This window comes from Microbacterium sp. MEJ108Y (assembly GCF_000834175.1).
GTDB classification, from domain to species: Bacteria; Actinomycetota; Actinomycetes; order Actinomycetales; family Microbacteriaceae; genus Microbacterium; species Microbacterium forte.
In genome coordinates, this window is sequence record NZ_JXQX01000038.1 from 110,834 (window position 1) to 165,513 (window position 54,680).

Below are 54,680 nucleotides of genomic sequence, written 5' to 3' on the forward strand. Positions count from 1 at the left end.
ACGTTCGCAGACATCGCCGACAGCATCGTCGGCGGGGGCGTTCCCGATGCCCCCGCGGTCATCGCCAAGCCCCTCGATGAGGTCAAGGCGCGCAGAGAGCGACGGGACGCGGAACGGACTGTCAGAGAAGCGGAGAGGACGCACGATCGCGTGGTCCGCGAGGCGGCCACAACGGACCGGGCACTCAGGGATGCATCCGTGCGTGTCGACGAGCTCGCACATCGCGAGCAGGAACTCGAGGCAGAACTGGCGAAGGTGCGGCGCGATGCGAAACGTGCGCGAGGTGAGGCCGAGAAGGCGGAGACCGAGCAGGAAGCACTCGCGCAGCGCGTACGAGACGCGGAGGACGATCTCCGCGCCGCACGGGAAGCCCTCGACGGGCTCGCCAACGCCTGACGTCAGCCTCTGAGAGCCCCCGGCGGAGACACGCGACGCGGAGCCCGCTCGTCAGTCAACCGATATTCTGTGTGTATCCTGAGCGCGGGACTCCACCGGCGGAGCCGAATTCACAAGGAGTGGCATGCGCAATCGGGTACTCGTGGCCGCTCTCGTCACCGCCATCGTCACCGCAGCGCTCACACCAGCGGTGGCACTGGCAGCGCCTCCGACGTCTGCGGAATGGGTACCCGTGGCCACGCTGCTGGATCAGTTGCGTGTCGAGGCTCCTTCCACCGTCAAGTACAACCGCGACCAGTTCTTCGAAGGCGCAGATCTCGACGGGGACGGCTGCCGCACCCGTCAGGAGGTTCTCCTCGAGGAGACCGACATCCCCGCGACCGTCATCGGCGTGTGCACCGTCACTGCGGGTCAATGGTTCTCCTACTACGACAACGTCATACACATCGACCCCGCCGCAGTCGAAATGGATCACCTCGTCGCGCTCAAGGAAGCGTGGGTGTCCGGAGCGTGGGCATGGACCGACGCACAGCGACAGGGATACTCCAACGATGTCGACGACTACCGCACGCTGACAATGGTCACCGCGGCCGTCAACACCGCGAAAGCCGACAAGGATCCTGCGTCCTGGCTGCCCTCCTACGGTGCCATGCGGTGCACTTACGTCTCCGAGTGGGTCGCGGTGAAATGGCGGTGGAACCTGTCCGTCGACCCCGCCGAGAAGAACGCCATCCAGACGCTCCTCACTGAGTGCAGCTGGCGGGACACCCCCCTCCCGGCTGTTCCCGCTGTGGGGCGGCCATCCGCGCCGCCGTTGCCGGAACCCCGCGCCGTCTACCGATTCTGGAGTCCCGTCTACCAGGGTCACTTCTTCACCACTGACCCGACAGAGCGCGATCAGATCATCGCGCGCTGGCCAGGTGTGTGGACATATGAGGGGCAGCGATACACCGCGTTCACGACCCAGGTCGCAGGCACCATTCCGCTGTACCGATTCTGGAGCACTCAGTATTCGGGGCACTTCTACACCGCAGACCCGGCAGAGCGCGCCGCGGTGATCGCCAAGTGGCCGAGCATCTGGAAGGACGAAGGGGTCGCCTACTACGTGTACCCGGCGAACTCCGCTCAGCCTGACACTGTTCCGGTGGCACGATTCTGGTCGAGCTCCGCAGCCCACCACTTCTACACCGCCGACGCAGCAGAACGCGACGCGGTCCTCGCCAAGTGGTGGAGGGTGTGGTCGCACGAGGGCGATGAGTTCCGTGTGCCGTCCTCGGGTGTCCCCAACCCTCATGAGTAGCGACCAGAGCGGCCGCGCTCACGGTCGCGCAAAGAAGGCCCGCCTCCCTGGTTGATCACCAGGGAGGCGGGCCTTCTTGCTTGTGACAGCGACGTGGTGGAGCTGGGGGGAATCGAACCCCCGTCCAACGCTGAGTCTCCACGCCTTCTCCGGGCGCAGTCTGTGAAGACGTTCTACTCGGCTCCGACCTTTGTCACAGACACCTAAGTCGACGAGCCCAGCCTGGGAAGAGTCCCACGTGACGTCCAGACGCCATCACGCAGCAAGATTCCTAGATGACGCCAGGATCCGTATCGGAATCACATACGGCCTGACGGACTATCGGGCTCGCTTATGCAGCGAGGGCGAAGTCGTTGCGCTTGGTTTCGGCAACTATTGTTTTGCAGAGAGCGTTTACGAGATAACTCTGCATCCTCGGCCCGCTTCTCGTGGATTCACAGGCGCTGTCGAAACCGATCAGCCCCGTGGTCCTTCTCTCGAAGGAGCCGCTGTCACACTGTTGATTTTTCACCTCGGGAACCGGAGTCCCCGAGCCTCATAGACTACAACGTTCGCAGCGGCTGCGCCATTCCTGGGCTCCTCAGTGCGCTGGCGTAGAGTCGCGACATGAGCGAAGTCACCGTCACCGTCCGGGGCGAGCATGAGGCGCGGATCGCGCCCGAGCGCGCCACCATCCGCGTCAGCGTCCGCGCCGAAGGCGCCGAGCGAGCAGCAGTCGTCGACCGCGTCATGCGTCTCACCGAGCCTGTGCGCGAGAGCATCGTCGCACGACATGACACCGGTGTCGTCGTCGACTGGTCGAGCAAGCGACTGTCCGTGCGCGCCGAACGTCCGTGGAACAACGAAGGCAAGCGTCTCGCCCCCGTGCACTACGCCAGCATCGATCTGACTGCGACCTTCGCCGAGGCGTCCGAGCTCTCGCTCTGGGTATCGGACGTCTCGCCGTGGGACGGAGTCGAGGTCGGATGGGTCGACTGGCATCTCACGACCGAGACGCGCTCGCGGATCGAGCGCGAGGTCGCGGCGGCGGCAGTCGGAGTGGCTGTCACACGCGCGCAGGCGTACGCGACGGCGCTCGGACTCGGCACCGTCGTGCCTGTGGAGATCGCCGATGTCGGGCTGATCGCGCCGACACCCGTCCAGCCGTTCTCCGGCATGGCGAAGGTGCGCGGCGCCATGATGCAGGAATCCGACGCAGGCGGTGCGTCGATGGAGTACGAGCCTGACGAGATCGTCATCTCGGCCACCGTGGAGGCGCGCTTCCTCGCTCGCTGATCCGGGCCGTCAGGCGCTCACGGCGAACGGTGCGAGATCGGCCGCGAGCCGCTCCGACACACGCGCATGCACGACCGTGCCCTGCTCGCTGTGGTCCACCGACAGGAGCATCCCCGTCTCGTGGATCGCCGCGACCAGATCGCCGCGGTCATACGGAACCACCGCGTGAACCTCGACAGCGGGCTTCGGAAGCGCCTCTTCGATGGCTGCTCGAAGCTCCTCGATGCCCTCACCCGAACGCGACGAGACGAAATGCGCTTTGGGCTCGAGGCCCTGCAGCACGAGACGCTCATCGTCGGCGATGAGATCCGCCTTGTTGAAGACGACGATCTCCGGCATGTCACGCACGCCGACGTCGCCCATCACGTCACGCACGGTCTGCAGCTGACCGGCGGGATCGGGGTGCGATCCGTCGACCACGTGCAGCACGACATCCGCCTCGCCGACCTCTTCGAGCGTCGAACGGAACGCCTCCACGAGCTGGTGCGGAAGGTTGCGAACGAACCCGACGGTGTCGGTCAGCGTGTACACACGTCCGTCTGAGGTCTCCGACCGGCGCACCGTCGCGTCCAGCGTCGCGAACAGCGCGTTCTCCACGAGCACCCCGGCGCTCGTCAGGGCGTTGAGCAGGCTCGACTTGCCGGCGTTGGTGTAGCCCGCGATCGCGACGGACGGAATCGTGTTGCGCTTGCGCTCGGCCCGCTTCGCCTCTCGCGCCGGGCCGTAGTCGCGGATCTGTCGGCGCAGCAGCGCCATCTTGGTGCGGATCCGGCGACGGTCGAGCTCGATCTTCGTCTCACCGGGGCCGCGCGAGCCCATACCGGCGCCGCCGGCACCGACCTGGCCACCCGCCTGACGGCTCATCGAGTCACCCCAGCCGCGCAGACGCGGCAGCAGGTATTCGAGCTGCGCCAGTTCGACCTGCGCCTTGCCCTCGCGGCTCTTGGCGTGCTGACTGAAGATGTCGAGGATCACGGTGGTGCGATCGATGACCTTGACCTTGACGACGTCCTCGAGGGCTCGTCGCTGGCTGGGGGCGAGTTCGGTGTCGGCGATCACGGTGTCGGCGCCGGTGGCTGCGACGATGCCCTTCAGCTCCTGCGCCTTGCCTCGGCCGATGTAGGTCGCGGCATCCGGATGCGGTCGTCGCTGCAGAACGCCGTCGAGCACGACCGCGCCCGCGGTCTCAGCGAGGGCCGCCAGCTCACGAAGCGAGTTCTCCGCATCGTCCTGGGCCCCCTGCGGGTACACGCCGACCAGCACCACGTTCTCGAGGCGCAGCTGCCGGTACTCGACCTCTGTAACATCTTCGAGTTCGGTGGAGAGACCGCCGACGCGCCGCAGCGCATGACGATCCTCGAGGTCCCACTGGTCGCCGTCCGACGAGGCATGCGAGGCCGTCGACTGGTCTTGCAGCGCCTGCGCGGCGCCGAAGACACGAGCCTCCGTCCGCTTCTCCGCATTCGCGAGTACGCGATCGACTGCTTCGTCACCTGTGGAGTGTGTGGTGGTCTCCGTCATCCGTCCCTAATCTCTGGGTTTTGTTGCGAGCCTTAACCTTAGCCCGCGCTGTCCGCTACGCTCACGGTATGGGGTCCGACCATTACTTCACCGCGGCCCCGGCAAGCCCCGAGAACCTGCGATCGATCCGTGTGACGCTCGCAGGCCGAGAGCTGGACGTCACCACTGCTGGCGGCGTCTTCAGCCCGGATCGGCTGGATGCCGGTACAGCCGTCCTTCTCGCAAACATGCCCCCGGTTCCGCCGGGAGGCCATCTTCTCGACCTCGGAAGCGGGTGGGGGCCCATCACGCTGTCGATGGCGCTGGCTGCGCCCCATGCGACCGTGTGGGCCGTCGACGTGAATGAGCGGGCTCTCGATCTCGTGCGGCGCAACGCCGCGGCTCATGGTCTCAAGAACATCAACGCCTCCTTGCCCGAAGATGTTCCCGCCGACGTCACATTCCGCTCGATCCGTTCGAACCCGCCGATCAGAGTGGGCAAGAACGAACTTCACGGACTGCTCGAGAAGTGGATCCCCCGGCTCGACGAGCGCAGCGACGCCTGGCTCGTCGTGCAGCGCAACCTCGGCGCGGATTCGCTGCAACGGTGGATCGGCTCGACGTTCCACCCTGGTTTCAGCGTCCACCGGACCGCCACGTCCAAGGGGTACCGCATCCTGAAGGTGCGCAAGCACGGAACCCCTCCGACCGAGCCGATCACGCTCGTCTGAGCCCTCGCAGCGACGACGTCACCGACCCGCGAGTTCGGGAAGATCGCGCATATCCGTGAACACGATGGCGCCCTCGCGCTCCAGCCAGTCAGCTGGGGTGAGTCCGCCGGCATAGCCGAGAACACGCATGCCCGCGGCGCGGGCGGCCTGGACTCCGAATCGACTGTCCTCGACCACCACGCAGCGTTCAGGGCTGACGCCGAGCTGCTCAGCCGCGTGCAGGAAGAGATCAGGGGCAGGCTTGCCGTTCGCGACGTCGTCTGCGCTGAAGATCCGTCCGTCGAATCGCGGCAGGAGCCCTGTCTGGCCGAGCGTCCGCCGGATCTTCGCATGGGCGCCGCTCGAGGCGACGCACGTCGCCGTCGTGATCTCGTCCAGCGCTGCCTCGACCCCATCCACCGCCGTCAGCTCGCGCGCGAATGCGTCGAGATACCACGGCTGGTAGGGCGCCTCCCAGTCGTCGGGAAGCGGTCGTCCCCGGTGTGCTTCGACCTCAGCGCGGAAGTGCGCGGAGGAGCGTCCGACGAACCGGTGCAGGATCTCGTCGTGGGAGAGAGACCACCCGAGATCTGCGAGAACCCTGCGATCCACCTCGATCGACAGCTTCTCGCTGTCTACGAGCACCCCGTCACAGTCGAAGATGACCAGGTCGATCTGGCCGGTCGTCGACATCAGATCAGGTCGACCTCGCCGCTGAAGACGAGCTGGGCCGGCCCGGAGAGGGCGACGTGCTCACCGTCCTCTGCAGGGAACATGCGCACACCGAGAGTGCCGCCCGGGACCTCCACGCGCCAGTTGTCGGGTGCCTTCGAGCCAGCCCAGTAGCGCACGGCAAGAGCCGTGGCCGCGACACCCGTGCCACAGCTGAGGGTCTCCCCCACGCCGCGCTCTGAGACGCGCATCGAGACGTGTCCGATGCCGTCCCTCACCAGCGGCTCCCCCGGGACGACGAACTCGACGTTCGCCCCCGCGGGAGGGGCGGGATCGAGCACGGGAGCGCGGTGCAGCTCGAGAGACGACAGCTCCGCCTCGGAGGCGAGTGCGACCACGACATGCGGATTTCCGACGTCGATGCCCAGACCGGGTCTCGTGACAGGGAGCCCGTCGGCAGTGACGAGCGGGTCATCGCCGGAGAGCTTCCACAGGCCGAGATCCACCTGGTACCCCGTCTCGCTGCGCGTCACGTCGCGGACACCCGCACGCGTTCCGATCGGGAGTGTGGAACCGGGCTCGATCGTGGCGAGGCCGGAGCGCACGAGATAATGCACGAAGACGCGGATGCCGTTGCCGCACATCTCAGCGATGGACCCGTCTGCATTGCGGTAGTCCATGAACCACTCGGCGGCGGGCTCCTCTGCGAGAGCAGCCTGCCCGTCTGCGATCGCCGCAGAGCGCACCACACGAAGGATGCCGTCGGCGCCGATGCCTCGGTGTCGATCGCAGAGGATGGCGACCTGCTCAGCGCTCAGTTCGAGAGCGCCGTCGGGGTCGGCGATGATGACGAAGTCGTTGCCGGTGCCGTGTCCTTTGGTGAATGCGACCATCCACCCAGTCTAGAGATCTCGGCTATGCGTCGACGATCAGACGCCTGCCCGTGTTCGACACCGAGAATCGCTCGTATCCGAGGTCGTCGTAGAAGCCCAGCGCTTCCTCGTTGCCCTCTCTGACCATGAGCTGCACCTTCGGGCAGCCCATTTCCAGAAGAAGTCGCTCGGCTTCGCGCACGAGAGAGCGCGCGATCCCCTGATGACGGTGCGACCGGGCGGTGGCCAGGTAGTACAGCCATCCCCTGTGCCCGTCGTAACCCGCCATCACGGTGCCGATGATCCGCGCTGATGTCGACCGTTCCTCGTCCTCGACGACCAGGAACAGCTCGGGCTGCACCGTGAGCTTGCGCTCGATGTCGAGCCGGGGGTCGTTCCACGGCCGCGTGAGGCCAGCCTCGGTCCAGAGAGCCACCACAGACTCCGTATCCGCACGATCGAATGCGCGGACCTCCCAGGTCTCGTCCGAGCTCACGGGAGTCGACGGCTCAGCCATGCAGCACACGGTAACGGCCGCACATGAAGTTGCGGTTGCGTGCGACCTCGAGAAGCTCGAGGTCCAGTGCTCTCGGCAGCAACGGCGCCCCCGAGCCGAGTGTCACAGGCGCGTACTGCACCCACACCTCGTCGAGAAGACCGGCATCGGCGAACTGCCCGGCCAGGTCGCCACCGCCGACGACCCACAGATCCTTGCCCCCGGCGGCCGCGACCATCTCGGAGTGCACGGCGGCGACGTCACCCTGCGCCGCGCGAATGTCAGCGCCGGCCGGAAGCTCGAGCGGTCGGTGGGCGAAGACCCATGTCGGCTGCTCGTACCCCCATCGCCCTTCCTCGTGGCGCATGACCCATTCGTATGTCGATGCTCCCATCGCCAGAGCACCGATCGTCTTCTCGAAGCCGGCGTACGACATGGGTCCTTCTTCGTCGATGTCCTGCTTCAGCAGCCAGTCGAGGGAGTGCTGATCAGTCGCGATGAAACCGTCGATGCTGCTCGCGGTGTAGAAGTGGGTGGCCATTGATCAACCATCTCACCAGGCACCGACATCCAGCCACCGAGATCGGTGAGTCTGCGGGCTCAGGGGGCGACGAGCGAAGCGGCGTCCACCGGTGGTTCGTGCCATGTGAGGCCGGGATAGCGCTTGAACCACGACACCTGGCGGCGGGCGTAGCGGCGGGTGAGCGCCTGTGTCTCGGCGATCGCCTCGGCCTGAGTGAGCCGGCCATCGATCTGGGCGAGCGCCTGGCTGTAGCCGATGGCGCGCCGAGCTGTCACGCCGTTCTCGAGCCCCTCGCGACGGAGCCCCTGCACCTCGTCGACCAGGCCCGCTTGCCACATGCGCTCGACGCGGGCGTCCAGCCTCTCGACCAGGGCTCCGCGGTCGACGTGCAGGCCGATGAGACGCGTGTCGGCCTGCCAGAGCGCGGGCTGTTCCGGCAGAGACGCGCCGTGCGTGACGCTGCCCTGCTCGAGGACTTCGAGCGCACGGATCACTCGTCTGGCATTCTTGGGGTCGACGCGGGAGGCCGTCGCGGGATCGAGCTTTCGCAGCCGGTCGAGCATGCCACCGACACCCTCGCTTTCGAGCTCGCGTTCGAGCCGCTCCCGGATCACCGGATCACGCGGCGGGAAGGCGAAGTCGAACACGACGCTGGACACGTACAGACCCGATCCGCCCACGAGGATGGCGTCGGCCCCGCGTCGCTGGATGCCGGTGATCACGGACCGCGCCAGCGGCTGGTACCAGGCGACGGCGGCTTCCTCCTGCACCTCCCGCACGTCGAACAGGTGGTGGGGAATCCCCCGGCGATCGTCCGGGGCGAGTTTCGCCGTGCCGATGTCCATTCCGCGGTAGAGCTGCATGGCGTCGGCGTTCACGATCTCGGCGGCGTTGCCTCGGCTGCGCAGCACCTCAGCGAGATCGAGGGCGAGATCGCTCTTGCCCGTTCCTGTCGCGCCCACGATCGCCCAGAGCCGCGGAACCCTGTCCGCGTCGCTCGACGCCGGATCAGTCATTCCTCGAGCAGTGGTCACCTGCCGACGCGGAGCGTCGGCAGACCGAGGGATACGGCACGGGTGCCATCGCCGGACGTCTGTGCCGGCACAGCACAGGACTCCGCCTGTCCTCGGTCCCAGGCGTCCCCGCCACGCGTGCGACGGATCCGCAACGGGAGGCCTGTCGGGTCGTCTGCGAGCAGGTGGAAGGGCGCCGCATGGGTGATCGTCACCGAGACGACATCACCGGGCCGTGGGACAGCGGAACCGGGAGTGACCTCGAAGTGGACGAGTCGGTTGTCCTCGGCGCGTCCGGTCAGACGGTGGGTCTCGGCATCCTTCTTGCCTTCACCCGTCGACACGAGGACATCGACCTGGCGTCCGACCTGCTTCTGGTTCTCCTCGAGGGAGATACGCTCCTGAAGCGCCATGAGCCGGTTGTAGCGCTCCTGCACCACAGCCTTGGGAATCTGGTCCTCCATGGTCGCGGCGGGTGTGCCCTCACGGATCGAGTACTGGAACGTGAACGCACTCGAGAACCGGGCCTGTTCGACCACCCGCATCGTGTCTTCGAAATCCTCCTCCGTCTCACCGGGGAATCCGACGATGATGTCGGTGGTGATCGCGGCGTGCGGAATACGATCACGGACGCGATCGAGGATCCCGAGGAATCTCTCGCTGCGGTACGACCGGCGCATGGCCTTCAGGATGCGGTCGCTGCCGGACTGGAGCGGCATGTGAAGCTGCGGCATCACGTTGGGAGTCTCTGCCATCGCGTCGATCACATCGTCGGTGAAGGCGGCGGGGTGAGGACTCGTGAAGCGGATCCGCTCGAGCCCGTCGATCTCGCCTGCGGCGCGGAGCAGCTTGCCGAAAGCCTGTCGATCCCCGAACTCCACGCCGTAGGAGTTGACGTTCTGTCCGAGCAGAGTGACTTCGATGGCGCCGTCTTCGACGAGCAGGCGGATCTCATTGAGGATGTCGCCCGGGCGGCGGTCTTTCTCCTTGCCCCGAAGACTCGGAACGATGCAGAAGGTGCACGTGTTGTTGCACCCGACCGAGATCGACACCCAACCGCTGTGCGCAGAATCGCGCTTCGTCGGAAGCGTCGAGGGGAACACCTCGAGCGACTCCAGGATCTCGAGCTCGGCGTCACCGTTGTGGCGCGCGCGCTCGAGAAGGCCGGGAAGCGAACCCATGTTGTGCGTGCCGAAGACGACGTCGACCCACGGCGCTTTCTCGAGCACGGCCTGCTTGTCCATCTGCGCCAGGCAGCCGCCCACGGCGATCTGCATCCCGTCCTTGCGTCGCTTCACCGAGGCGAGCTGGCCCAGGGTGCCGTAGAGCTTGCCTGCGGCATTGTCGCGCACCGCGCACGTGTTGATGATCACCACGTCGGCCTCGGCACCGTCAGTCGCGCGGACATATCCTGCGCTCTCGAGCGAGCCAGACAGTCGCTCGGAATCGTGGACGTTCATCTGGCAGCCGAAGGTGCGGACCTCGTAGGAGCGCTGGCGTCCATCAAGATCGATTGCTGCCGACGATGACGCGATGATCGTCGGCTCACTGCGAGGGATATTCATGATCCCCCCATTCTACGAGCGGTTGCGCGACACCGCCGCTGAGGCGAGGGGCTCGAGCCCCTCGCCTCAGTCAGTCCGAGTCGACGAATCGAACCCCGGATGAAGACGAGCCGAAAGAGGCCTCAGCAAGGGCAGACTTGGCGGCTGTCATCGCGACCGAGCCGTTGTAGCCACGGCGGGACAGCTGACCGACCAGACGTCGCAGCGCTGTGTCGCCGTCGAGACGAGACATGGCTCGTGCTTTCGAGCGTGCGTACTCGAGTGCGCGCTCGGCGTCATCGTCGGGAACGTCGTCAAGCGCCGCATCGATCACATCGCGAGGGATGCCCCGTTGCGAGAGCGCCCTCGACAGCGCAACTCGCCCCTGCCCCTTGCGCTCGATCCCGGATGTCACCAGTTGTCCGGCGAGGAGCGTGTCGTCGAGGTACCCTCGTCGACAGAAATCATCGATCACATCATCGATCGCACCCGCATCGAGCCGCACGGCGTTCTTCTCATGGCCCCTCAGCACCATCCGCGCTTCCGACAGAGAGAGCGAACGAGTCCGCAGCTTGCGGACGAGGAGCTCTTCTGCGTCGGCACGCAACTGAGAGGGGTCGACGCCCGGGACATCGTCAGAGCCCAGATCCTGCGACTGCAACGCGCGCAGACGCGGTGCGGACCGAGCCGCCGCGCCGCGAGCAGGATGTCGTTCACTGGGCCCACGAGAGTCGATGGGCGCGACGGGATTCGAATCGCGGCTCGAGACGCCCCCTGTCGACTGCCACACCCCGGCGTCGGGCGCCGAACGAGCTGTCGCGCTTTCGACCTCCGGACCTTCCCGGTCGACCGACTTCGCGCGTGTGTCGTCACGACCGAAAAGGGGGATGATGGGGGCGAGCTGCTCAGGCCCGCCCCCTCCATCACTCATGGTTCACTCCGGGTGTTCCCCAACCGCGAACCATCACGCTCATGCCGGACGACGCTCGGCGAGCTCGTCAGCAGGCGCCTCGGTGGCTCCTCCGATGCCGAGCTTCTGCTTGATCTGCGTCTCGATCGCAAGCGCGACATCGGGGTTCTTGAGGAGGAACGTCCGCGCGTTCTCCTTGCCCTGGCCCAGCTGGTCGCCGTCGTAGGTGTACCACGATCCGGACTTCTTCACGATGGCGTGCTCGACACCGAAGTCGATCAGGCTGCCCTCGCGCGAGATGCCGACGCCATACAGGATGTCGAACTCCGCCTGCTTGAACGGCGGTGCCATCTTGTTCTTCACCACCTTGACCCTGGTGCGGTTTCCGACTGCATCGGTGCCGTCCTTCAGCGTCTCGATGCGGCGGATGTCCATGCGAACCGACGCGTAGAACTTCAGCGCCTTTCCACCCGCGGTGGTCTCGGGCGATCCGAAGAAGACGCCGATCTTCTCGCGCAGCTGGTTGATGAAGATCATCGTGGTGTTCGTCTGGTTGAGTCCACCCGTGAGCTTTCGCAGTGCCTGCGACATCAGTCGAGCCTGCAGACCCACGTGGGAGTCACCCATCTCGCCCTCGATCTCCGCCCGAGGCACGAGAGCCGCGACGGAGTCGATGACGATCAGATCGATGGCGCCGGAGCGGACGAGCATGTCCGCGATCTCGAGCGCCTGCTCACCCGTATCGGGCTGCGAGACGAGAAGAGCGTCGATGTCGACACCGAGCTTCGCGGCGTAGTCGGGGTCGAGCGCATGCTCGGCATCGATGAAGGCGGCGATCCCGCCGGCACGCTGGGCGTTTGCAATCGCGTGCAGCGTGAGCGTCGTCTTACCCGAGGACTCGGGGCCGTAGATCTCGACGATTCGTCCACGCGGAAGCCCTCCGACGCCGAGGGCGACATCGAGAGCGATCGAACCGGTCGGAATGACGGCGACGGGTGCGCGCTCGTCGCTGCCCAGTCGCATGACCGAGCCCTTTCCGAACTGACGGTCGATCTGGGCGAGTGCTGTCTCGAGGGACTTCTCGCGGTCAGCGGGTGATGGCATGACGTGCTCCTTATGCTCGCGTGGTGCCGCCTGTAGGCTGTCGCGGTCCTCCCGGCTGGGCGGAACTCTCCGACAAGGCGTATGGCTCTTCGGCTTGCTGTTCACCGTACGAGGGGCCTCGGACATTGCGTCGTCAGCTCCGCGAAACAGGGAGAACACCGTCTCCGAACCACTTGTGCAGAAGACTACGCCCGTTTCGAACACATATTCGACGACACGCCGTCACGGCATGTCGTTAGTCGAACGCTCGTCGTATGCGTCGGAGGGTCATCGCTTGCGCGGCTCGAGGCGCCCGGCGCCGTGCCGCCGCTCCTGAGGCACATCGGTCTCGGCGCACAGCGCCAGCCAGATGTCACGCGGGGGAACGCCCGCGTCCAGAGCCTGGTCCGCAGTGCGTCCGGCGAGCTGGGTCAGAATGAGGTCACTGACGAGCGACGACCCTCGACCACCGAATTCCGCGTCGACTGCGCGGAGGAACTCACTGCGACGCATCAGAGAACGAAGAGAATCCGACGCTCAGTGAAGCGAAAGCTCTGGCTCGACGGAAGCCACGAGGTCATCGGGAACGACATCGGGGAAGACCTGGATGCCCTCGAGAACGGAGATGCGGTCGCCGACCTCTCGCATGATGATCGAGATGGGAACATCCAGAGCATCGGCCACCGAGGCGAGAATCTCGCTCGACGCCTCTTTCTGGCCCCGCTCGACCTCACTGAGATAGCCCAGGGCCACGGATGCCTTGCTTGCAACCTGCCGGAGCGTACGCCCCTTCTGCAGGCGGAAGTCCCTCAGCACATCGCCGATTTCCTGTCGTACAAGAATCATCGGAACCTCCTCCCAGATCGCCTTCTCGAGGTCTCCCTCGAGGAGACCGCCAGTCTAGTCCTACCGACCTTCACAAAATCTACCTTCGCACGCTGTGCTTTCGGTGTGAGCACAAAGGACATAACGGAACCCGCGCATCAGCTATTCCCGCAGGATCCGCGCAAGCATGGCCACGGCCGCATCGACCGTCTGAGCGCGGACCTGGGCGCGATCGCCGTCGAACCTGAATGCCTCGCTCACGGACGTGTACGGGGTCACCACGGCGATGTGCACCGTGCCGACGGGCTGACCGTCGGGTGAGTCCGGTCCCGCGATCCCCGTGGTCGAGACGCCGACGTCAGCAGGGACTCCGGAGACCTGCAGCGCGCGACGCGCCCCAGCCGCCATCTGCAGCGCCACGTCGGGGTGCACGGGCCCGTGCGCATCGAGCAGGCCGTCGTCGACCCCCAGAAGCGTGTGCTTCACAGGGGTGGCGTAGGCGACGATCGCTCCGCGCAGCGACGCCGACGCGCCTGGCACCGAGACGAATTCCGCAGCGAGAGCCCCGCCCGACAGCGACTCCGCGATACCGAGGGTCCAGCCACGCTCGATCAGCGCGGCGAGCACCTCCGACGCCGACGCCGACGTCACGACGGCTGCCGTGCCCCTCGCACCTGCGCCACGATGTAGTCGATGCCACTCGCGACGGTGAGGATCAGCGCCAGGATCATCAGGATCGCCGTTCCGACCACCCACAGCTGGGGTCCTATCACCACGTGCAGCGGGAGCAGCGCCCAGGAAAGAGCCACGGCCTGAACCGCGGTCTTGATCTTGCCCATCCACGCGGCCGCCACGACGTGCTCCTTCGCGACCATGAGGCGATGGATCGTGATGCCCCACTCGCGGATCAGGATCACGATCACGACCCACCAGTTGAGCTCCCCGAGCACGGCGAGTCCGATGAAGCCCGCTCCCGTGAGCAGCTTGTCAGCGATCGGATCCCACAGCTTGCCGAAGTCGGTGACGATGTTGTGGCGACGCGCGAGATAGCCGTCGACCCAGTCGGTGGAGATGCCCACGACGAACAGGATCGCCGCAACCCAACGGACGACCATGTCATCGAGCCCGTAGGTACCGCCCATCAGGAGCAGGATGAAGAAGATCACCGCAAGCGGTATACGCGCGATGGTGATCGCATTGGGGAGCTGCCGTGGAATAGCCATCAGTCTCGTCCTGTCAGTCCCCAGGCGTCTTCGTCGCCGTCGTCTTCAGCTTCGACCACCGGCAGCCCCTGGAACTGGGCCTCGACCGGGTCGTGCGGTGCTCCGGCCGCGGTTGCGGCAGAAGCGGGAGCGGCCGGCTTCGGTGGAGCGTCGTCGCCGCGCAGTTTCGCCATGACCTGGGGCAGCTGCTCGGCCGTCGCCAGCACGTCACGCGCCTTGGAGCCCTCAGACGGGCCGACGATCTCTCGCGACTCGAGGAGGTCCATCAGGCGACCCGCCTTGGCGAATCCGACGCGCAGCTTGCGCTGCAGCATGGATGTCGATCCGAACTGCGACGACACGATGAGTTCGGCGGCCGCGAGGAGAAGCTCGAGATCGTCCCCGATGTCCTCGTCGACCTCCTTCTTCTTCGTGGGCTCGAGTGCTTCCTGCACGTCCGCGCGGTAGTCGGGACGAGCCTGACGGGTGACGTGCTTGACGACCGCGTCGATCTCCTTCTCGTCGACCCACGCTCCCTGCAGACGGAACGGCTTGGATGAACCCATCGGCGAGAACAGCGCGTCGCCCTGGCCGATGAGCTTGTCGGCACCGGGGCTGTCGAGGATCACTCGGCTGTCTGTGACGCTCGTCACCGCGAACGCGAGGCGCGACGGGACGTTGGCCTTGATCAGACCGGTCACGACGTCGACGCTGGGGCGCTGGGTGGCGAGCACCAGGTGGATGCCGGATGCTCGCGCGAGCTGGGTGATGCGGACGATCGAATCCTCCACATCGCGCGGGGCGACCATCATCAGGTCTGCGAGCTCGTCGACGACCACCAGCAGGTACGGGTACGGCTTGAGCACGCGTTCGCTGCCGACAGGGAGCTCGACCTCACCGGCGCGCACCGCCCGGTTGAAGTCGTCGATGTGGCGGAATCCGAACGACGCGAGGTCGTCGTACCGCATGTCCATCTCCTTCACGACCCACTGCAGCGCCTCGGCGGCCTTCTTGGGATTCGTGATGATGGGCGTGATCAGGTGCGGAACGCCCGCATAGCTCGTCAGCTCCACCCGCTTCGGGTCGATCAGGACCATCCGCACGTCCGTGGGCCGAGCGCGCATGAGCAGGCTCGTGATCATCGAGTTGACGAAGCTGGACTTACCCGACCCTGTGGAACCGGCGACCAGGAGGTGCGGCATCTTCGCGAGGTTCGCGATGACGATGTTGCCGCCGACGTCTTTTCCGACGCCGATCGTCATCGGATGCGTGCTCTTGTGCGCCGCGGGCGACCGCAGCACATCGCCGAGCGCGACCATCTCCTTGTCGGCGTTGGGGATCTCGATGCCGATCGCGCTCTTGCCCGGGATCGGCGAGAGGATACGCACATCGTTGGACGCGACCGCGTAGGCGAAGTTGTTGCTCAGCTGGAGGATCTTCTCGACCTTGACACCGTGGCCGACCTCCACCTCGTACTGGGTGACTGTCGGGCCACGAGAGAATCCGGTGACCTTCGCGTCGACCTTGAACTGGGTCAGCACGCTCGTGATCTGTTCGATCACCTTGTCGGTCGCTTCAGAACGCATGACCGGCGGCGGTCCTTCGACCAGCAGCCCCGGCGAGGGAAGCACGTAGGGGGTCACGGGCGCCTGCGGCCCCTTCTCCCCCGGCCCCGGGGTTCCGAAGCCGTCGAGTCCCGGCAGCTCGGGCATCTCGCCCGTGTCGGACTCGTCGTCGAGGAGCGCCGTGGTCTGCTGCCCGGCCAACGACTCGGTCACCGAGCGCACGTCGGACAGCACCTCCGTCGCGGCATCCGAGGCGTTCTCCACGACGACGGCCTGGTCGTATGCAGGAGTCGGCTCCGAGGTGGTGAGCAGAGCGGTGATGTCGTCGGATCCGAGAGTGCCCTCGTCCGGGTCCTCCTCGCGGCCGGTCTTGTTGCGTCGCCACCATGGCAGGACATCAGGATCGTCGACCTTGTCTGCCTCGTCGATCGCAGCGGCATCCTTCGCGGGCTTCTCAGGCCGCTCGGCGTCGAACATCCACGCATAGAGATCCCCGAGCCGCTGACCGATGCGGTTCGGCGGAGTCTTGGTCAGGATCAGGACGCTGAGAGCAGCGACCACCGACAGCACGATGTACGCGCCCACCGGGGTGAGGTACGACAGCGGCTCCCCGAGCATCCACCCGAACAGCCCGCCTGCCTCGCTGAGTGCGGGCATGCCGTCCTTGGGCTGCGGTCGCACGAGCAGGCCCGCGGAATCGATGCGGCCGGCCGCGGTATGGCAGAAGCCCGCGAGGGCGAGGATGAAAAGTCCGAACCCGATGCCGATTCGACCGTTGTCGTGCACCGACGAGGGATGCCGGAACAGCCAGCCGGCGAGCAGCAGGAGCAGGACCGGCATGACGAAGGCCACGCGTCCGACGAGAAGCCCTACCGAGTAGGCGCTGATGTTGGCAGCGACCTCGTTGCCGATGAAGAACCATTCGTTGACCGCACCGGCGATCGCCAGCAGCACGAGCAGGAACGGGAAGCCGTCGCGCCGATCGTCCTTCTCGAGGGTCTCGGGTCCGAAGGCTCGGAACAGTCCGCCGACACCGTGGGCGAGCCCGTTCCAGGCCCGCACCGCCACCGGGGGCTTGTCGATCTCGTCGATGTACTTCTTGGGCGCTGCCTGAGCCTTCGGAGCAGCCTGCCTCTTCGGGCGAGGCGTGGCGCTCTCGGACGCGCGCGCTGACTTCGTGGTACTCCTGGCCATACTCTCACGTTACGTCCAGAGGGCGACATAGGCCCGTAATGACGCGGCATTCCGCGGTCTTCCGCCGGCGGGCGGCGATGGTTCAGGACGTGCGGTACACCATCGTGTCGCGGACGCTCCCTGCGTCGGTGACCACGAAGCCCTCCGATCGGTACAGGGTCCGCGCGAAGTTGTCCCGTTCCACGCTGAGGCTGAGCCGAGGGTGCCCTTGGTCACGAGCGTGGACCACGAGACGTCGGAGCAGCGTGCGACCGACTCCGTGAGCACGCCAGATCGGCTGCACGCCGATGATGAGCTCCGGCACGGCGGTCCCGACGAATCCGAAACCCGCGTCGTCCGGCGACAGCATGCGATACCACGCGGCGCCGATCGGGCGCCCGTCGGCATCGACGGCGAGGAAGCCCGCATCCGCCGGCCGCATCCATCCGGCCACATAGCGCCGGTGCTCGACCGCGGTGAGGATCTCGTGGCGTGGTCGTGCTCCGCCCGAACGCCAATTCGCCGCCTCGACGACCATGTCGCCGAGGAAGCTCCCGTCCGCCTGTACGGCGGGTCGGATCGAGAAGACGTCCGGCATGAGGTGAGCGTACGCCGCCGGCGTTACAGCCGAGTGTCGGTCGACTGTGAACCCGCAGGCGACGCAGCTCCGATCACGCCTCGATGACGAGTGGGACGATCATCGGACGACGACGCAGCTTCTGGTTGACCCAGCGCCCGATCGTGCGGCGGATGACCTGCGAAAGCGCATGGGTGTCGCGCACGCCGTTGCCGGAGGCTTCCTTCAGCGCTGCGATGATCTTCGGCGTCACGTCGTCGAAGACGGAATCGTCTTCAGCGATGCCGCGCGCATGGATCTCGGGTCCCGAGATGATGCGCCCCGTCGCGGCGTCGACGACGACGATCACGGAGACGAAGCCCTCTTCAGCCAGGATCCGGCGGTCCTTGAGGTCGGCGTCGGTGATCGCGCCGACAGTCGAGCCGTCGACATACACGAACCCGAGGTCGAGCTGACCGACGACGCGAGCGTCGCCGTCCTTCAGATCGATGACGGTGCCGTTCGAGGCGATGATCGTGCGCTCGGCGTCGATCCCCGTGTCCTGAGCCAGTTTCGCGTTCGCGATCAGGTGACGGTACTCGCCGTGGACGGGAAGCACGTTCTTGGGCTTGAGGATGTTGTAGCAGTAGATCAGCTCGCCGGCTGCGGCATGCCCCGAGACGTGCACCTTGGCGTTGGCCTTGTGCACGACGTTCGCGCCGAGCTTGGTCAGTCCGTCGATCACGCGGTACACGGCGTTCTCGTTCCCGGGGATCAGGCTGGAGGCCAGGATCACGGTGTCGCCCTCACCGGGCTCGATCGCGTGGTCGAGGTTGGCCATCCGGCTGAGGACGGCCATGGGCTCGCCCTGCGAGCCGGTCGACATGTAGACGATCTTGTCGTCGGGAAGGTCTCGCGCCTTCTTGTAATCGATCAGCAGGCCGCTCGGCACCTTCAGATAGCCCAGGTCCTCGGCGATCGTCATGTTGCGCAGCATGCTGCGCCCCAGCAGTGCCACCCGGCGCCCGTGCGCCGCTGCGGCGTCGAGGACCTGCTGCACCCGGTGCACATGGCTGGAGAAGCTCGCGACGATGACCCGCCTGGGAGCCTTGCCGATGACCTGGTCGAGCACGGGTCCGATCGAGCGCTCGGTGGGCGTGAAGCCCGGCACGTCGGCGTTGGTCGAGTCGACGAGGAAGAGGTCGACTCCCTCCTCGCCCAGGCGGGCGAAGGCACGGAGGTCGGTGATGCGTCCGTCGAGCGGCAGCTGATCCATCTTGAAGTCGCCGGTCGCCAGCACGAGGCCGGCGGGGGTGCGGATCGCGACGGCGAGGGCATCGGGGATCGAGTGGTTGACCGCGACGAACTCGAGGTCGAACGGTCCGACCTTCTCGCGCTGCCCCTCTTTCACGGTGAGCGTGTACGCCTTGATGCGGTGTTCCTTGAGCTTCGCCTCGACGAGCGCGAGGGTGAGGCCGGAACCGATCACGGGGATGTCGCTCTTCAGACGGAGCAGATACGGGACCGCGCCGATGTGGTCTTCGTGCCCGTGTGTGAGGACGACGCCGACGATGTCGTCGAGGCGGCCCTTGATCGGCTCGAAGTCGGGCAGGATCAGGTCGACGCCCGGCTGGTGCTCCTCGGGGAAGAGCACGCCGCAGTCGACGATCAGGATCTTGCCGTCGAACTCGAAGATGGTCATGTTGCGACCGATCTCACCGAGGCCGCCGAGTGGGGTGACCCGCAGCGTCCCCTCGTCGAGTGCTGCGGGTTCTGCGATCGGGGTGGACATGCTGTCTCCTCAGTCGGACACTCCACGCGTCCGTTCGTTCGTTGTGACGCGGCTCGCCGCGCCCGGTGTCAGCGGGTCGTGCCGTGCACCTTCGGCAGGGCACCGCCCGCGGCCGCGTTGCGGTCGGGGCGGAAGTTGGAGAAGTCTGCGCCGGGGACGTCCTTCACGAGATCGAGCTCGTCCTCGATGAGAGCGGCCTCCCACTCTTCGGGACCGACGAGCGGCAGACGGACGCGAGGGCTCGAGATACGGCCGAGCCCGTGCAGGATGTACTTCGCCGCGACGGTGCCCGGCACGTGCGTCATGACGGCGCGCACGAGCGGCTCGAGCCGCTTGTGCTCAGCGGTCGCGGTCGTGAGGTCGCCGCGGTTGACGGCGTCGATGATGGTCCGGTACGGCGCTGCCGCGACATTCGCGGTCACCCCGATCAGACCGGTCGCGCCGATCGCGAGGTGCGGCAGCACGTTGGCGTCGTCACCCGAGAAGTACATGAGGTCGGTCTGATTCAAGACGCGGCTCACCTCGGAGAAGTCGCCCTTGGCGTCCTTCACGGCGAGGATGTTCGGGTGCTTCGCGAGCCGGAGGATGGTCTCGTACTTGATCGGCACGCCCGTGCGACCGGGGATGTCGTAGAGGATCACCGGGAGATCGGTGGCATCGGCCACGAGCCGGAAGTGGGTCAGGATGCCGGCCTGCGTCGGCTTGTTGTAATACGGCGTGACGATCATGATGCCGTCTGCGCCGGCCTTCTCACTCGCCTTGTACAGCTCGATCGCGTGCGCGGTCTCGTTGGATCCGCCCCCCGTGATGATCTTGGCGCGGCCGGCGGACACCGACTTCCCGACCTCGACGAGCTTGAGCTTCTCGGGGTCCGTCAGGGTCGAGGTCTCGCCGGTCGTTCCCGTCACGACGATCCCGTCAGCACCGGCGGTGATGACGTCATCGATGTGCTTCTCGACGGCGGGCCAATCGACTTCACCGTCGGCCGTCATCGGAGTGACGAGCGCGACGAGAACCTGTCCGAAAGGGTTGCCCGAGTGCGTCATGCCCCCAGCGTATCGGTTCGCGTGCCGCTCACCCAGACGGGGCCGGGCGGATGACGTCTCCGCGGGCGATCTCGATCTTCTCGCGGAGCACCAGACCGGACAGCTCTCCCACCGTCACCTCTTTCACGTGCTTCCGGAACATCTCGATGCCGGTGATCCGCGTCTGCGCCTGCAGAGCTCCGTCGCGCACCACCATGATGTCGTCATCCACTCGCAGCACGCCAGACGTGACCGTGCCCGTCGCCACTGTTCCGCGTCCGGTGATGGTGAAGACGTCCTCGACCAGGAACTCGGTCGACCCCGAGGGCACCGACAGCGAAGCCGACGTCGGAACGCGAGTGCTGTCGCCCGTCGCCGTCTCCCCCGCGACGCCGGAGGTCATCGCAGCGAGTCGCGCTGCCTCCGCTTCGTTGTATCGGCGCAGCATCTCATTGGCATCCTCAGAGTCGCGCTTGCGCCCGAACAACCATCCCATGCAGTCGATACTAGGGATCCGAATAGGCTCGACTCCATGGCATGGGTCACACGCGAGTCGTCGACGGTGTACGAGAACCGGTGGATCGAGGTGCGCGAGGACCAGGTCACCGGCCCCGCGGGCGACGGGATCTACGGCGTGGTGACCATGCGGCATCCGGCGGTCTTCGTGGTCGCGCTCGATGACGAGGACCGCGTCTGCCTCGTCTCCCTCGAGCGCTACACGACAGGCATCTCGATCGAGGTGCCTGCCGGGGGAAGCGACGGCGAAGATCCGCTCGTGGCCGCGCAGCGAGAGCTGCTCGAGGAGACGGGGTTCGTCGCCGACGAGTGGACGTCGCTCGGGACCATGAACGCGCTCAACGGGATCGCCCACGCACCCGAGCATGTGTTCCTCGCCCGCGCCATGACACGGGCGGATGACTCGACGCACACCCGAGCAGAGGAGGGCATCGACGCCGTCACCTGGGTGCCTTTCTCCGAGGCGCTCAGCATGATCGCGGACGGCCGGATCACCGATGGAGAGACCGTGGCAGCGATCGCCTACGCCGGCATCCGCCTCGGTAGATTCCGCTGATCCGCGCAGCGATCGCTCGTGCCGGAGTGCCGTCGGCCTTCAGATCAGACGCGGCCTCGTCGCGCGACACCGGCGGTCAGCGCGCTCGGCAGCAGACTCGCGATCGCCACGATCACCTTGTAGCGCAGCGAGGGAATCGAGACCGCCCTGCCCCGTGCCGCGTCCCGGAGCCCCTCGCGCACCACGTCACGTGCGTCGAGCCACATGAACGCAGGAACACCCTCGTGCCCGGGTGCGAGCCCCATCCGCTCGTGGAACGACGTATGCGTGAAACCGGGGCACACCGCGGTCACGCTGACCTTGTCGGAGGCGTACTCGACGTTCGCCCAGCGGCTGAAGCCGATGAGCCAGCTCTTGCAGGCCGAGTAGGTCGAGCGGGAGATGAACCCGGCGACGGACGCGACGTTGATGATGCGGCCCCCGCGGCCGCGCATCGACCCGAGTGCCGCATGCATGAGACGCATCGACGCCTCGACGTGGACGCGGAGATGACGCACCTCGTCGTCGATGTCGTTGTCGGCGAACTGCAGCGGCAGGCCGAATCCGGCGTTGTTGATCAGCAGATTCACCGGATCGGAGGCGTCGCGGAGACGGTCGGCCACGCGGTCCACATCGGCGACCTCGGCGAGATCCGCGACGAGGACCTCGACTGCGATGCCGTATTCGCTGCGCAGCTCGGCGGCGACACTCTCGAGAGCGTCCGCCGACCGCGCGACGAGCACGAGGTCGGCGCGCCGACGGGCGAGCTGACGAGCGAACTCGACACCGAGTCCGGCGCTGGCACCTGTGATCAGTGCGGTGGGCATCAGCGCTCGTATCCGAGGAAGCGGTAGCGGATGCCGGAGCGGGACGTCTGCCACTCCCCCTCGTCGACGAGCCGCCACCCGGCCTTGGACGGCGCGTAGGCGTCACCGGTGACATCGATGTCGAGCTCTGTGACCTCGAGGCGGTCGGCGTCGGCGATCACGAGTCGGAAGATCTCGGCTCCGCCGATGATCCAGACCTTGTCATGGCCTCGCACCGCATCGGTCACGGCCGCCGCACGACGGGCACCTTCCGCGGACCAGTCCTGCTGGCGGGTGATGACGATGTTCTCGCGTCCGGGGAGCGGACGGAAACGCTCCGGAAGCGAGTCCCAGGTCTTCCGTCCCATGATCACGGGCGCGCCGAGCGTGATCTCCTTGAAATGCGCGAGATCCTCGGGGACGTTCCAGGGCATGCCGCCCTCGGCTCCGATGACGCCGCCGTGGGCCTCCGCCCAGATCAGTCCGACCCACGTCATACCGCCACCGCCGCCCGGATCGGAGCGTGGTGCTGGTAGTCCTCGACGATGAAGTCGTCGTAGCCGTAGTCGAGGATCGACTCCGGCTTTCGAGCGAACCGCAGCGTCGGGTACGGGTATGCCTCGCGAGTCAGCTGCTCGTTCACCTGCTCGAGGTGGTTGTCGTAGATGTGGCAGTCGCCGCCCGTCCAGACGAAGTCGCCGGGCTCGAGTCCGACCTGCTGCGCCACCATGAGTGTGAGCAGGGCGTAGGACGCGATGTTGAAGGGGACGCCGAGGAAGAGATCGGCGCTGCGCTGATAGAGCTGGCAGGAGAGCTTGCCGTCAGCGACGTAGAACTGGAAGAGCGCATGGCAGGGAGCGAGCGCCATGTCAGGGATGTCCGCCGGGTTCCAGGCAGACACGATGAGTCGACGCGAGTCCGGAGTCTGACGGATCTGCTCGATCACCTGCGCGAGCTGATCGATGCTCTCGCCGTCGGGAGTCGGCCAGCTTCGCCACTGGACTCCGTAGACGGGGCCCAGATCTCCCGAGGCATCGGCCCACTCGTCCCAGATCGTGACGCCGTGGTCCTGCAGCCATTTCACGTTCGAGTCGCCCCTGAGGAACCACAGGAGTTCGTACGCGATCGACTTGAAGTGCACGCGCTTCGTCGTGATCAGGGGGAACCCCTGTGAGAGGTCGAAGCGGATCTGCCTGCCGAAGACGCTGGTGGTCCCGGTGCCGGTTCGATCCGACTTGTGGGTGCCCGACTCCAGCACGTCTCGGAGAAGGTCTTCGTACGGCGTCGGGACGGCTGCGCTCATGTGTGCCAGACTACCCGCCCCGAGGACGGAAGAGTCGGATCGTCACGATGCGACACATCGTCCTCGACGCTCTCAGATCGCCGTATTGTCGAGCCATGTCTCCCGTGCTCGCCCTCGGTATCGCCGCAGCGCTGCTCGTGCTCGCCGTCGCCATCGGCGTCGTGCTGCGTCTGCTCGACGGACGGCGTCGCCGCGGCGGTCACCTGCGTTTCGATCCGGTCGATGCCGGTGACTCGCAGCTGGGCGCCCGAGCGACCTTCGTGCAGTTCAGCACGGAGATGTGCACTCGCTGTCCTCAGGTGCGGCGGATGCTGAGCGGCTACGCCGCCGAGACGGACGGGCTGAACCATGTCGAGGTCGATCTGACGCATCGGCCCGATCTGTCGGCCCGCTACAGGGTCCTGCAGACACCGACGACATTCGTCGTCGACGGTTCAGGCGCCGTCCGCGCACGATTCCACGGCGTGCCGCATCGTCACGCACTGAGCGAAGCGCTGGCCGCCGTATGAGACAGACGAGGACGGAACGCAGATGACCACACCCGCAGGCATCGACCCGCGAGGGCCGCGCTTCGCAGCGACGATCACGACGGTGCTGCTGCTCGTCGCGACGTTCCTCGGACTCATCGGCATCTCGACTGCCAGGACGTTCGGCTGGTTCGCCTATCAACCGCTGGCGTCAGCCGACCTGGATTCGGACACCTGGGCTGTCAGCTCGGCGACGCTCGCACAGCGCGCACTGGACCCGGCGTTCCTCCTCACCGTCGTGATCGCCGTGCTGTTCCTGTGGGGTGTGCTGTCGCCGAGGACCGCGCCCTGGGGTGTGCTCTTCCGAAGGCTGGTGCGTCCGAGACTGGCACCTCCGAGCGAGCTCGAGGACCCGCGCCCTCCCCGCTTCGCTCAGGGGGTCGGTCTCTTCGTCGTGACGATCGGTCTCCTGCTGCATCTCGCCGGCGTGCCCTGGGCGCTGCCCATCTCGACCGCTGCCGCCTTCATCGCGGCGTTCCTCAATGCCGCGTTCTCGTTCTGCCTCGGCTGCCAGATCTATCTGCTGCTGCAACGAGCAGGCGTCATCGGCCGCGCTGCGTCCGCCTGAGGCTGCGGTTCCGCCGCGAGCGACCGGTCGATAGGCTGGCCGAACACGCGACCCGCACATCGAGCAGCGCGCGAGACAACGGAGGAATCATGCCCGTCACCAGTGAAGCCACCACCACCTGGACCGGATCCCTCGCAGAGGGCTCGGGCACAGTCGCGTTCTCCTCGTCGAAGCTCGGCACCTTCCCGATCAACTGGAAGGCTCGCAGCGAGGGCAGCGACACCACCACCACCCCTGAAGAGCTGATCGCCGCGGCTCACGCCTCGTGCTTCAGCATGGCGCTGTCCCACGCACTCTCGGAGAACGGCACTCCGCCGGAGCGCGTCAACACGAGCGCGTCGGTCACTTTCAAGCCCGGGGTCGGAATCAGCGGGAGCCACCTGAACGTCAACGCCGTCGTTCCGGGGCTCTCCCCCGAGGACTTCCAGAGGATCGCCGCCGAGGCGAAGGTCGGCTGCCCGGTCTCCCAGGCGCTGGCCGGCATCGAGATCACGCTCGAAGCCACGCTCGCCTGAATCGGATCAGCCGCGAGCGACGCGAATAGCCTCGCGGATGCTGGCGCGGGCGTCCTTGCGGCGCCCCGCCGCATCCTGAACCACACCGAGTCGGTACCGCGCGCGCCAGTCAGTCGGCGCGGCGTCCGCTTCCTCCGCATACCTCGCGATCAGCGGGTCGGCGTCGGCTCGGGCGATCCGACCGCTGGGAGTGAGTTCGGACTCCGCCTCAGGCATTCCCCCTTCGGCATCGAGCGCGCGCCCCAGCCGATCGGCCGCGAACCCGAACTGCATCTCGCGGACGAGCGCCCAGGCGCCGATCGGAGCGAGAACGATCAACGCCACGCCCATGCCGATCGACACCGGTGTCCCGACGGCGAAGAACATCACGGCCAGCCACACGGAGACCGCCAGATAGACCAGAAGCGCCGCGGCCATCAGACCGACGCCGATGCGCGACATCACGAGCGGATGCCGATATCGATCATGCTCTCCAGCCCGACGAAGACCCCGTTCGCCTGAGCCGCGAACGGGACCGCCAGACGGATGCCCGGAGCGTACGCGAGCGCCGGCTCTACCGTGTCGTGAGTGAACGTCAGGGATTCGCCCGGCCCTGAGAGGATGACCTCCTGCTTGGCGATGACGCCAGGGCGCCGGAGCGAATGGATCGGCACGCTGCCCACCTGCTGCCCCCTCGCACGCTGGTCGGCATGCGGAGCACTGACGGGACCCTGCTCGGCTCGAGCCGCGGCGATGAGTTCCGCGGTGCGCACCGCGGTGCCGCTCGGAGAGTCGACTTTCGCCGCGTGATGAGCCTCGACGATCTCCGCCGATCCGAAGAACGGCGCAGCTGCCGCAGCCAGCGCTGAGCCCAGCACCGACCCCAGCGAGAAGTTCGGGATGAAGACAGCCCCGGTTCCGGCGTTCTCGACCAGCGGACGCACCAGAGCGATGCGCTCCGTGGACCACCCGGAGGTCGCGACCAGGACGTTGATCTGGCGTTCCACCGCAGCGCGCACGACATCGACGCTCACCTGAGGCGTGGTGGCGTCGATCACGAGATCCGCCCCGTCGAGTTCAGCGAGGTCGCTCCGAGAGGTGAGCACGCGACTCACCTCGAAGCCCTCGAGCCCGTCGATCACCGCACCGATGATCGATCCGAGCTTCCCGGTTCCGCCGACGAGTGCTACCTGCGTGGTCATGCGTTCAGTCTATTTCTCGGGGGCACCACGACCGCCGCGGCGGGCCGGGGTATCGGGAATCAGACCGACATCGCGTCAGGGATGCCGGTGCGCAGCTCGAACGGAAGATGCCCGGTGTCGTTGTGGGTGAGCAGCGTCCACGGACGCCCCTGCTTCTGCGCGATCACGGTCAGCCCGCAATGCGCCTGATTGAGAGTCATCCATCGCCACTCCGGTGCGCCGAGGACCTCCCGCACGAACCACGAGATCACGAAGTTGTGGGTGATGAGCACCTCGTGCACGTCGCCCGGCTTGCGCACCAGGAACTCGTTGACCGCGTCGAACATCTGGGCACGGCCGGCGTCGAGCTCGGCCTCGGTGACCGAGCCGAAGAACGGCTCGTACGCTGCGGGCGTCTCGTCGGTCATTCCCGTGGGCACGCAGTCGAAGAGGAGCGCGGTCGGTTCGGGGTCGACCGACGGGAGTCGGTGCGCGATCGCCCGTGCCGTCTCGTTCGCGCGCAGGAGAGGCGAATGCCACACGGCATCGAGCGGAAGTCCGGAGAGCCGGTCGGCGATGAGTTCGGCCTGACGCTGGCCGCGTGGCGACAGGGGGCCGTCGGCGAGACCGTGTTCGGCGTCCTGATGTTCACCGTGTCTGACCAGATATATGTAATGCGTCACAAACTCGCTCGCTTCATCGACAGCATCCGCCGGGATTCACTCCACCCTATGCCAGGTCTGTGACAGAGGCGTTACGACGCTCAGTTGCCGGCGCGGGTGAGTTCGGCGACCTGTGCGCGCGAGAGCGTGACGCCGGCGCCCTGCATCAGCTCGTCGACATGGTCGCTCGCGAAGGCGTTGACGATCGGTGCCGCGATGGTGCGCTGCGCGAGCAGCCAGGCGATCGACACGGCTGCCACCGGAACCTCGAGTTCGATCGCCACCTGGTCGAGAGCGCGCAGGATCTTCGTGCCACGACGGTTGAGGTGACCACGCAGCTGCTCTCCGCGCACGCCCTGCGAGGTGAGCGCCTTGCTGCGGTGCCTGCCGGACAGGAAGCCGTGCTCGAGAGCGTGCGACGGCGTGACTGCGAGGCTCTGTGCGCCGGCGACGAGACGCAGATCGCCCTCGAACGGCTGACGACGGATGAGGTTGTACGGGGAATCGATCACCTCGATGCGCGGGTACCCCGCGGATGCGAGGATGCGCGCCTCGACGAGCCGCTCGGGTGCGAATCCATACGCCCCGAGGGCGCCGATCTTGCCTGCGTCGATCATCCACTCAACGGTCGCGAGGGTGTCTTCGAGGTTCGTCGTCCGGTCGAGCGTCGCGTCGAGATACAGCACGTCGATACGGTCGACGCCCAGACGCGTGAGCGAGCCTTCGACCGCGCGCACGAGATTAACCGAGCCGAGACCCGGGTTGTCTGCGTGGGCGCCGATCCGCACACTCAACAGGGCACGATCACGTCGCCCCCTGGACTGCAGCCACTGGCCGATGATGTGCTCGCTGCGTCCGCCGGAGAACCCGTCTGCCGTGTGGATCGCGTTGCCGCCGAACTCGACGTAGCGGTCGAGGATCCCGTGGCTCGTCTCGAGATCGACGTTCCAGCCGAACTCGGCCGCGCCGAGCATCAGCGGGAAGGTCTCGAGTCCGGTCTCGCCGAGAGGTACGCGGATGCTCTCTCCTATTCCCGGGCCGACGATGGGTATGGGCGCGGAGGGGTGCTCTGCCGTGCCCTGCTGCGCGCGCTCCACCGACGCTCCTGCGCCTACGCCGAACAACCGCATATCCTCACCCCCGTCGATCGGTGCGTACCGACCTACGTCACTGCCTCGAATGCACCCCCCGGTGCGTACTTTCGAGAGTAAGCGAGATCCGCGAACGCGCTGACCAATCCAGGGAACGGCGCGAGAACTTCCGATAACGGTTTGGTCACATCGGATACGACGAAGCCCGAGCCGTCCGCGAGGACGACCCGGGCTTCGTCAAGAAGCGCCGTCGATTACTCGGCTGCGGCCTCTTCGCCCGAAGCTGCGTCCGCTGCGGGAGCGTCATCGAGCACGGGCTCGAGCGACAGCTTGCCGCGGTCGTCGATCTTCGTGATCTTCACGAGGATCTTCTGGCCGACCGAGAGCACGTCGTCGACGTTCTCGACGCGCTTGCCACCGGCGAGCTTGCGCACCTCGGTGACGTGCAGCAGGCCGTCCTTGCCAGGAAGCAGCGAGACGAATGCACCGAACGTCGCGATCTTGACGACGGTTCCGAGGAACTGCTCGCCCACCTCGGGGTTGGTCGGGTTGGCGATCGCGTTGACCTGGGCACGGGCGGCCTCGGCCGAGGGGCCGTCGGTCGCGCCGATGTAGACGGTGCCGTCCTCCTCGATGGAGATCTGCGCACCGGTCTCGTCCTGGATCGCGTTGATCGTCTTGCCCTTCGGGCCGATCAGCTCGCCGATCTTGTCGACCGGGATCTGCACGCTGATGACGCGAGGCGCGGTCGGCGCCATCTCGTCGGGAGCGTCGATCGCGGCGTTCAGGACGTTGAGGATCGTCAGACGAGCGTCGCGGGCCTGGGTGAGCGCACCTGCGAGGACCGACGTCGGGATGCCGTCGAGCTTCGTGTCGAGCTGGATGGCGGTGATGAACTCGCCGGTGCCCGCGACCTTGAAGTCCATGTCACCCAGAGCGTCTTCCGCACCGAGGATGTCGGTCAGCGCCGCGTAGCGGGTCTCACCGTCGACCTCATCGGAGACGAGACCCATGGCGATGCCGGCGACGGGTGCACGCAGCGGCACGCCCGCGTTCAGCAGCGACAGGGTCGACGCGCAGACAGAACCCATCGAGGTCGAGCCGTTGGAGCTCAGCGCCTCGGAGACCTGACGGATCGCGTAGGGGAACTCCTCGCGGCTCGGCAGAACCGGCACGAGGGCGCGCTCGGCGAGGAAGCCGTGCCCGATCTCGCGACGCTTCGGCGAGCCGACACGGCCGGTCTCACCGGTCGAGTACGGCGGGAAGTTGTAGTGGTGCATGTAGCGCTTGCTCGTGACGGGCGACAGCGAGTCGATCTGCTGCTCCATCTTGAGCATGTTCAGCGTGGTGACACCCAGGATCTGGGTCTCGCCGCGCTGGAAGATCGCGGAACCGTGCACGCGCGGGATGACCTGCACCTCGGCGTCGAGCGGACGGATGTCCGCCAGGCCACGACCGTCGATGCGCGCGCCCTCGGTGAGGATGCGGCCGCGGACGATCTTCTTCGTGACGGACTTGTACGCCGCGGAGAACTCGAGCGGCGCGGCGGCAGGAAGGTTGCCCGCCTCGGTCGCCTCGATGAGCTCGGCCCGGACGCGGTCCTTGATCGCGTCGTCCGACGTCTGACGCTCGACCTTGTCGGCGATCTGGTAGACGCCGACGAGGTCGTCGTAGGAACGGCCTGCGACGAAGTCGTAGACCTCCTGGCTGTATGCCGGGAAGACCGGGTAGACGCCCGGCTCCTTGGACGAGGTCGCTGCCAGCTCTGCCTGAGCCTTCACGAGCTGAGCGATGAACGGCTTCGCTGCCTCGAGTCCCTGCGCGACGATGGTCTCGTCGGGCTTCGTGGCGCCGGCCTTGATCAGGTTCCAGCTGCCCTCGGTGGCCTCAGCCTCGACCATCATGATCGCGACGTCTTCGGTGCCGTCGGACTTGGTGACGACGCGGCCGGCGACGATCAGGTCGAACACGGCCTCCGACACCTGCTCGGCGTTCGGGAACGCGACCCACTGGTCGGCGTGCTCGCCGTGACCGGGGATGAACGCGAGGCGCACACCGGCGACGGGACCGGAGAACGGAAGGCCCGAGATCTGCGTCGACGCCGACGCGGCGTTGATCGCGAGAGCGTCGTAGAACTCTCCCGGAGCGATCGACATCACGGTGATGACGACCTGGACCTCGTTGCGCAGACCGTCGACGAACGACGGGCGCAGCGGACGGTCGATCAGACGGCAGACGAGGATCGCCTCGGTGGAGGGGCGACCCTCACGACGGAAGAACGAACCGGGGATCTTTCCTGCGGCGTACGAGCGCTCTTCGACATCGACCGTCAGCGGGAAGAAGTCGAAGCCCTCGCGGGGGTGCTTGCCCGCGCTGGTGGCCGAGAGGAGCATGGTCTCGCCGTCGAGGTACGCGGCGACTGCGCCCTGAGCCTGCTGCGCGAGGCGGCCGGTCTCGAAGCGGATGGTGCGGGTGCCGAAGCGGCCGTTGTCGAGAACGGCCTCGGTGGCGGTGATTTCAGGACCTTCCAAGAGGTCTCTCCTTCTTTGTTTAGACTCGCGAGTCCGTGTGACGCGCGAGCGCATTCATGAAGGAGCGGGTTCTGACGGATATGGGCGCGCGGGCATTCCCGCGAATCTCACCTGCGCTGGCCACCAGTAGAAAGCCACCCGACGTCGCGCCGAGGAACCCACCACAGGGGACCAGCTCTCCGCCGATCGCTCCATGAGTCGATATGAAATTGTCCGGTCGACATACGCCGACCGCGTCCAGCCTATCAGCGGGGCATTGAAAGTCCTCGCTCCGGCTGTCTCCCACGCCGCGACAGCCCGGAAGTCAGCCGACCGTGACTTCGCTCGGGGCGCTCGATCGCCCGAGATAGACGTAGTCGTCGTGCTTCGCGACCCGCCCGTCTCCCGCCGTGCGTCCGTGCAGTCGTCGCCATACCCATGGCAACGCGTGCCGACGCCACCAGAGACCCGCCCCGATCGGCTCGTTCTCGTGCAGAGCCGCGTCCAGGGCTCCGAGGGCGTCGGCATGCGGCACGGCGAGCATCTCCCCCGCCCGGTACGCGAGGAATCTATGTCCTCGGCTGCTCAGGTGCACGAGGTCCTCACCCCAGTTCGGGCGGTCGGGGAGCGAGGGGTGCAGGTCCGTGTCGATCAGGATCGCGCCGGTGCGTGCCGCGACGCCCGTGAGCGCCGTGGCGAACGCCGCGAACCGCTTCGTGTACATCGCGGCCGCGCGCCGACGGGGAAGGAACGGGGTGACGAGGAGGACATCCGCTCCGGTGCTCCGGAGGCGCGTGACCGCACCCTCGAGCTCTGCGGCGAGCGCCGCCACGTCGACGTGGGGCTTCACGAGGTCGTTGGCCCCGATGAGGATCGACACGAGATCCGGTTCGAGTTCGAGTGCCCGGGGAAGCTGCGTGGCGCACACGTCGCGCACGCGCTTGGACCTGATGGCGAGGTTCGCGTAGTGGAGCCCCCCTCGTGCGGCGAGCAGAAGCGCGAGTCGGTCGGCCCATCCGCGCAGCGCTCCGTCGGGTGCAGGGTCGCACAGTCCCTCGGTGAGCGAGTCTCCCAACGCCACGTATCGCTGCCAGCGACGCGCGTCGACGGGGACACTGGGCTCCGGGCGCGTCAGGCGGCGAGCGCGCAGTCCGGCATCCACAGCACGGAGCTCTCGTGCCTCGTCGAAATGTCCCAGCAGCTGATCGCAGATGCTCGACCAGCTGCGCCCCTGCACCGCCGCGAGTCCTGCTTCGCCGAAGGCCCGGCGTTTGCGCGCGTCTCCGGTGAGATCGGCGACGCGCATGCGCAGGTCGTCGAGATCGCCCGGCCGATAGAGCCATCCGTCGATCCCCATGCGCACGAGGCCGAGGGGACCGCCGCGTCCGGTGGCGATGACGGGCACCCCGCTCGCGTGCGCCTCCTGCAGGGTCTGGCCGAAGGTCTCGCTCTCCCCCGGGTGCACGAACACGTCGAACGATGCCATCGCTTCCGCGAGTGCATCGCCCTCGAGGTGCCCGAGGAAGAGAGCGTCGGGCAGCAGCGCTTCGAGCCTGGGCCTGCTCGGGCCGTCACCGACGATCACGAGACGCGTCCCCGGGATCGTCTGCAGCACACCCAGGTCCTCGACCTGCTTCTCCGGGGCGAGTCGGCCCACATAGCCGATCACGACCTCCGACCCCCACTCCGCGCGCAGTGTCACGCTGCGTCGGTCGGGTCGGAAACGCTCAGCATCGACGCCCCTGCCCCACCGGCGGATGCGATCGACACCGAGTTCGGCGAGCTGCTGCGCCGAATCAGCCGATGGTGCCAGCGTCAGGGTCGCCCGCCGGTGGAGCCGAGCGATGTGCGACTGCGCGACGCCCGTCGCCGCGGGGATGCGGTACCTCTGCGTGTACGCCGCCACATCGGTCTGATACGCGGCGACCGATGCCACGCCGAGGTGCTCCGCGGCGAGCGCGCCTCGCCAGCCGAGGGCGAAGGGGGAGGCCAGATGAACGACATCCGGACCGAAACGGCGCAGCGATGCCGCGACCTGGCGTGCCGGCGAGGTGCCCACCCGCACGTTGCGGTAGCCGGGGAGCGCGAGGCTGGGCATGGATTCGACAGCGGCGCCGTGGACCCGAGCGGGCATGCCGACCGCATCGGGTGCGATCACGTGCGCGTCATGGCCTGCGCGTTCGAGGTGGCCGAGGATCTGCAGCACGGATCCGGTGACACCGTTCATGTGCGGAAGGAAGGACTCTGTCACGATCGCGACTCTCACAACCTCAGGATGCTGCCAGCGTCAGCCGCGAGACGCGGGAAACGACCCCTGGCACCAGAAGTTCACCGGATGCTGGCGCGCTGGTCACCGGCTATGCGGACGTTGGTTCCCGTTCACCTGCGCCGACCACTGTGGAGGCGTGCCGTCCGATCTGCTCAGCAGCCCGTGGGCCCTCGTGATCATGGGCCTTCTCGTGCTCGGCGACTCGTTCTTCGTCGTCGTCCCCGGAGAGATCGCTGTGACCGCCCTGGGGGCCATCGCGTCGACCACGGGCGCTCCCCCGCTCTGGGCGGTGATCGTGTGCGCGGCAGCGGCGGCCGCAGTCGGTGACACCGCCTGCTATCTCATCGGTCGCACCGTCGGCACCGAGCGCTGGCGATGGATGCGTGCGCCGCGTGTGCGCCAGGCCCTCGACTGGGCCCGACGCCGCCTCGAAGGCGGGACAGCGACGGTGCTCTTCACCGCTCGGTTCGTGCCGTTCGCGCGATTGGCGATCAATCTCGTCGCCGGCGCCTCGCATATCGCCCCGGGTCGATACCTGCTGCTCGTCGCAGTGGCGGCTCTCGGATGGGCTGCGTACCAGGCGTCCGTCGGTGCCGTCGTCGCCGCGCTGGTGCCGGGCGGCCCTGTCGTCGCGATCGCGGTGTCGGTCGCCATCGCGGTGGGACTCGGTGCTGTGATCGACGTGGTGTCCCGCCGGTCCCGGAGGTGATCCACCCACCGGTCAGGAGCGTGCCCTAGGCTGGCGAGCATGAGCACCGAAGAAGGCGCCTCCTCCAGCGAGGAGATGAAGCGCAAGTTCAAGGAAGCGCTCGAGAAGAAGAACGCGCACCACCGGCAGGGCGAAGCCCACCTGGATGGCGACTCCGCCGTCCACGGCGCGCCCGCCCCGCAGACGCGGCGCGAGTTCCGACGCAAGAGCGGTTGACCACACGGATGCGGGAGCCGACCAGCGTCGACTCCCGCATCCCTCTCACCCGCTCGCCGCTCAGTTCCGCGCTGCTCGAGCCCGCGCTCGCTCCTCCTTCGCGGCCATCTCATCGAGCGCCGACTCCTTGAGACCCTGGATGTCGACGGCCTTGCTCTCATCTGCCATCCCGTGGTCGTCCACACCGTCGAGCGACGACTCTTCGAACGGCAGCGCGCCGCTCAGCACCCGCTGCACCCGCTCGCGATCGATCTCGCGGGTCCAGGTGCCGATGAGCAGGGTCGCGACCGCGTTGCCGGTGAAGTTGGTCAGAGCGCGCCCCTCCGACATGAACCGGTCGATGCCGACGATCACGCCGACGCCGTCGACAAGATCAGGGCGGTACGCCTGCAGACCGCCCGCGAGCGTGGCGAGTCCTGCCCCCGTGACACCGGCGGCTCCCTTGCTCGCGATGATCATGAACACCAGCAGCCCGATCTGCTCGCCGATCGTCATCGGCTGGCCCATACCGGTGGCGATGAAGAGCGAGGCCATGGTCAGGTAGATCGCCGTGCCGTCGAGGTTGAACGAGTATCCGGTGGGCACCGTGATCCCGACGACCGGCTTCGAGACGCCGATGTGCTCCATCTTCGCGATGAGACGCGGAAGAGCGGACTCCGACGACGAGGTGCCCACGATCAGCAGGTACTCGCGGGCGAGGTACTTCACCAGGCTGAAGATGTTCACCCGGGTCACCGCATAGAGCAGCGTCCCCAGAACGACCACGATGAACAGGATGCAGGTGATGTAGAACGCGACCATCAGCACGCCGAGGCTCCAGATGGCGGCGATGCCCGTCTTCCCGACGACCGCCGCGATCGCTCCGAACGCGCCGAGCGGCGCCAGCCACAGGATCATGCCGAGGATGCGGAACACCAGCTTCTGCAGGTTCTTGACCGCATCCATGATCGGGGCGCCCTTGTCGCCGAGCCCCTGGAGGGCGAAGCCGACCAGCAACGCGATGAAGAGCACCTGCAGCACGCTCTCGCCGGTGAAGGCGGAGAAGAAGGTCGTCGGGATGATGCCGAGGATGAACTCCGTGGTGGTCTTCGCCTCGGTCTCGGTCGCGTCGTAGCTGGAGTTCGCCATGTCGAGGCCCGCACCCGGGTGGATGATGTTGCCGACCACGAGTCCGATCGCCAGCGCGAACGTCGACATCACCATGAAGTAGAGCAGCGCGAGTCCGCCGATCTTGCCCACGGTCGCGGCCTTCGCGATCGAGCCGACGCCCACGACGATCGTGCAGAAGATGATCGGCGCGATCATCATCTTGATGAGCGATACGAAGCCCTTGCCGATCGGTTCGAGACTCTGACCGACCTCGGGCCAGATGAGGCCGACCGCCGCGCCGAGCACGACCGCGATGATCACCGAGACATACAGCCATGTGTGCCTGTCCCACGCCTGCTTGCCGCGCCGCCAGTGGAATCCGGGAAGCGAGAACCCTGTCGTGATGGCCATGTTTTCCTCCTTGATCATGAACGTCTTCGTCTCATGCCCTCTGGCGCCCTCGCCTTCGGTAAGCTCACCGTCGCGGACTTCACACGGCAGCGCCATTTGTGGTCGTATTGGTCACCACCGATATGCCGGCTCCGCGATCACCGACGATCGGAAGGACGCGATGAGACCCGCCCGCGACTCCAGGAGCATCGCTTCCCGGGTCTTCCTGGTGCTCCTCGCGTCCGCCGTCGTGGTCGGCGCACTGGTCGCCGTGTTCCTCGTCGTCGACGCGCAGCGCAGTGCACACGCGGAAGCGGAGCGTGTGACGGCTGCCACATCGGTGTCGCTCGCCTCGTCACCCCTCGTCATCGATGCACTCGCGACCCAGGAGCCGGACGCAGCGACTCGGGTGCTCGAGCCCTACGCACTCGACGTGATCGCCAACGCCGATCTGGACTTCGTGACGATCATGACGCCCGATGGCCTCCGACTCACCCACCCTGATCTCGACCAGATAGGCGGTGACTATCTCGGCACCATCCCGGATTCGCCACGGACGCTCACCGAGGTCTTCACCGGCACGCTCGGCCCGTCGGTGAGGACCATCGTGCCGGTGGTCGCCGACGACGACGAACTGGTCGGATGGGTGTCGTCCGGAGTGACGATCGAGTCGATCTCCGAGACCCTGATCCGCCGCCTGCCCCTCTCGATCGGCATCACGGCCGGGCTGGTCGCCCTGGGCGGCCTCGGCGCCTGGATCGCACGTCGATTCACCCGAGGCATCGCCGGCGATCTGCCACCGGGAAAGGTGCGCGACGCCGTCTCGTCGTACGAATCGCTGCGCACACTCGGAGACGCTCTGCGCGCCCAGACGCATGAGCACGGGAATCGGATGCACACCGCCGTCGCGCTTCTCGAGCTCGGACGCAGCGACGAGGCGATCGAGATCCTGACCGAGACCTCACGCCAGAGCCAGTCGCTCGTCGACCAGGTGACCGCACGGCAGGCGGGCGATCCTGCCGTGGGCGCACTGCTGCTCGGCAAGGCGTCGCAGGCCAGGGAGCGCGGGATCGACTGGCGGGTCCACATCGATCCGGACACCCCCGCGTCGCCCCTCTCGCCCGTCGACAGCGTCGCCGTGCTCGGAAACCTGATCGACAACGCCATGGATGCCGCAGCGGCGGGCACCGAGCGCTGGATCGAGGTCGTGCTGCGGCCGTCGACGGAGGGGGGAATCGTCCTCGAGGTGTCGGACGGCGGTGACGGCATCCCCTCGGCGCTGCACGAGCGGGTCTTCACTCACGGGTACTCGACGAAACCGACGGGAGCGCAAGGACGGGGCGTCGGGCTCGCCCTCGTGGAGGCGGTCGTCGTCGGGGCCGGCGGCTCCGTGGATCTCACCTCTCATCCGACCACTTTCACCGTCGTCCTCCCGCCGGCACGAGGACGGAGGACACCGTGATCCGGACCCTGATCGTCGACGACGACGCTCTGACCCTCGAACTCCATCGCTCCTATCTCGAGAGGATCGACGGCTTCGTCGTCGGCGGCGAGTGCACCGGAGCCCGTGCCGCGCTCACGGCGGTGCTCGAACAGCCACCGGACGAGCCCTTCGATCTCGTGCTCCTCGACATCACGATGCCCGACGGCTCGGGCATCGACGTGCTCCGCGGACTCCGCGCCCGTGCGGCGGCGGTGGATGTGATCGCCATCACCGGTGTGCGCGACGCCGCGACCGTGCGACAGATGGCCGCCCTCGGGGTGTACCAGTACCTCGTGAAGCCGTTCCCGTTCGCGGTGTTCCACGAGCGCCTCACTGCCTACCGAACGTATCGGGAGCAGGCGCGTTCGACGGCCGGCGAGGCGACCCAGGCCGAGATCGATGCGCTTCTCGGACGCACCACCGGGACCATCCCGATTCCCAAGGGCCTCTCAGCGGCCACGCTGCAGAAGGTGACCTCCGAGCTGCGTTCCTCGGGCGCCCCGGTGTCGGCGAGCGAGGCGGCCGCACGGCTCGGGATGTCGCGCGTGTCCGTGCGGCGATATCTGGAGCATCTCACGGATTCGGGCATCATCTCGCGCAGCGCCCGCTACGGCGCGCGAGGCCGCCCCGAGACGGAGTACCGCTGGATCCGCCGCACCGACGCGGACTGACGTCGATCTGGTGCCGTTCTCGGGCGCTCGCGCTGTCGGTCGTGAATCCGTCCGCGAGCACGGACCGCGGTCAGCGCGGAAGCCGCCCCTCGTGGATCAGCGACTCGGGATCCGCGGCAGCCCTGACGTCGCGGAGGCGATCGATCGACGCCGGATCACCGCACCGCTCGAGAGTCTCGCCCGGACCGAGGAAGGTCGGGACCGTCTGCGGTGCGGCGGCCCTCGCCAGCACGTCCCGGAAGCCGGCCATGCTCGCCTCACCGGGTTCGCTCGGCACCCCCGGGAAGACGGGTACGAGGGCGTGGAGGAGCCAGCCGGCCCCCTGAAGCGTCGCGAACCCGGCCCGTCGAGGTTCATTCAGGGCGCCACCGAGCATCCGGATGTCGATGCCCATGATCGGCCACTGCTCCGGCAGCCCGCGGAAGCGGAAGAGATCGTCGATCGTCGCGTCGTCCAGCGACGAGAGCGCCGCCGACACGCCTTTGCCCGGCGTCGGCTCGGTGGGCTCCCCGCTCGACGCGGCGACGGTCTTCGGCGACGTGGCCCCTGACACCTCACGGCGAACAGTGCCGGCTGCCCGAACGCGCTCGATCAGGTCATCGGCGGCTCCGGCGGTGGACAGCGCCTGCACGGTGAGGAAGCTGCGTCCTCGGATCTCCTCGGGGAGCTGGGGAGCGTCAGGCATGCGCATCGAGCTCACGAACACGTTGAGTGACGTCGGGGCCTCTGCGGACAGGTCTCGGACAGCCCGCATCACCGACCCGGCGTCTGCGGCCTCGAATGTGAGCTCGGTGCCCCACAGCGCCGGGTTGGGAACCAGGTCGATCTCGAGTGCCGTCACGATTCCGACGATGCCGCCGGCCCCGCGAAGCGCCCACATCAGCTCGGGGTCGCTGTCGTCATCGACACGCTCGTGGGTCCCGTCGCTGCGCAGCACCCACGCGGCCCTGAGGTTGTCGGACCCCAGCCCTGCCGTGCGGCTGAACCAGGAATGGCCGCCGCCCAGGGTGTACCCCGCGACGGCGACGACGGGGCTCGTACCGGCAGGAGCCGCCCAGCCGGTGCCCTCGAGCGCCTCGACCACCGCCCCCCAACGGACTCCGCTGCCGACCCGGACCACGCCGGAACCCAGGTCGACCGACAGCTCGTCGAAGGCGGCCATGCGGACGACGACGGCGTCGGCCAGATCTCCGTCGGCCCCGTGACCGGTGGGCTGCACCGAGAGCGTCGCTCCCGCGTCGCGGGCGGCTTGGAGAAGCGTGCGCAGATCGTCGACATCGACCGGCACGGCAACAGCCGCCGGATGCTGTTCGATCGCCAGGTTCCAGGGCCAGCGCGCGGCTTCGAAGGATTCGTCGCCGGGAAGGATGAGATCGCCGCGCAGGGCATCCCGCGCGGATTCGAGCACAGAGCGAAGGGCCATGAGGTCACCGTACGACGCCCTACGGACATCGTCTACGGCCTCATGGCCCTGTGCGCGTTTCCCGGTCGAGCCGGGGATGGGTCACTCTCCGGCGAGACCGCCGAGCATGTGACCGAAGGATCGACCCTCTCCGAGATACGTCGCAGGGTCGTAGGGGTCGGCGGTCGCAGCCACCTCGCGCTTCGCGATCGCCTCGGCCAGCTCGCGCGCGCCCTTCTCGACGCGCTTCGCGAGAGGAGCGACCTCGTCACCAGTCCCGCCCCAGTCGCTGGATGCAGCGAAGACGCCGGTCGAGACCGCGTCGGCATGCAGGTATGCGAAGAGCGGTCGGATCGCGTAGTCGATCGCGAGCGAGTGCCGAGCCGTGCCGGCGTTCGCTCCGATCAGCACCGGCTTGCCCGTGAGCGCATCAGGGTCGAGCACGTCGATGAACGACTTGAACAGACCGTTGTAGCTCGTCGAGAAGATCGGCGTGACGGCGATGAGCGCGTCCGCCGAGACCACGGTGTTGATCGCGGTCTCGAGTGCGGGCGGCGCGAATCCGGTGAGGAGGTTGTTCGTGATGTCGTGCGCGTAATCCCGCAGCTCGATCACGTCGACGCTCGCCTGGATGTCGTGACCGGCGAGGGACTTCACGGTCTCCGCCGCCAGACGATCCGCGAGCATCCGCGTGGAGGACGGATTCGAGAGCCCGGCGGATACGACTGCGATGCGACGAGTGCTCATCTCAGGCCCCCTTCCGGCTGAGTCCGAACGCTGACCCCGCAGGAGCGGGAGAGTCCTGATAGGGCGAGTCACCCGTCAGGTTGTCGCCGCGGTTGGCGCCGGGCCGTGCCTGACGCGTCGGACCGTCGCCGAACTCCGCCTTCACCCGTGCCGCGTGCGTGGGAGCATCCGGCACGCCGGCCGGGCGGTCCTTCGCCATCTCCTTGCGGAGCGCGGGCACGACCTCGGAGCCGAGGATGTCGAGCTGCTCGAGCACCGTCTTGAGCGGAAGGCCCGCGTGGTCGATGAGGAACAGCTGGCGCTGGTAGTCGCCGTAGTGCTCGCGCATCGCGGCATAGCGGTCGATGACCTGCTGAGGCGAACCCACCGTCAGCGGAGTCATCTCGGTGAAGTCCTCCATGCTCGGTCCGTGACCGTACACGGGGGCGTTGTCGAAGTACGGGCGGAACTGGTTCACCGCGTCCTGCGACTTCGCCGCCATGAAGACCTGGCCGCCGAGGCCGACGATCGCCTGCTCAGGCGTGCCGTGGCCGTAGTGCGCGTAGCGCTGACGGTACAGCTCGATCAGACGCTGGTAGTGCTCCTTGGGCCAGAAGATGTTGTTCGCGAAGAAGCCATCTCCGTAATACGCCGCCTGCTCCGCGATCTCGGGTGTGCGGATCGATCCGTGCCACACGAACGGTGCGACCCCGTCGAGGGGGCGCGGCGTCGAGGTGAAGCCCTGCAGCGGGGTGCGGAACTTGCCCTCCCAGTTCACCACGTCCTCACGCCACAGCTTGTGCAGCAGGGCGTAGTTCTCGATCGCGAGCGGGAGGCCCTGCCTGATGTCCTGGCCGAACCAGGGGTAGACCGGTCCGGTGTTGCCGCGGCCGAGCATGAGGTCCATGCGGCCGTCGGAGACGTGCTGCAGCATCGCGTACTCCTCGGCGATGCGCACGGGGTCGTTGGTCGTGATGAGCGTGGTCGACGTCGAGACGATCAGACGCTCCGTCTGCGCCGCGAGTGCGGCGAGGAAGGTCGTGGGACTCGACGACCAGAAGGGCGGGTTGTGGTGCTCGCCGATCGCGAAGACGTCGAGACCGACCTCTTCGCTGTGCTTGGCGATCGCCAGGGTCGCCTTGATCCGCTCCTGCTCACTCGGCGTCTCGCCGGTGGTCGGGTCGCGGGTGATGTCGCTGACCGACATGATGCCGAACTGCACCGGGACGCCTGCCTGCTCGCTCATGATTGCTCCGTCTTCTCCGAATCGGGTGCCCTGCATCCGGTTCTATTCATTTGAATGTATCTGAGTCAACGCGATGCGGACAACTTTATTCCCCGAGTAGCCTCAGAGGATGCACAGCGACGGAGCCGCCACGACGAACCCCGCCACCGGATCCGTCCAGAAGCCTCGCAAGCGCGTCCCGTTCTGGGACAACGCCCGCTACGCCTGCATCGTCCTGGTCGTCCTCGGTCACGCCATCCAGCGTCTCACGTACGATTCGGACATCGCGCTGGCGGCGTATCTCGCGCTCTACGCCTTCCACATGCCCGCGTTCGCGATCATCTCCGGCTACTTCTCGAAGTCCGGGTCGCCGACGCGAGTCCAGATGGCGCGCGTGATCACCGACATCCTGCTCCCCTATGTCATCTTCGAACTCCTGTGGACTCTGACGAAGTGGCTGGTCGAGGGTCAGGCCGACCCGAACCTCACAAAGCCCTCGTGGACGCTGTGGTTCCTGCTCGCACTCGGCATCTTCCGCCTCGTGCTCCCTTACCTCGCGCTGCTGCGCTGGCCGCTGCTGTGGACGGTGATCATCTCAGTCGGCGTCGGCTACCTCCCCAACGTCGACAGCACGTTCTCGCTGTCGCGCACACTCGGCCTGCTGCCCTTCTTCGCTTTCGGATGGTGGCTGCGCGAGCGCGACGTGGTCGCACGCCTCCGTCTGCTCGAGACGCGTCCCTGGTGGACCCGCGTCGCCAGTGTCGCCCTGCTCGGCGCGGCCGGCTTCGCCGCCTGGCACTGGATAGACCTCTGGAAAGAGATCGACCTGCGCCACTGGCTGTTCTACGAGGATGCGTACGCGGACCTCGGCGGAGAGCAGTGGTGGGCCGGCGGCGTGCGCATCGCGCTGATGCTGCTGGCGGTGCTCCTGAGCGCCGCGTTCTTCGCCCTGATCCCCCGACGCACATACTGGTGGACGAGATTCGGCCAGTACACGATGTACGTGTTCCTGCTGCACTCGTTCGTGCTCTACCCGTTCCGCGAGTCCGGCGTGCTGCGCGATCTCGATCCGACGTGGCTGTGGCTGCCGCTCGTGACCCTGTTGTCTGTGGTCCTTGCCCTCGCTCTCGCGACGAAGCCGGTGCGCTGGCTCTTCCGTCCTCTGGTCGAGCCCCGCCCGCAGTGGCTCTTCCGCGATCCTGAGCTCGCTCGACGCGAAGGCCACCGCAGCGACCCGACCGGGTCCCGTCGGCCGCGCCAGGGGGCAGCGGCTAGCCTGAAGGAGTGACCAGAGCCGAGACGATCCGCGACCGCCTGGTGGACCACGCGGATGCCTCGGGATTCGGAGCCCACGGGCTTCACGTTCTGGTGGGAGCCGACGTCGCAGAGCACCGGTGGACCGCTGACGTCCGCGAGGAGATCCACTCGGTGGCGAAGGGCGTATGCGTCCTCGCGGCCGGAATCGCCGCCGACGAGGGTCTCGTGTCGCTCGACGCTCCGATCGCCGAGTACGTCCCGGATCTCCCGCTCGGAGACGGCGTCGATCGGATCACCCTCCGACGCCTGCTCTCGATGTCGAGCGGAATCGACCTCCCCTGGTCGGAGACCATGATGTCCGACTGGCCCGACCTCGCGCGCGAGTTCCTCTCGCGCCCGTCGCGTGGTCACGTCTTCCAGTACTCGAACGCGAGCACCTACACGGCCATGGCCGTGCTCGCGACACGAGTCGGCGACATCGTCGACTACCTGCGACCGCGGCTGCTCGCGCCTCTCGGCATCGACGACCTCGAGTGGGCGCGGTGCCCGCGCGGCCGAATCGTCGGCGGCAGCGGCATCGCCCTGCGCACCGAGGAGACGGCACGCCTGGGCCGACTGATCCGAGATCGCGGCGAATGGGAGGGGCGGCGTCTCGTCTCCGCCGCCGTCATCGACGCGATGCACGCCGATTGGGTGACGGCGGGCCAGAACCCCGGCTACGAGCGCTACGCGCTGTCGGGATGGGACGGCCCGGGCGCGGCCTGGCGCCTGCACGGCGCCTACGGGCAGCTGCTGATCTTCTCCGGCGATGCCGTCGTGACCATCACCGCTGACGACCACTTCGGCGCAGACGCCATGTCGGCGTTCGTGGCTGAGACGCTCAGCGCCTGACCGCGTTCCGCGTCCGTCAGGCGAAGAGCCCGGCGCCGACGTACGATCCGGGCTTCGCCCCGGCCGGGATCGCCCAGATGCCCGAGCCGACGTGCCTGATGTACTCGTTCATGCGGTCGGTCGACAGCCGTCGCTGCAGAGAGATGAACTGCGACGGATCGCGCTGGTACGACAGGAAGAAGAGTCCCGCGTCGAGGCGGCCGAGATCATTGTTGCCGTTGACGTAGTTGAACCCGCGGCGAAGGATGCGGATGCCGTCGTTCTGATCCGGATGCGCGAGCCGCACGTGCGCGTTCCGGTCTATCGCAGACGAGCCGAAGTCCGGTGCGGTGAACTCGTCGCCGCCCGACAGCGGCGCCCCCTCCCCCTTGTCACGACCCACGATCGTGTTCTGCTCCGAGAGCCGCACCCGATCCCAGGTCTCGATCAGCATCGCGATCTTCCGCGCGACGAGATACGAGCCTCCCGTCATCCATGCGGGCTCATCCGATTCGCCGACCCACACGTTCGCGTCGAGCGCGGCGGCGTCATCGGCGAGGATGTTGGCCGTGCCGTCCTTGAATCCGAACAGGTTGCGCGGGGTCGCCTGGGCGGAGGTGGTGCGGGAGGTCTTGCCGAAACCGAGCTGCGACCAGCGCAGCCGAGCACGACCGAAGGCGATGCGACTGAGGTTGCGGATCGCGTGCACCGCGACCTGCGGGTCATCTGCGCAGGCCTGGATGCAGAGATCGCCGTGCGAGGCCTGCGGGTCGAGGTCGTCGCCCAGGAAAGCGGGCAGCCTCTCGAGCTTCTGCGGGCGGCGTGCGGCGATTCCGAAGCGGTCGCCGTCCTCGTTCTCGAACAGGCTGGGCCCGAATCCGAATGTGATCGTGAGACCGGCGGCAGGGAGGCCGAGAGCTTCACCGGTGTCATCGGGCGGCACCTCGGCGTCGCCTCCGACCGCGCCCGTGGCGCTCACCTCGAGACCCTTGGTCATTCGCGACGCCGCATACGTCCAGTCCTGCAGCAACGTGATCAGGTCGTCACGATCGGTCCGCGGCATCATGTCGAACGACGCGAAGTGCAGATGCTCCTGCACCGGAGTCGTGATCCCCGCCTGGTGCGCGCCGAAGAACTCGTAGGCGATCTGCGCATCCGCCTCGGCCCTTGCGCGGCCGAGGGCCACGCCGCCGGCCAGTCCGCCGCCCACCCCCACCGCGAGGGAGGCGACTCCCCCGCCGATCGCGAGGCCGAGGAGCCCGCGTCGGCTGAGGCCTGCTGATGGGGATGCCGTGGCTGCCGACTCCGGCGCGGAGTCGACAGTCGCAGCATCGTTCGAGCGTTCGTTCACGGGCGGGATCGTCCCCTTCGAATCAGTCGAGGACTGTGCCGGTGAGCTGCGACAGCGGCTCGGCGAGAGCGTTGATGAGGTCGGTGAACTCGCGCTTGTCGGCGTCGGTCAGCTCCGCGTAACCGACGAAGCCCGCCTCGAGCGAACCGTGGGCTGCCAGCGACTCGTCGAGAGCCGCGTATCCGTCCTGGATCTCGGTGACGAGCGCGGCGCCGTCATCGCCCTGCGCGGTGGCGAAGTCCTGCACGAGGGAGAAGGCCATCTTGGAGCCCTCGACGTTGGCCGCGAAGTCGTAGAGGTCGGTTCCCGACCACCAGTCCTCTTCTCCGGAGATCTTGCCGGTCGCGACCTCGTCGAGCAGCGCGATCGCACCGTTCGAGATCCCGCCGATCCCCTGGTCGTCCAGAGCGGTCGTGAAGTCGTCGGAGTGCACGTAGTCGTAGAGCTCCTGAACGTCTGCGAGCAGCTGGTCACCGTAACCGGCGCGCTCCTCGGTCGTCGAGGGCGCCCAGTCCTGCCAGGCCGGTGTCTCGCCGTCGGCGTTGAGGGCGTCCTGCGCCGGCACCCAGAGGTCCTTCTCGATGCGGTGGAAGCCGGTCCAGTCGAGACCCTCGGCCACAGCATCGACCTCTCGGTAGTCGATGCGAGGATCGAGGGTGCCGAGAGCCTCGGCGACGGGCTCGATGCGCTCGTAGAAGGCCCGAGTCTGCGGGAAGAGCGCGCGAGCGGTCTCGTCGTCGCCCGACTCGTAGGCGGCGACGAACTCGTCGACGGACGGCACGAGCTGTCCGACCTGGTCCTTCACGAACGCCGCGTAGAGGTCGACGGCCTGCTGCTTCTGGTCGGCATCCTCACCCTCGACCGCGACGCGGTCTCCGGTCACCGTGAACTCCGACTTGCCGACGCCCTCGCCGATCATCCCCGGCTTGCACAGGGTGAAGTACTTGCCCGGCTGCGCCACCACGGTGAGTGTGCGGGAGGCGGACGGCGCGATGTTCTCGACCTCGCCCACGATGCGCAGTCCGTCGTCGGCGAGCAGGTAGAACTCCGAGGTCTGGCCGCTGTCGTTCGTCACGTCGAACGTGAGGGTGCCGCTCTCGGCAGTCGTCGCAGAGACCGCGCACTCGGAGTCGGTCGACGAGACGTCGAACGCGGCGCCTGCTGCGACATCGCTCTTGGCGACGCAGCCGCTGAGAACGAGTGCTGCCGCGCCGGCTGCGGCGACAGCACCGAGGATTCGGCGAGAGGTGGTCATGCTGCTCCTTGCTGGGTGAGAGTGGGAGTCGAGACGTCGCGGTCTGCGGACGTGGACGAGCGAGGCGTGGTCGGCCGACGGGAACGCAGCCCGCGGACGAAGAAGAATCCGACGACGACGAGGTAGGCGGCCCAGGCCGTCACCTGAAGCCACGTCATCCGCGGCATGAAGCCGACGGTCGCCTGCAGGATGGTGGCCCATGCTCCGTCCGGGGCGATCACGTTCGTCACGTCGAACGCCCATCCGAACGGGAACGCCGCCCAGCCGAGCGCCACGGCGCCGGTCACGGCGTCGATGGGAGCCGCCGAGGTGAAGGGGCCGGGTAGGGCACCTGCCTCCTGCAGGTCCATGATCGCGTATGCCAGGACGCCTGCCGCGACGATCACGAGGAAGCCACTCGTCCAGGTGAAGAACCGGCGGAGGTCGAGTCGGACGGCACCGCGGGCGAGCAGCCATCCGATCACGACGGCGGCGACGAGACCGAGCATCGCCCCGAGCAGGGCGGAGGGGGCGTCTCCGAAGGACTGGACCATCGACCACAGGAGCAGGGTCGTCTCGATCCCCTCCCTGGCCACGGAGACGAAGCCGATCGCGATCAGCGCCCACAGGCCTCCGTTCGTGAGAGCACGATCGAGTCCGCCTTCGAGGGTCGCCTTCATGGTGCGCCCGGCCTTCTGCATCCAGAAGATCATCCAGGTGACCATGCCCACCGCGAGCAGCGAGAGAAGGCCGCCGATGAGCTCCTGCGCCTCGAACGTGAGCGAGTAGGCACCGAAGGTGAGGACCGCGCCGATGGCCAGAGCGAGGGCGATCGCCAGCCCCACACCGGCCCAGAGCCTCGGCAGAGCGTCGCTGCGCCCGAGACGGCGGAGGTAGGCGACGAGGATGCCGACGACGAGAGCGGCCTCGAGGCCTTCGCGAAGACCGATCAGGAACGTTGCGAGCACGGAATGGAGACTCTCTGAGAAAAGACTGAGGTAAGGCATCCCTTACCTCAGAGAGGTTATCACCAGATCGTGGTCGCCTCATTCACGTGCTCGAACCGGCGGGAGTAATGCGACGCAACACTCGACCGCGCACCTCGCGACCGATTTACGCTCGATGCATGGCTGATCTCTCGCTTCCCATCCTCGACCTGTCCCAGCTCGATGCCGGCCCCGAGGCCGCGGCACGGTTCCGGGACGAACTGCGTGCAGCGACACACGATGTGGGCTTCTTCTACCTGACGGGCACGGGGGTCTCCCCCGAGCTCGAAGCTCGCCTGCACCGGGCCGCGCTCGACTTCTTCGCGCTGCCCGAACAGGACAAGCTCGCGATCGAGAACGTCAACAGCCCCCACTTTCGCGGATACACCCGTGTCGGCGGCGAACGCACGCAGGGCATGATCGACTGGCGCGAGCAGATCGACATCGGCCCCGAGCGCGAACCCGTCGAGGGCGGACCCGCTTTCAACCGCCTCACCGGCCCGAACCTCTGGCCCGAGGCCCAGCCCGAGCTCAAGACGGTCGTCACCGAATGGCACGACACTCTGACCGAGGTCGCGCACAAGCTGCTGCGCGCCTGGGCTGTGACGCTCGGAGCGGAGGAGTCGTACTTCGACGAGCCCTTCCGTGACCCCTCGACGCTCATCAAGATCGTCCGCTACCCGGGCACTCATGAGCCGGAGCCCCAGCAGGGCGTCGGCGCCCACAAGGACTCCGGCGTGCTCACGCTGCTCTGGGTCGAGCCGGGCAAGGGTGGACTGCAGGTGGAGCGGAACGGCGAGTGGGTATCGGCTCCACCCGTTCCCGGCGCGTTCGTCGTCAACATCGGGGAACTGCTGGAGTACGCGACCGGCGGCTATCTCAAAGCGACCAACCACCGCGTGATCTCCCCCAGGGCACCGGAGGAGCGCATCTCGATCCCGTTCTTCTTCAATCCGGCGCTCGACCAGCAGCTGCCGCTCCTCGACCTTCCGGCCGATCTCGCTGCAGAGGCGACCGGCATCACCGAGGATCCGAGCAATCCGATCCACGCGACGTACGGGGAGAACGCCATGAAGTCACGGCTGCGCGCCCACCCCGACGTCGCTGCGATCCACCACCCGGACCTGGTCGCCACGAAGGCCTGACACCGACTACAGCGCCGGGCCGCCTCCGAGCGCGACGATCTCGCGCAGCGCCTGGAGGTGGCCGGCGAAGGCCGCTCGCCCCGTCGCGGTCGAATACACCCAGGTGCGCGGACGACTGCCGAGACTGCCCTTGCGGGCGACGACATAACCCGCCGCCTGCAGGTGCGTGATGGCCTTGCTCAGCGGAGAGTCTCCGCACTGGAGGATCTCGCGGAGTGTCGCGAAGTCCAATTCGATGCCCTCCCCGAGCGAGGCCATCAGCGAGAAGCGGATCGGTGACGCGAAGTTGTCGTCGAGCCGGGTACGGGGATGCGGCGCCGGCGGCGACTCAGTCACGGAGAGCCCGCCCGGGGACGAAGGAGACGGCGACGAACAGGATGATCACGGCGGCCCCCGCCAGCGCTCCCGCGTCGAGGGGAACGGGAAGCAGCACGGCTCCGGAGAGCGCCGACACCGCGACCGCGAAGATCGCCAGGTGCGGCCATCGCCAGGATGCGCCGATCGCAGGAAGCCCGAGATCGCTGCTGAACGCGAACATCCAGATGAACAGCATCAGCAGGACGAGCATGACCAGAACACTCGCGAGCACTCCGTCCGGCGCCGACGCGAGCGTCATGAGCACCCCGAGCGCGACGCCGACGAGGATCGTCCCCCAACGAATGACGCGCGAAAGTGGCTGTGGGTGCGAGCGCGGCGGACGGACGTCGCCGGACGCACGAGCGAGCTGCACGGCTCCGTAGCCGCCCAAGCCCACCAGGACGAGTGCGGGTGGGATCAGCACCCCGATGGCTGGGAAGCCCGGCGCCCAGACGGCGAAGCCGAAGACGACGAGCGCCGTGGCGACGAGCAGACCGCCCGCGAGCAGCGCCGGCCACTTCGACCACGAGGGGCGGCGCTGCATGCCGCTGCGCTGCGCCATGCCACTCGCGAGCTGAACCCACAGGAGGAAGCTGAAGACGATGGTCTGTGACGCGAGCACGCTGTCGGCCCGGAGGGCGAACGCCAACACCGCCAGATACGCCGCTGTCGCCACGGCATTGACGATCTGCAGCCATGCCAGTGCTCGACGGTCCACCTTGCGTTCGCGACGCGTGGCGACCGCTGCCGCCTCATCGAGATATCTCTGAGCGATGTCGGCACTGGGAGGCGCGAGCACCTCGTAGCCGTCGACAGGTTTCTGCTCCATGATGCCCCCTCGCGCTTTCCATTTGGAAAGCTTCTTACTTTCCTACGGGAAAGCTGGCGCGAGGTCAACCCCTGGAACATGACGAAGGCCGCCCCACACCTGGGGCGGCCTTCTCAAGAATGTTCTGCGCGATTGTACGCTGGAGCGCTCTGCGTTATCGGCGGAGACCCAGGCGAGCGATCAGCGAGCGGTAACGCTCGATGTCGACGCTCTGGAGGTAGCCGAGCAGACGACGGCGCTGACCCACGAGCAGGAACAGGCCACGACGCGAGTGGTGGTCGTGCTTGTGCTCCTTCAGGTGCTCAGTGAGGTCCTTGATGCGCTGCGTCAGCATCGCGGCCTGCACCTCGGGGGATCCGGTGTCACCGGGGTGCGTCGCGTACTCTTCGATGATCGCCTTCTTGACGTCTGCTTCCAGTGCCATAGATTCGATCCCCTCTCTGCTTGTTGCGCGGTGCCCGACGCCTGATGCGTGAGCTCTCTTTATCCGCGGCCGATCAAACGGCAACCTGAAGAGTCTACCAGGACTCGATGCCGCTGGAGGACCGCGACTGCGCTCGCGCGATGGCGCCTCGGATACTCTCGAATCATGCATGACGGACACCCGGCGTGAGCGACGCACGCACTCATCTGATCGACCTCAGCCCCCTCAAGGCCAGCCCGGCGTTCGCGCGGATGTGGATCGGCTCGGTCCTCGCAGGGATCGGCGGGCAACTGACGATCGTCACGGTGATGCTGCACGTGTTCGCGCTCACCGGGAGCACCTTCGCAGTCTCGATGATCGCCGTGGCCGGGCTCGTGCCGATGGTCCTCGCCGGGCTGTACGGCGGGATGCTCGCCGACGCCTTCGACCGTCGCAGGGTGGCGTTGATCGCCGCCACGGTGACCTTCGCCTCCACCGCGCTGCTCGCGGCGCTCACCTGGAGCGGCGCGGAGGCCATCTGGTGGCTCTATGTGCTGAGCATCGTCAACTCCGCGGCGAATTCGGTCGGCATGGCCACCCGCACGGCGATCGTGCCGCGGCTCATCCCCCGCGACAAGCTCGCCGCCGCTTCCGCCCTCAACGGAGTGGCATTCGGACTCACGGTGATGGCCGGACCCGCCATCGCGGGAATCCTCGTCGCACTCACCGGGTACGGATGGACGTACACCCTCGATGTGATCCTGATGCTGTCGATGTTCCTCGGACTGTGGAGCCTGCCTCCGCTTCGCCCCGAGGGCGAGACCGTGAGGCCGGGCTTCGCGTCGCTCGTGGACGGGTGGCGATTCCTGCGCCGAGCGAGCAACATCCGGATGCAATACGTCGTCGACATCATCGCCATGACTTTCGGGCAGCCGCTCGTGCTGTTCCCGGCTCTCGGGACGGTCCTCCTCGGCGGAGGAGCGGTGACGACCGGCATCCTCACCGCAGCCGTCGCAGCGGGCACGTTCGCTTCGAGCCTCTTCTCCGGACGGGTCGTGCAGTATCGCTGGCACGGGCGCGGCATCGAGCGGGCGGTCGAGGCCTACGGCGCATCGATCCTTTTGTTCGGCGCGGTCCTGGTGGCCGGGGCCCTCTCCGGCGGGGCGACCGAACAGGCTCCGAATGTTGGGCTGATCGTCGCGGCGTGCGTGGCACTCGCCCTCTCGGGCGCATCCGACAACGTGAGCTCGATCTACCGCAACACCATGATGCAGGCGGCGGTGCCAGACGCGATGCGCGGCCGCCTGCAGGGCGTCTTCATCATCGTCGTCGCCGGTGGCCCTCGCATCGGCGCCCTCTACGCCGGCACGCTCGCGACCCTGACAACTCTCTGGTTCCCCCCGCTGCTCGGCGGATTGCTCGTGATCGCTCTGGTCGCGCTGCTCGCACGGCGCAGCCCGGGGTTCCGTGCGTACGACGCAGAGAACCCCGAGCCCTGATGGGCCCGGGGTTCTCGAGATCAGGCGATCAGTCCTGCTGCAGAGCGCCCTGCAGGTCGAGGCTGATCGTGACGTCCTTGCCGACCAGCACTCCGCCGGTCTCGAGTGCTGCGTTCCACGTCAGGCCGAAGTCCTCGCGGTTGATGACCGTCTTGGCCGAAGCGCCGGCCTTGTAGTTGCCCCACGGGTCGGAGCCGAAACCGCCGAAGTCGAGCTCGAAGCTGACGGGCTTGGTGATGCCGCGGATGGTGAGGTCGCCGTCGACGAAGAGCTCGCCGCCCTCGGCGCGCGCACCGGTCGACACGAACTCCATCGTCGGGAAGTTCTCGGTGTCGAAGAAGTCGCCGGAACGCAGGTGCGTGTCGCGCCCCTCGTCCTTCGTGTCGATCGACGTGACGTCGACGCTCGCCTCGACGCGGGCCTCGAGGGGGTTCTCGGGGGCGATCAGGGTCGCGCTCTTGACGCCGAAGGTGCCCCGCACCTTCGAGATCATCATGTGGCGCACGCTGAAGGTGACCTCGCTGTGCGACGGGTCGAGCACCCAGGTGCCGGGACGGTAACCGGGAATGTCGATGCTGGTCATGGTTTCTCCTCGGGAGACATCAGCCGCAGTACGCGGCAACGGATGAGGGGCCGTGTTCACGGCGTCACGCGTTACAACTTACATGCACATGCATGTATTCCCCGAACACGCAGATTCTCCTCCTGCAACGGAGAAGGCGCCGGACCCACGAGGGTCTCGGCGCCTTCCGGCGTTGATCGGGTCAGCCTACGGCGACGAGATCGATGATGAAGATGAGGGTCTTTCCCGAGAGGAAGTGGCCTCCGCCGACGGGGCCGTATGCCAGGTGCGGCGGAATGACGAGCTCACGCCGTCCGCCCTCCTTCATACCGGGGATGCCGTCCTGCCAGCCCTGGATCAGGCCGCGAAGCGGGAACTGGATGGTCTCTCCGCGACCCCACGACGAGTCGAACTCCTCGCCCGAATCGAACTCGACACCGGCATAGTGCACGGTCACGGTGTCGCCGGGCTTTGCCTCGGCGCCGTCTCCCTCGATGAGGTCTCGGATGACGAGCTCCGCGGGGGCGGGCCCGGTGGGTGCGTCGAACTCAGGCTTTGTGCGATCAGTCATGCTCTCCATCAAACCTGAGCCGTGGGTCGCCGGTCAACGGGATCGCTTCGCTGAGGGCGAAACGGCGATGTGTGCCGACTCGAACCCTCCAAGCCCTTGACACCCGCCCGCACCGGGTGCACCCTGTTTACAGATCAACTCAGCGCCCGGGTAGACATGCAGGCATCGCCGCAGCACCGGGCGCTGAGTCTTGCTGCGGGGCACTCGTCTCTCGCGTCAACATCAGACGCGATGCGCCTCGGCCGAGTACTCGACGAGCAACGATGCGAGCTCGTCCGGCCGGCTGAGCGCGACGCAATGGCCGGCCAGGATCTCGTCAGCGACGACGCCCAGGCGCTCGAGAGCGAGGTCCCGCATAGTCGATGAGAGTGAGCGACTCGTCATCACCCGGCAGGTCGGGCGCGATCACCTCGTGTCCGCGATCCCTCAGTGCGGCTGCGACGCGATGCCATGACCATCCTGTGTCTCCCGCTCCGTGAACGAGGATGAAGACGGCCATGACCCAGCCTCCTTCAGTACGCCAGCAGTGCTGCCCGCGTGGCGCGCGTGCGTGCGAGCAGGGCCTGTTCGTCTGCCGGGGCCATCGGGTCGCGGCCCGTGATCGCCCGCTGACGGACGGAAGCCAGCATCGTGGCGTCCTTGATGAAATCGCGCATCAGCGGACGTCGATCACCGCGCAGCTGCGAGGCCCAGGCGAGGCCGGTCTTGCGCCCCGCCGGGGTCGCCAGCATCGTGACCTCTTCAGGGGTGAACCATCCGGCAGCCGCGTAATCGCCCAGACGAGCCTTCGTCAAGCGCGATTCCTCTCGCCGCAAGGCGATGATGCCGAAGATGAACCCGACGAACAGAGGCACCTGGAGGACGAAGTAGAGGAGGAAGAAGTTCGCGAAGGACGAGCCGTTCCACAGGCCGTGCAGCACCATCGCGCCCAGCATCCCGAGAAGGCCGAAGCCGAGCGCTGCACCTGTGGAGGCGTGACGTCGAGCGGCGAGGCCGATTGCGAGGCCGGTGAGCGATGTGAACATGGCGTGCGCGAACGGCGACATGATCGCACGCAGGATGAACGTCACCGTCAGCTGCTCTCCCCCGCCCTCGATGAGGCTGATCGCGAAGTACTGGATGTTCTCGGTGAACGCGAAGCCGGCACCCACCAGCGCGCCGTAGACGACTCCGTCGACCGGTCCGTCGAAGGACCGACGCGCGATGAGGAAGATCAGGAAGACTCCGAAGCCCTTCCAGAACTCCTCGACGATGGGAGCCTGGATCACAGCGCCCGCGACCTCACCCCTGAGCCCGAGGACGGCGGTCAGCCCCAGGTCGACGAGAAGGGTGAGTCCCACGGCGGCGATGGCACCCCAGGCGATCGCGAAGAACACGAGCGACTTGGGCTCGGGCTCCCACCGGTCGATCATGCGCACGACGAAGAAGACGATCGCGAGCGGCACGAGCGCGAGCACGAGCCCGATGATCGATGCGAGCGGGCCGAGGAACAGCCCGAAGTAGGCGATCAGGCCGAGCAACAGCAGACCGAGGAAGCCGAACAGCGAGAACAGGGCGACTCGTCCGCCTCGGCGCGCCGCGGGCAGTGCAGGAAGACCGGGGGCAGGCGAAGGGGCGGCAGGGGCCGGAGGGGAATACGGGGTCGGCTGGGCCAGCACCGACGCGTAGTCCGGACGCTGCGAGAACTGCGTCGGCGCATAGCTCGACTGCGCGTATTGCTGAGCGGAGTACTGCGGCGGACCGGCCTGCGGCTGCTGAGGATAGGCCTGGGGCTGCTGAGGATACGCCGGGGGCTGCTGCTGTGCTGGCGGCGGCGTGTACGGCGATGGCTGGGACGGTCCTCCGGAACTCATAGCCAAAGCATATGGCGAACAACCAACTTCCCCCGGGTCTGGTGACTTCCTCCAGGCAATCGAGCCGGGCAGCGGATAGCGTAGGAGCATGCGGTTCGCTCATCTGCGTCGTGCCGATTCCCCTGCTGCGCATCTCGCAGTGGTGGAGGGTGCCGATGCCATCCTCGTCTCCGATCTCCTTCCCGACCCCCCTGCGACGCTTCAGCAGCTGATCGAGGGCGGTGAGCAGATGCTCTCCGCGCTTCGCGCCGCTGTCGAGAGCGGCACCGCCACCCGGCATCCGCTCGAGGGCTGGTCATTCGCGTCAGCGGTCATCGCTCCCCCCGCGGTGCTCGCGGTCGGCCTGAACTACGCCGCACACTCGAGCGAGCTCGGCCTGAAGACCGACGCGGCTCCGACCGTCTTCACCCTGTGGCCCAATTCGCTCACGGGCCATCAGCAGACGACGTCGTGGCCGCGAGCACTGAGCGAGGCCGTGGACTACGAGGCGGAGCTCGGCGTGCTGATCGGCACGCCTGCGAAAGACGTCGCAGAGGCCGACGCCCTGTCGTACGTCTGGGGCTACACCGTCGTCAACGACATCACCGCACGCAACGTGCAGTTCTCTGAGGCGCAGTGGTCACGGTGCAAGTCCTTCGACGGCTTCACCCCGACCGGTCCGTTCGCCGTCACGGCCGACGAGATCGCCGACCCTCAGGACCTGCACATCTGGGCCGTCGTGGACGGCCAGACCGTGCAGGACGCGAGCACCGACCAGATGGTCCGATCGGTCGCGAAGCTCATCGCACACCTCTCGCAGTCGCTCACGCTGCTGCCCGGCACGCTGATCTCCACCGGCAGCCCCGGCGGAGCCGGCTACTCCCGTGACCCGCAGATCTTCCTCCGCGATCGTTCGACCGTGACAGTCGGCATCGACGGGATCGGCGAGCTCACCACCCACTGCCGCGTGCTGGACTGA

The 54,680-nt window shown here is 67.2% G+C and carries 59 protein-coding genes and 1 other RNA gene (1 of these 60 cut by a window edge); 17 read left to right on the forward strand and 43 right to left on the reverse strand.

The features are described from left to right. On the forward strand, positions 1–396 hold the final stretch of the coding sequence (locus RU09_RS15445) for a hypothetical protein (protein ID WP_042541759.1). 459 nt of this gene lie to the left of the window's left edge; only the last 396 of its 855 coding nucleotides appear in the window; its start codon lies beyond the left edge, outside the window; the stop codon is at positions 394–396. Between the two features lie 124 nt (positions 397–520). Further along, positions 521–1,696, forward strand: a complete 1,176-nt coding sequence (locus RU09_RS18135; protein ID WP_052493002.1) for a GmrSD restriction endonuclease domain-containing protein — start codon at positions 521–523, stop codon at positions 1,694–1,696. 94 nt (positions 1,697–1,790) lie between these two features. Here RU09_RS18135 and ssrA read toward each other — a convergent pair. Then, positions 1,791–2,160, reverse strand: a transfer-messenger RNA (tmRNA) gene (ssrA, locus tag RU09_RS18345). Positions 2,161–2,302: 142 nt separating this feature from the next. On the opposite strand from ssrA, the gene RU09_RS15455 reads away from it, so the two are divergent. Next, positions 2,303–2,971: an SIMPL domain-containing protein gene (locus RU09_RS15455; protein WP_042541760.1), complete on the forward strand. Its 669-nt coding sequence runs from the start codon at positions 2,303–2,305 to the stop codon at positions 2,969–2,971. 9 nt (positions 2,972–2,980) lie between these two features. On the opposite strand, the gene hflX is transcribed toward RU09_RS15455, so the two are convergent. Then, entirely contained in the window at positions 2,981–4,492 is a 1,512-nt protein-coding gene (gene hflX / locus RU09_RS15460) for a GTPase HflX (protein ID WP_042541761.1), read from the reverse strand. 68 nt (positions 4,493–4,560) lie between these two features. On the opposite strand from hflX, the gene RU09_RS15465 reads away from it, so the two are divergent. Then, positions 4,561–5,202 carry a class I SAM-dependent methyltransferase gene (locus RU09_RS15465; RefSeq protein ID WP_042541762.1) on the forward strand — a complete coding sequence of 214 codons (642 nt, stop codon included), beginning with the start codon at positions 4,561–4,563 and terminating at the stop codon, positions 5,200–5,202. A gap of 18 nt (positions 5,203–5,220) precedes the next feature. On the opposite strand, the gene RU09_RS15470 is transcribed toward RU09_RS15465, so the two are convergent. The 17 genes from RU09_RS15470 to RU09_RS18350 all read right to left on the reverse strand — a co-directional run bounded on the left by RU09_RS15470 (position 5,221) and on the right by RU09_RS18350 (position 20,928). Beyond that, complete coding sequence (locus tag RU09_RS15470; protein ID WP_042541763.1) at positions 5,221–5,874, reverse strand: HAD family hydrolase; 654 nt, start codon at positions 5,872–5,874, stop codon at positions 5,221–5,223. After that, positions 5,874–6,746 (reverse strand): diaminopimelate epimerase, encoded by an 873-nt coding sequence (gene dapF / locus RU09_RS15475; protein WP_042541764.1) that lies wholly within the window; start codon positions 6,744–6,746, stop codon positions 5,874–5,876. The genes RU09_RS15470 and dapF overlap by 1 nt, the downstream gene beginning before the upstream one ends. Positions 6,747–6,768: 22 nt before the next feature. Then, positions 6,769–7,242: a GNAT family acetyltransferase gene (locus RU09_RS15480; protein ID WP_042541765.1), complete on the reverse strand. Its 474-nt coding sequence runs from the start codon at positions 7,240–7,242 to the stop codon at positions 6,769–6,771. Then, a complete protein-coding gene (locus RU09_RS15485; protein ID WP_042541766.1) occupies positions 7,235–7,762 on the reverse strand; it encodes a dihydrofolate reductase family protein in 528 nt (175 codons plus the stop codon). The genes RU09_RS15480 and RU09_RS15485 overlap by 8 nt, the downstream gene beginning before the upstream one ends. A 59-nt stretch (positions 7,763–7,821) precedes the next feature. Beyond that, positions 7,822–8,760, reverse strand: a complete 939-nt coding sequence (miaA, locus tag RU09_RS15490) for a tRNA (adenosine(37)-N6)-dimethylallyltransferase MiaA (RefSeq protein WP_042541767.1) — start codon at positions 8,758–8,760, stop codon at positions 7,822–7,824. A gap of 14 nt (positions 8,761–8,774) precedes the next feature. After that, positions 8,775–10,322, reverse strand: a complete 1,548-nt coding sequence (miaB, locus tag RU09_RS15495) for a tRNA (N6-isopentenyl adenosine(37)-C2)-methylthiotransferase MiaB (RefSeq protein WP_042541768.1) — start codon at positions 10,320–10,322, stop codon at positions 8,775–8,777. A 70-nt stretch (positions 10,323–10,392) separates the two neighbouring features. Next, positions 10,393–10,836 (reverse strand): regulatory protein RecX, encoded by a 444-nt coding sequence (locus RU09_RS18975; protein ID WP_231567627.1) that lies wholly within the window; start codon positions 10,834–10,836, stop codon positions 10,393–10,395. A gap of 435 nt (positions 10,837–11,271) precedes the next feature. Continuing rightward, positions 11,272–12,315: a recombinase RecA gene (gene recA, locus RU09_RS15505; RefSeq protein WP_042541770.1), complete on the reverse strand. Its 1,044-nt coding sequence runs from the start codon at positions 12,313–12,315 to the stop codon at positions 11,272–11,274. 267 nt (positions 12,316–12,582) lie between these two features. Beyond that, positions 12,583–12,807 (reverse strand): DUF3046 domain-containing protein, encoded by a 225-nt coding sequence (locus tag RU09_RS15510; protein ID WP_042541771.1) that lies wholly within the window; start codon positions 12,805–12,807, stop codon positions 12,583–12,585. Positions 12,808–12,831: 24 nt separating this feature from the next. Next, the gene (locus RU09_RS15515; RefSeq protein ID WP_042541772.1) at positions 12,832–13,140 is read right to left on the reverse strand and encodes a helix-turn-helix domain-containing protein; all 309 of its coding nucleotides are present in this window, start codon (positions 13,138–13,140) and stop codon (positions 12,832–12,834) included. A 141-nt stretch (positions 13,141–13,281) separates the two neighbouring features. Then, positions 13,282–13,770 carry a CinA family protein gene (locus RU09_RS15520; RefSeq protein WP_042541773.1) on the reverse strand — a complete coding sequence of 163 codons (489 nt, stop codon included), beginning with the start codon at positions 13,768–13,770 and terminating at the stop codon, positions 13,282–13,284. After that, the gene (gene pgsA / locus RU09_RS15525) at positions 13,767–14,342 is read right to left on the reverse strand and encodes a CDP-diacylglycerol--glycerol-3-phosphate 3-phosphatidyltransferase (protein ID WP_042541774.1); all 576 of its coding nucleotides are present in this window, start codon (positions 14,340–14,342) and stop codon (positions 13,767–13,769) included. The genes RU09_RS15520 and pgsA overlap by 4 nt, the downstream gene beginning before the upstream one ends. After that, the gene (locus tag RU09_RS15530; RefSeq protein ID WP_042541775.1) at positions 14,342–17,080 is read right to left on the reverse strand and encodes an FtsK/SpoIIIE family DNA translocase; all 2,739 of its coding nucleotides are present in this window, start codon (positions 17,078–17,080) and stop codon (positions 14,342–14,344) included. The genes pgsA and RU09_RS15530 overlap by 1 nt, the downstream gene beginning before the upstream one ends. An 82-nt stretch (positions 17,081–17,162) precedes the next feature. Beyond that, a complete protein-coding gene (locus tag RU09_RS15535; RefSeq protein WP_042541776.1) occupies positions 17,163–17,657 on the reverse strand; it encodes a GNAT family N-acetyltransferase in 495 nt (164 codons plus the stop codon). 73 nt (positions 17,658–17,730) lie between these two features. Further along, positions 17,731–19,407, reverse strand: coding sequence for a ribonuclease J (locus tag RU09_RS15540; protein WP_042541777.1), 1,677 nt, complete (start codon positions 19,405–19,407; stop codon positions 17,731–17,733). Positions 19,408–19,475: 68 nt separating this feature from the next. After that, the gene (gene dapA, locus RU09_RS15545) at positions 19,476–20,453 is read right to left on the reverse strand and encodes a 4-hydroxy-tetrahydrodipicolinate synthase (RefSeq protein WP_042541778.1); all 978 of its coding nucleotides are present in this window, start codon (positions 20,451–20,453) and stop codon (positions 19,476–19,478) included. Between the two features lie 28 nt (positions 20,454–20,481). Further along, entirely contained in the window at positions 20,482–20,928 is a 447-nt protein-coding gene (locus RU09_RS18350) for an EF-Tu/IF-2/RF-3 family GTPase (RefSeq protein WP_082041163.1), read from the reverse strand. Positions 20,929–20,964: 36 nt separating this feature from the next. Between RU09_RS18350 and RU09_RS15555 the strand changes: the two genes are divergently transcribed. After that, the gene (locus tag RU09_RS15555) at positions 20,965–21,504 is read left to right on the forward strand and encodes an NUDIX domain-containing protein (RefSeq protein WP_042541779.1); all 540 of its coding nucleotides are present in this window, start codon (positions 20,965–20,967) and stop codon (positions 21,502–21,504) included. A gap of 44 nt (positions 21,505–21,548) precedes the next feature. Here the strand turns inward: RU09_RS15555 and RU09_RS15560 are convergent, their stop codons facing one another. Genes RU09_RS15560 through RU09_RS15570 form a run of 3 tightly spaced genes read right to left on the reverse strand, consistent with a single transcriptional unit; the run spans position 21,549 to position 23,592 of the window. Then, a complete protein-coding gene (locus tag RU09_RS15560; RefSeq protein WP_042541780.1) occupies positions 21,549–22,310 on the reverse strand; it encodes an SDR family NAD(P)-dependent oxidoreductase in 762 nt (253 codons plus the stop codon). Next, positions 22,310–22,786, reverse strand: coding sequence for a dihydrofolate reductase (locus tag RU09_RS15565; RefSeq protein WP_042541781.1), 477 nt, complete (start codon positions 22,784–22,786; stop codon positions 22,310–22,312). The genes RU09_RS15560 and RU09_RS15565 overlap by 1 nt, the downstream gene beginning before the upstream one ends. Next, positions 22,783–23,592, reverse strand: a complete 810-nt coding sequence (locus RU09_RS15570) for a thymidylate synthase (RefSeq protein ID WP_042541782.1) — start codon at positions 23,590–23,592, stop codon at positions 22,783–22,785. The genes RU09_RS15565 and RU09_RS15570 overlap by 4 nt, the downstream gene beginning before the upstream one ends. Positions 23,593–23,687: 95 nt before the next feature. Here RU09_RS15570 and RU09_RS15575 point away from each other — a divergent pair, with 95 nt between their 5' ends. The 3 genes from RU09_RS15575 (at position 23,688) to RU09_RS15585 (ending at position 25,202) form a co-directional block, all read left to right on the forward strand. Next, complete coding sequence (locus RU09_RS15575; RefSeq protein ID WP_042541783.1) at positions 23,688–24,101, forward strand: thioredoxin family protein; 414 nt, start codon at positions 23,688–23,690, stop codon at positions 24,099–24,101. Between the two features lie 22 nt (positions 24,102–24,123). After that, on the forward strand, positions 24,124–24,687 hold the full coding sequence (locus RU09_RS15580; RefSeq protein WP_042541784.1) for a DUF4395 domain-containing protein: 564 nt from the start codon (positions 24,124–24,126) through the stop codon (positions 24,685–24,687). Positions 24,688–24,776: 89 nt separating this feature from the next. Further along, positions 24,777–25,202 carry an OsmC family peroxiredoxin gene (locus tag RU09_RS15585; RefSeq protein WP_042541785.1) on the forward strand — a complete coding sequence of 142 codons (426 nt, stop codon included), beginning with the start codon at positions 24,777–24,779 and terminating at the stop codon, positions 25,200–25,202. Between the two features lie 6 nt (positions 25,203–25,208). Here RU09_RS15585 and RU09_RS15590 read toward each other — a convergent pair whose 3' ends face one another. From RU09_RS15590 to RU09_RS15615, 6 genes are all read right to left on the reverse strand, one after another. After that, entirely contained in the window at positions 25,209–25,643 is a 435-nt protein-coding gene (locus tag RU09_RS15590; RefSeq protein ID WP_052493003.1) for a hypothetical protein, read from the reverse strand. Continuing rightward, a complete protein-coding gene (gene dapB / locus RU09_RS15595; RefSeq protein ID WP_042541787.1) occupies positions 25,643–26,383 on the reverse strand; it encodes a 4-hydroxy-tetrahydrodipicolinate reductase in 741 nt (246 codons plus the stop codon). The genes RU09_RS15590 and dapB overlap by 1 nt, the downstream gene beginning before the upstream one ends. A gap of 59 nt (positions 26,384–26,442) precedes the next feature. Then, entirely contained in the window at positions 26,443–27,045 is a 603-nt protein-coding gene (locus RU09_RS15600) for a histidine phosphatase family protein (RefSeq protein ID WP_042541788.1), read from the reverse strand. 80 nt (positions 27,046–27,125) lie between these two features. Beyond that, a complete protein-coding gene (locus RU09_RS15605; RefSeq protein ID WP_042541789.1) occupies positions 27,126–28,154 on the reverse strand; it encodes an aldo/keto reductase in 1,029 nt (342 codons plus the stop codon). A 215-nt stretch (positions 28,155–28,369) separates the two neighbouring features. Further along, the gene (locus RU09_RS15610; protein ID WP_042541790.1) at positions 28,370–30,646 is read right to left on the reverse strand and encodes a polyribonucleotide nucleotidyltransferase; all 2,277 of its coding nucleotides are present in this window, start codon (positions 30,644–30,646) and stop codon (positions 28,370–28,372) included. Positions 30,647–30,950: 304 nt separating this feature from the next. Beyond that, complete coding sequence (locus RU09_RS15615) at positions 30,951–32,876, reverse strand: GDSL-type esterase/lipase family protein (protein WP_231567629.1); 1,926 nt, start codon at positions 32,874–32,876, stop codon at positions 30,951–30,953. A gap of 154 nt (positions 32,877–33,030) precedes the next feature. Here RU09_RS15615 and RU09_RS15620 point away from each other — a divergent pair, with 154 nt between their 5' ends. Further along, entirely contained in the window at positions 33,031–33,603 is a 573-nt protein-coding gene (locus tag RU09_RS15620; protein WP_231567632.1) for a DedA family protein, read from the forward strand. 39 nt (positions 33,604–33,642) lie between these two features. Then, on the forward strand, positions 33,643–33,819 hold the full coding sequence (locus RU09_RS18790; RefSeq protein WP_091232420.1) for a DUF5302 domain-containing protein: 177 nt from the start codon (positions 33,643–33,645) through the stop codon (positions 33,817–33,819). A gap of 60 nt (positions 33,820–33,879) precedes the next feature. Here the strand turns inward: RU09_RS18790 and RU09_RS15625 are convergent, their stop codons facing one another. After that, the gene (locus RU09_RS15625; RefSeq protein ID WP_042542145.1) at positions 33,880–35,319 is read right to left on the reverse strand and encodes a cation:dicarboxylate symporter family transporter; all 1,440 of its coding nucleotides are present in this window, start codon (positions 35,317–35,319) and stop codon (positions 33,880–33,882) included. Between the two features lie 160 nt (positions 35,320–35,479). Between RU09_RS15625 and RU09_RS15630 the strand changes: the two genes are divergently transcribed. Beyond that, entirely contained in the window at positions 35,480–36,760 is a 1,281-nt protein-coding gene (locus RU09_RS15630; protein WP_042541792.1) for a sensor histidine kinase, read from the forward strand. Then, complete coding sequence (locus tag RU09_RS15635) at positions 36,757–37,452, forward strand: response regulator (protein ID WP_042541793.1); 696 nt, start codon at positions 36,757–36,759, stop codon at positions 37,450–37,452. The genes RU09_RS15630 and RU09_RS15635 overlap by 4 nt, the downstream gene beginning before the upstream one ends. 70 nt (positions 37,453–37,522) lie before the next feature. Here the strand turns inward: RU09_RS15635 and RU09_RS15640 are convergent, their stop codons facing one another. The 3 genes from RU09_RS15640 to RU09_RS15650 form a co-directional block, all read right to left on the reverse strand. Beyond that, entirely contained in the window at positions 37,523–38,875 is a 1,353-nt protein-coding gene (locus tag RU09_RS15640) for an FAD-binding oxidoreductase (protein WP_042541794.1), read from the reverse strand. Positions 38,876–38,956: 81 nt separating this feature from the next. After that, the gene (locus RU09_RS15645; protein ID WP_042541795.1) at positions 38,957–39,601 is read right to left on the reverse strand and encodes an FMN reductase; all 645 of its coding nucleotides are present in this window, start codon (positions 39,599–39,601) and stop codon (positions 38,957–38,959) included. Position 39,602: 1 nt separating this feature from the next. Then, positions 39,603–40,826 (reverse strand): LLM class flavin-dependent oxidoreductase, encoded by a 1,224-nt coding sequence (locus RU09_RS15650; RefSeq protein ID WP_042542146.1) that lies wholly within the window; start codon positions 40,824–40,826, stop codon positions 39,603–39,605. Positions 40,827–40,935: 109 nt separating this feature from the next. Between RU09_RS15650 and RU09_RS15655 the strand changes: the two genes are divergently transcribed. Then, on the forward strand, positions 40,936–42,093 hold the full coding sequence (locus tag RU09_RS15655; RefSeq protein WP_042541796.1) for an acyltransferase family protein: 1,158 nt from the start codon (positions 40,936–40,938) through the stop codon (positions 42,091–42,093). After that, positions 42,090–42,953: a serine hydrolase domain-containing protein gene (locus RU09_RS15660; protein ID WP_042541797.1), complete on the forward strand. Its 864-nt coding sequence runs from the start codon at positions 42,090–42,092 to the stop codon at positions 42,951–42,953. The genes RU09_RS15655 and RU09_RS15660 overlap by 4 nt, the downstream gene beginning before the upstream one ends. Before the next feature lie 16 nt (positions 42,954–42,969). Here the strand turns inward: RU09_RS15660 and efeB are convergent, their stop codons facing one another. The 3 genes from efeB to efeU are packed head-to-tail and all read right to left on the reverse strand — an operon-like array spanning position 42,970 to position 46,485. After that, a complete protein-coding gene (gene efeB, locus RU09_RS15665; protein ID WP_042541798.1) occupies positions 42,970–44,283 on the reverse strand; it encodes an iron uptake transporter deferrochelatase/peroxidase subunit in 1,314 nt (437 codons plus the stop codon). A 22-nt stretch (positions 44,284–44,305) separates the two neighbouring features. Continuing rightward, positions 44,306–45,538 (reverse strand): iron uptake system protein EfeO, encoded by a 1,233-nt coding sequence (gene efeO, locus RU09_RS15670; protein ID WP_042541799.1) that lies wholly within the window; start codon positions 45,536–45,538, stop codon positions 44,306–44,308. Then, positions 45,535–46,485, reverse strand: a complete 951-nt coding sequence (gene efeU, locus RU09_RS15675) for an iron uptake transporter permease EfeU (protein WP_156145954.1) — start codon at positions 46,483–46,485, stop codon at positions 45,535–45,537. Before efeU ends, efeO begins: the two co-directional genes overlap by 4 nt. A 158-nt stretch (positions 46,486–46,643) precedes the next feature. On the opposite strand from efeU, the gene RU09_RS15680 reads away from it, so the two are divergent. Beyond that, on the forward strand, positions 46,644–47,648 hold the full coding sequence (locus RU09_RS15680) for an isopenicillin N synthase family dioxygenase (protein ID WP_156145955.1): 1,005 nt from the start codon (positions 46,644–46,646) through the stop codon (positions 47,646–47,648). 6 nt (positions 47,649–47,654) lie between these two features. On the opposite strand, the gene RU09_RS15685 is transcribed toward RU09_RS15680, so the two are convergent. From RU09_RS15685 to rpsO, 3 genes are all read right to left on the reverse strand, one after another. Continuing rightward, positions 47,655–47,984, reverse strand: a complete 330-nt coding sequence (locus RU09_RS15685) for a transcriptional regulator (protein WP_042541802.1) — start codon at positions 47,982–47,984, stop codon at positions 47,655–47,657. After that, the gene (locus RU09_RS15690) at positions 47,977–48,834 is read right to left on the reverse strand and encodes a hypothetical protein (RefSeq protein WP_042541803.1); all 858 of its coding nucleotides are present in this window, start codon (positions 48,832–48,834) and stop codon (positions 47,977–47,979) included. The genes RU09_RS15685 and RU09_RS15690 overlap by 8 nt, the downstream gene beginning before the upstream one ends. A gap of 154 nt (positions 48,835–48,988) precedes the next feature. Next, positions 48,989–49,258, reverse strand: a complete 270-nt coding sequence (rpsO, locus tag RU09_RS15695) for a 30S ribosomal protein S15 (protein ID WP_017203073.1) — start codon at positions 49,256–49,258, stop codon at positions 48,989–48,991. Between the two features lie 185 nt (positions 49,259–49,443). Here rpsO and RU09_RS15700 point away from each other — a divergent pair, with 185 nt between their 5' ends. Then, positions 49,444–50,736: an MFS transporter gene (locus RU09_RS15700; protein ID WP_042541804.1), complete on the forward strand. Its 1,293-nt coding sequence runs from the start codon at positions 49,444–49,446 to the stop codon at positions 50,734–50,736. 28 nt (positions 50,737–50,764) lie between these two features. On the opposite strand, the gene RU09_RS15705 is transcribed toward RU09_RS15700, so the two are convergent. From RU09_RS15705 to RU09_RS15720, 5 genes are all read right to left on the reverse strand, one after another. Beyond that, positions 50,765–51,319 (reverse strand): YceI family protein, encoded by a 555-nt coding sequence (locus RU09_RS15705; RefSeq protein ID WP_042541805.1) that lies wholly within the window; start codon positions 51,317–51,319, stop codon positions 50,765–50,767. 181 nt (positions 51,320–51,500) lie between these two features. Beyond that, the gene (locus RU09_RS15710) at positions 51,501–51,869 is read right to left on the reverse strand and encodes an FKBP-type peptidyl-prolyl cis-trans isomerase (RefSeq protein ID WP_042541806.1); all 369 of its coding nucleotides are present in this window, start codon (positions 51,867–51,869) and stop codon (positions 51,501–51,503) included. Positions 51,870–52,091: 222 nt separating this feature from the next. Next, the gene (locus tag RU09_RS19040; RefSeq protein WP_269430352.1) at positions 52,092–52,226 is read right to left on the reverse strand and encodes a hypothetical protein; all 135 of its coding nucleotides are present in this window, start codon (positions 52,224–52,226) and stop codon (positions 52,092–52,094) included. Then, the gene (locus tag RU09_RS19080) at positions 52,186–52,368 is read right to left on the reverse strand and encodes an alpha/beta fold hydrolase (RefSeq protein WP_042541807.1); all 183 of its coding nucleotides are present in this window, start codon (positions 52,366–52,368) and stop codon (positions 52,186–52,188) included. The genes RU09_RS19040 and RU09_RS19080 overlap by 41 nt, the downstream gene beginning before the upstream one ends. A gap of 13 nt (positions 52,369–52,381) precedes the next feature. Then, positions 52,382–53,722 (reverse strand): PrsW family intramembrane metalloprotease, encoded by a 1,341-nt coding sequence (locus tag RU09_RS15720; protein ID WP_197066095.1) that lies wholly within the window; start codon positions 53,720–53,722, stop codon positions 52,382–52,384. Between the two features lie 88 nt (positions 53,723–53,810). Between RU09_RS15720 and RU09_RS15725 the strand changes: the two genes are divergently transcribed. After that, positions 53,811–54,680 carry a fumarylacetoacetate hydrolase family protein gene (locus tag RU09_RS15725; protein WP_042541808.1) on the forward strand — a complete coding sequence of 290 codons (870 nt, stop codon included), beginning with the start codon at positions 53,811–53,813 and terminating at the stop codon, positions 54,678–54,680.

What these genes read in the sequence shown, in the direction of transcription:
- RU09_RS15540 (WP_042541777.1), bottom strand. Translation starts at nt 19,407, where the DNA reads ATGTCCACCCCGATCGCAGAACCCGCAGCACTCGACGAGGGGACGCTG.
- recA (WP_042541770.1), bottom strand. Translation starts at nt 12,315, where the DNA reads ATGCCATCACCCGCTGACCGCGAGAAGTCCCTCGAGACAGCACTCGCC.
- rpsO (WP_017203073.1), bottom strand. Translation starts at nt 49,258, where the DNA reads ATGGCACTGGAAGCAGACGTCAAGAAGGCGATCATCGAAGAGTACGCG.
- RU09_RS15455 (WP_042541760.1), top strand. Translation starts at nt 2,303, where the DNA reads ATGAGCGAAGTCACCGTCACCGTCCGGGGCGAGCATGAGGCGCGGATC.
- RU09_RS15630 (WP_042541792.1), top strand. Translation starts at nt 35,480, where the DNA reads ATGAGACCCGCCCGCGACTCCAGGAGCATCGCTTCCCGGGTCTTCCTG.
- RU09_RS15625 (WP_042542145.1), bottom strand. Translation starts at nt 35,319, where the DNA reads ATGGCCATCACGACAGGGTTCTCGCTTCCCGGATTCCACTGGCGGCGC.
- RU09_RS15705 (WP_042541805.1), bottom strand. Translation starts at nt 51,319, where the DNA reads ATGACCAGCATCGACATTCCCGGTTACCGTCCCGGCACCTGGGTGCTC.
- RU09_RS18350 (WP_082041163.1), bottom strand. Translation starts at nt 20,928, where the DNA reads ATGGGATGGTTGTTCGGGCGCAAGCGCGACTCTGAGGATGCCAATGAG.
- dapA (WP_042541778.1), bottom strand. Translation starts at nt 20,453, where the DNA reads ATGACGCACTCGGGCAACCCTTTCGGACAGGTTCTCGTCGCGCTCGTC.
- hflX (WP_042541761.1), bottom strand. Translation starts at nt 4,492, where the DNA reads ATGACGGAGACCACCACACACTCCACAGGTGACGAAGCAGTCGATCGC.
- RU09_RS15555 (WP_042541779.1), top strand. Translation starts at nt 20,965, where the DNA reads ATGGCATGGGTCACACGCGAGTCGTCGACGGTGTACGAGAACCGGTGG.
- RU09_RS15530 (WP_042541775.1), bottom strand. Translation starts at nt 17,080, where the DNA reads ATGGCCAGGAGTACCACGAAGTCAGCGCGCGCGTCCGAGAGCGCCACG.
- dapB (WP_042541787.1), bottom strand. Translation starts at nt 26,383, where the DNA reads ATGACCACGCAGGTAGCACTCGTCGGCGGAACCGGGAAGCTCGGATCG.
- RU09_RS19040 (WP_269430352.1), bottom strand. Translation starts at nt 52,226, where the DNA reads ATGCGGGACCTCGCTCTCGAGCGCCTGGGCGTCGTCGCTGACGAGATC.
- RU09_RS15565 (WP_042541781.1), bottom strand. Translation starts at nt 22,786, where the DNA reads ATGACGTGGGTCGGACTGATCTGGGCGGAGGCCCACGGCGGCGTCATC.
- RU09_RS15560 (WP_042541780.1), bottom strand. Translation starts at nt 22,310, where the DNA reads ATGCCCACCGCACTGATCACAGGTGCCAGCGCCGGACTCGGTGTCGAG.
- RU09_RS18135 (WP_052493002.1), top strand. Translation starts at nt 521, where the DNA reads ATGCGCAATCGGGTACTCGTGGCCGCTCTCGTCACCGCCATCGTCACC.
- RU09_RS15510 (WP_042541771.1), bottom strand. Translation starts at nt 12,807, where the DNA reads ATGCGTCGCAGTGAGTTCCTCCGCGCAGTCGACGCGGAATTCGGTGGT.
- RU09_RS19080 (WP_042541807.1), bottom strand. Translation starts at nt 52,368, where the DNA reads ATGGCCGTCTTCATCCTCGTTCACGGAGCGGGAGACACAGGATGGTCA.
- miaA (WP_042541767.1), bottom strand. Translation starts at nt 8,760, where the DNA reads ATGACTGATCCGGCGTCGAGCGACGCGGACAGGGTTCCGCGGCTCTGG.
- RU09_RS15570 (WP_042541782.1), bottom strand. Translation starts at nt 23,592, where the DNA reads ATGAGCGCAGCCGTCCCGACGCCGTACGAAGACCTTCTCCGAGACGTG.
- RU09_RS15465 (WP_042541762.1), top strand. Translation starts at nt 4,561, where the DNA reads ATGGGGTCCGACCATTACTTCACCGCGGCCCCGGCAAGCCCCGAGAAC.
- RU09_RS15680 (WP_156145955.1), top strand. Translation starts at nt 46,644, where the DNA reads ATGGCTGATCTCTCGCTTCCCATCCTCGACCTGTCCCAGCTCGATGCC.
- RU09_RS15480 (WP_042541765.1), bottom strand. Translation starts at nt 7,242, where the DNA reads ATGGCTGAGCCGTCGACTCCCGTGAGCTCGGACGAGACCTGGGAGGTC.
- pgsA (WP_042541774.1), bottom strand. Translation starts at nt 14,342, where the DNA reads ATGGCTATTCCACGGCAGCTCCCCAATGCGATCACCATCGCGCGTATA.
- RU09_RS15640 (WP_042541794.1), bottom strand. Translation starts at nt 38,875, where the DNA reads ATGGCCCTTCGCTCTGTGCTCGAATCCGCGCGGGATGCCCTGCGCGGC.
- RU09_RS15470 (WP_042541763.1), bottom strand. Translation starts at nt 5,874, where the DNA reads ATGTCGACGACCGGCCAGATCGACCTGGTCATCTTCGACTGTGACGGG.
- efeO (WP_042541799.1), bottom strand. Translation starts at nt 45,538, where the DNA reads ATGACCACCTCTCGCCGAATCCTCGGTGCTGTCGCCGCAGCCGGCGCG.
- RU09_RS15690 (WP_042541803.1), bottom strand. Translation starts at nt 48,834, where the DNA reads ATGGAGCAGAAACCTGTCGACGGCTACGAGGTGCTCGCGCCTCCCAGT.
- RU09_RS15645 (WP_042541795.1), bottom strand. Translation starts at nt 39,601, where the DNA reads ATGAGCACTCGTCGCATCGCAGTCGTATCCGCCGGGCTCTCGAATCCG.
- RU09_RS15515 (WP_042541772.1), bottom strand. Translation starts at nt 13,140, where the DNA reads ATGATTCTTGTACGACAGGAAATCGGCGATGTGCTGAGGGACTTCCGC.
- RU09_RS15605 (WP_042541789.1), bottom strand. Translation starts at nt 28,154, where the DNA reads ATGCGGTTGTTCGGCGTAGGCGCAGGAGCGTCGGTGGAGCGCGCGCAG.
- RU09_RS15585 (WP_042541785.1), top strand. Translation starts at nt 24,777, where the DNA reads ATGCCCGTCACCAGTGAAGCCACCACCACCTGGACCGGATCCCTCGCA.
- RU09_RS15655 (WP_042541796.1), top strand. Translation starts at nt 40,936, where the DNA reads ATGCACAGCGACGGAGCCGCCACGACGAACCCCGCCACCGGATCCGTC.
- RU09_RS15710 (WP_042541806.1), bottom strand. Translation starts at nt 51,869, where the DNA reads ATGACTGATCGCACAAAGCCTGAGTTCGACGCACCCACCGGGCCCGCC.
- RU09_RS15590 (WP_052493003.1), bottom strand. Translation starts at nt 25,643, where the DNA reads ATGTCGCGCATCGGCGTCGGTCTGATGGCCGCGGCGCTTCTGGTCTAT.
- RU09_RS15650 (WP_042542146.1), bottom strand. Translation starts at nt 40,826, where the DNA reads ATGAGCGAGCAGGCAGGCGTCCCGGTGCAGTTCGGCATCATGTCGGTC.
- RU09_RS15485 (WP_042541766.1), bottom strand. Translation starts at nt 7,762, where the DNA reads ATGGCCACCCACTTCTACACCGCGAGCAGCATCGACGGTTTCATCGCG.
- RU09_RS15575 (WP_042541783.1), top strand. Translation starts at nt 23,688, where the DNA reads ATGTCTCCCGTGCTCGCCCTCGGTATCGCCGCAGCGCTGCTCGTGCTC.
- RU09_RS15580 (WP_042541784.1), top strand. Translation starts at nt 24,124, where the DNA reads ATGACCACACCCGCAGGCATCGACCCGCGAGGGCCGCGCTTCGCAGCG.
- dapF (WP_042541764.1), bottom strand. Translation starts at nt 6,746, where the DNA reads ATGGTCGCATTCACCAAAGGACACGGCACCGGCAACGACTTCGTCATC.
- RU09_RS15720 (WP_197066095.1), bottom strand. Translation starts at nt 53,722, where the DNA reads ATGAGTTCCGGAGGACCGTCCCAGCCATCGCCGTACACGCCGCCGCCA.
- miaB (WP_042541768.1), bottom strand. Translation starts at nt 10,322, where the DNA reads ATGAATATCCCTCGCAGTGAGCCGACGATCATCGCGTCATCGTCGGCA.
- RU09_RS18790 (WP_091232420.1), top strand. Translation starts at nt 33,643, where the DNA reads ATGAGCACCGAAGAAGGCGCCTCCTCCAGCGAGGAGATGAAGCGCAAG.
- RU09_RS15725 (WP_042541808.1), top strand. Translation starts at nt 53,811, where the DNA reads ATGCGGTTCGCTCATCTGCGTCGTGCCGATTCCCCTGCTGCGCATCTC.
- RU09_RS18975 (WP_231567627.1), bottom strand. Translation starts at nt 10,836, where the DNA reads ATGGTGCTGAGGGGCCATGAGAAGAACGCCGTGCGGCTCGATGCGGGT.
- RU09_RS15535 (WP_042541776.1), bottom strand. Translation starts at nt 17,657, where the DNA reads ATGCCGGACGTCTTCTCGATCCGACCCGCCGTACAGGCGGACGGGAGC.